A 52,136-nucleotide genomic window follows, 5' to 3' on the forward strand; every position below is an offset into this window, starting at 1 on the left:
TGCTCCCAGCGGCACGCCTCGGCGTGCACCTGCTCCCACTCCAGGCCGATCACGTCGACCAGCAGACACTCGGCCAGGCGGTGCTTGCGCATGACACGGGTGGCCAGCCGGCGCCCCTCGTCGGTGAGCTCCAGATGCCGGTCGGTGGCGACGGACACCAGGCCGTCCCGCTCCATCCGCGCCACGGTCTGGCTCACGGTCGGCCCGCTCTGGTCCAGCCGCTCGGCGATCCGGGCGCGCATGGGGACCACACCTTCCTCCTCCAGCTCGAGGATGGTGCGGAGATACATCTCCGTGGTGTCGATCAGTCCGGACATACGTGCCCCTCGATTAGCTCTGCGATGAGATCAGCCGGAAGCGAGACAGCTCCGCGGCGCGTGCGCTGGCCCTGACTCAATTCTGCCGGATGGCGCTGACAACCGTGCCGCGCCACCGAAACCGGGACACCGCCCGGCCCGCGCGGGGCCGGGCCACCACGCCGGCACCCCGTATTGACACCGCACTGGTCCAGACCGCACGGTGATCCGCGACACACCCCGACGCACCACCCGGCACCCCGGAGGGCCCCGCATGAGCGACAGCACGCCGGCCGAGCAGTTCTTCGACGCCGCGATCGGCCTGCTCCAGCGGGCCCGCGCCGAGGAGGCGGAGGCCGTCGAGGCGGCCGGCACCCTGCTCGCGGACACGGTCGCCGGCGGGGGGCGGCTGTTCGCCTTCGGCGCCGGGCACTCCTCCCTGGCCGCCCAGGACGTCGTCTACCGCGCGGGCGGCCTGGCCCTGATGAACCTGCTCGCGGTGCCGGGCGCCGTGGGCGTGGACGTCGTGCCCGCCACGCTGGGCTCCGCCCTCGAACGCGTCGACGGGCTCGCGACCGCCGTCCTGGACAGCTCGCCGCTGCGCGCGGGCGACGCGCTCGTGGTCGTCTCGCTGTCCGGGCGCAACGCGCTGCCGGTGGAGATGGCCCGGCACGCGCGCTCCCTCGGGGTGCGGGTCATCGGCGTGACGTCGGTGGCGTACGCCGCGCAGACGACGTCCCGGCACGCCTCGGGCACCTTCCTCAAGGACCACTGCGACGTCGTCCTCGACTCGAAGATCGCGATCGGCGACGCGGAGCTGACCCTCGACACCATCCCGGCGCCCTTCGCCCCGGCGTCCACGGTCGTCACCTCGGCGCTCCTGCAGGCCGTCATGGCGACCACCGCGGCCTCGCTGGCCGCCCGGGGCATCGAGGTCCCGCTGCTGCGCTCGGGCAACGTGGACGGCGGCCACGAGTGGAACCGCCGGATCTTCGAGGAGTACGGCGACCGGATCTTCTACCGGCACTGACCGGGAGCGGGCACCCCCTACGGGGTGTCCGCCGGTCCCGCCAGGTCCAGCGCGGAGGCGATGCGCACCGCCACGTCCTCCGCGTACACCGCGTCGCTCCGCTCGAAGGCGGTGCGGCCGGCGCCGCGCAGGAACGTCACGACGCCCAGCGTCCGGCCCCGGCTGCGCAGCACCGCGCACAGGGCGTACACCGCGTCCGCCGGCCACTGCCGGCTCACGGCCCAGGCACGCGCCCGCTCGGGCGGCACGTCGCCGGCGGCCGCACGGACCGACCCGGCCCGTGCCACGCACTGCAGCGCCGGGTGGCCCTCGCCGTAGCGCACGGGGAGACCGGCCTCCCCGCCGAGCCGGGAGGGGCCCGGGGCGCCGGACGGCGTGACCGCGACCCGGACCAGCCGGACCGGGCCCGCGGCCTCCGCGTCGCGCACCGCGCCGCCCGCGACCCGGTCGATCAGGGCGTGGTCGGCGAAGCCCGCCAGCGCGAAGTCCAGATGGACGGTCGCCGCCTCGGCGGGGTCCTCGCACTCCGCCGCGGCCCGCGCCGCCCGGTGCAGCTGGTTGGTCCGGAACCGCAGCAGCGCCGCCTCCTGCTCGGTCTGCTTGGCCTGGGTGACGTCCTGGAAGAACCAGCCGACGCCGAGCGGCACCGGCTCCTCCGCGAGCGGCGAGGCGAGGCGGACGAATCCGCACCGCCAGCAGCGGCGCCGGTCGCCCTCCGGGGTGCGCACGCTGACCCAGATCTCGGCCGGGGCGGGGGGCGCACCCTCCGCCAGCACATGGGTGAGCGCGCTCTCCAGTTCCTCCACGCCCTGGGCGAGCAGGTCGCCGAGCGGCCGGCCGAGCACGGAGGTGCGGCCGATGCCGAGGGCGCGGGCCGCGTGGGCGTTCACGACGGCGGGACGCAGGTCGGCGTCGACGAGCACCACGCCCCAGGACGCGTCATCGAGGAGCGCCTCGCTGAGCGCGATGGACCGCTCCAGGTCGATCTGGGTGTGCACCTCGCTGAAGGCGCAGTACACCCCGGCGGGCTCGCCGTCCGGGCCGCGCACGGCGGCCGACTGGGTGCGCACGAGGACCCGGCCGCCGTCCTTCGTCAGCAGCGCGAACTCGTGCACCTGGCGGCCGGGCGCCCGCATCGCGGACATCAGCCGGGCCTCGACCTCCTCGGCGTCCGCCGGGCGCACCGCCCAGCCGGCGAAGCCGCGCCGGCCGACGGCCTCGGCGGCGGTCCAGCCGAGGATGCGCTCCGCCTCGCGGTTCCAGTGGGTCAGGACCCCGTCCGCGTCGAAGGCGCACAGGGCCGCGTCCATCCCGTCGAGCAGGGCGGCCAGCAGATCGGACCCGCCCGCCGGACCCTCGGCACCGGCCGACGACTCGTCCGGACCGTCCCGCTCGGGTTCGTCCGGTCCCAGCTCGTCGGTGGTCCCACTACGCCGGGAAGCACTCACCTGGACCCCCTGCCAAGCCGCGCCCGTCGGTAGGGCGCGCCGGTTCACTCACTCACCCTCATCTAACTGGAACGTGACTCAGCCCACACCGGGTTCCCGCAAGATTGAAGGAATCGTTGCACCGGCCGTCCCCGGCTCCTCCAGCCGCAGGTCCACCCATTCCCCGGCGGTCCCGTCCAGCACATAGCGGTCGGTCTCGACGAAGCCCCGGGCCCGCGCGAACCGCAGCCCGTCCTCGTTGACGGCGAGCACACACGTCTCGACGGCCCGGGCGCCCAGCGCCCGCGCGTCGGCGAGCCCGTCCGCGTACAGGGCCGTGCCGTACCCGCGGCCCCGGTGGCCGGGCAGCACGCGCGCGATGACGGTCGCGACCGCGTCCTCACCCTGGGGCGGACGCACGGTCGAGCAGCCGACGAGGACGTCGCCCTCGTACGCGTTGCGCAGGCGGTACCGCCCGGCGCGCTCGCGCACCTCGTCGAGGCTCAGGGCGGCGGGCGGCACGATGACGTTGTGGACGTGGCGCCACTCCTGGAGCGCCCTCTCGCCGTCCACCGGCACGATCCGCGGCTCAGGCACCCGCCCCACTCCCCTTGCGGGCGCAGACCTCGATCTCGATGCGCATCCGCGGGTCGGCGAGCCCGCACACCATCATCGTCGCCGCCGGGCGCACCTCGCCGAAGTACCGGCGCAGCACCGGCCAGCAGGGCTCGAAGTCGTCCCGGTCGGGCAGCAGGTAGCGCACCCGCACCACGTCGGCGAAGGACGCCCCCGCCTCCTCCAAGGCCGCCCCCACGTTGCGCAGGCACTGCTCGGCCTGCTCCACCACGTCCTCGGAGATGGTCATCGTCGTGTAGTCGAACCCGGTCGTGCCCGACACGTGCACCCGGTCGCCGTCGACCACCGCACGCGCGTACCCGATCTGCTCCTCGAACGGCGACCCGCTCAGGATCGCCGCCCGCTCCCCGCCTCGCTCCGTCATACGCAGAACGCTAGGTGAGGGGCCTCGCCCCCGTCCAAGAAAAAAAGGGGTTGAGCGAGGCGGGTGCGGTTCTTAGGGTGGGCTGTACTTCGGAAAGGAGGTGGTTCGGCAGATGTATGCATACCGGACGGAAGAGGTGGCTGCGGGCTAGCGGCCCGTCATCCCACCACGTGCGGTGCCGGACCAGCGTGTGAGCCTTGCACGCAGCCGGCCAATTCCACGCAGTCACCCGACCCGCGAGCTCGCCGGTACGTCCGGCCGGCTCCCCCGCCCCGGCGGAGGGACCTGAGCTCGCGGGTCGCTGCGTTCCCGGGCCGTCCCGGGCGGCTCACGGACTGAGCCGCTCCACCCGCCAGCCTCCGTCGGGCTCGGCCACGTACCGCAGCCGGTCGTGCAGCCGGTTCTGCCGGCCCTGCCAGAACTCCACCGTGCTCGGCGCGACCCGGAAGCCGCCCCAGTGCGGCGGCACCGGCACCCGTTCCGCGCCCTCGGGATAGCGGGCGGCGAGCTCCGCGTACGACGCGTCGAGCTCGGCGCGGGAGGCGATGACGGACGACTGGGCGCTGGCCCAGGCGCCGAGCTGGGAGCCGTGCGGCCGGGTGCGGAAGTAGGCGGCCGTCTCGTCGCGGCCGGTGCGCCGTGCCACGCCCGTCACGATGACCTGGCGCGCCATCGGATGCCAGGGGAACAGCAGCGAGACGTACGGATTCTCGGCGAGGTCGCGGGCCTTGCGGGAGTCGTAGTTGGTGTAGAAGACGAAGCCCCGCTCGTCGAACTGCTTCAGCAGCACGGTGCGCGAGCTGGGCCGGCCCTCGCCGTCGGCCGTGGAGACGATCATGGCGTTCGGTTCGAAGAGGTGGGCCTGCGCCGCGGCCTGCCGGAACCAGCGCGCGAACTGTTCCACCGGGCCGTCGGCCAGGTCGTGCTCGGCGAGGCCCTCGGCCCGGTAGTGCTTGCGCATCGCGGCCGGGTCGAAGTCGGGCGCGACGGGTTCGAGGGAGGCGTCTGGGTCGGTCACGCGGTCATCCTGCCGTATGAGGGACGCGGCACCGGGGACGGCCGCCCCCGGATCCCCTCATGGCACTGAGTGCCGCGAGGCCTCCCCAAAAGTGGCACTCAGGGATATCGTTCGGGGAAGCGGCCCGGGTTGGATGAGCGCCGGGCGCACGGGGCATCACAGGGATACGCCCCGGACCGCGAGTCCGACGAGGCCCGCGGCACCCGGACGATCCGGGGTGGCGGGTCCGTGACCGTGGATCCGCCGGGGGCGCGCATCCCGTCTCGCCGGCCGCACGAGCGTCGTTCACCCCCCCCAACACACACAACACCATCCGTCGCACCCATCACGAGGAGCCGCCTGATGTCCGACTTCGTACCCGGGCTCGAGGGAGTCGTCGCGTTCGAGACGGAGATCGCCGAACCCGACAAGGAGGGCGGCGCGCTCAGGTACCGCGGCGTCGACATCGAGGACCTGGTCGGTCACGTCTCGTTCGGCAACGTCTGGGGGCTGCTCGTCGACGGTGCGTTCCGTCCCGGGCTGCCGCCGGCCGAGCCCTTCCCGATCCCCGTGCACTCCGGGGACATCCGCGTCGACGTGCAGTCCGCGCTCGCCATGCTGGCACCCGTGTGGGGCCTGAAACCGCTCCTGGACATCGACGAGGAGCAGGCCCGCGACGACCTCGCCCGGGCGGCCGTCATGGCCCTGTCCTACGTGGCCCAGTCCGCGCGCGGCCAGGGCCTGCCCATGGTGCCGCAGAGCGAGATCGACAAGGCGCAGTCCGTCGTCGAGCGCTTCATGATCCGCTGGCGCGGCGAACCCGACCCCAAGCACGTGGCCGCCGTCGACGCCTACTGGACGTCCGCCGCCGAGCACGGCATGAACGCCTCCACCTTCACGGCCCGCGTCATCGCCTCCACCGGCGCGGACGTGGCCGCGGCCCTCTCCGGTGCCGTGGGCGCCATGTCCGGTCCGCTGCACGGCGGGGCACCCTCCCGGGTGCTGCACATGATCGAGGAGATCGAGCGCACCGGGGACGCCGAGGCGTACGTGAAGCAGACCCTCGACCGGGGCGAGCGCCTGATGGGCTTCGGGCACCGCGTCTACCGCGCCGAGGACCCCCGAGCCCGGGTGCTGCGCCGCACCGCGCGGGAGCTCGGCGCGCCCCGCTTCGAGGTCGCCGAGGCCCTGGAGAAGGCGGCCCTGGCGGAACTGCACAGCCGCCGCCCGGACCGGGTGCTGGCCACCAACGTCGAGTTCTGGGCGGCCATCGTGCTGGACTTCGCCCAGGTCCCGGCCCACATGTTCACGTCGATGTTCTCGTGCGCCCGTACGGCGGGCTGGTCCGCGCACATCCTGGAGCAGAAGCGCACCGGCCGCCTCGTGCGCCCCTCCGCGCGCTACGTGGGCCCGGGCCCGCGCAACCCGCGCGAGGTCGAGGGCTACGCCGCCATCGCGCACTGACCGCCCGGCCGGCGGGCGGCCCCGCCCCCGCCGGCCACCCCGCGCGGGCGGCGCACGCGGCGTCGGTGATCCACTGCGCCAGTATGCTGGGGCGGCTGCGGCACCCCCAGTCATCGCCCTTCCCGACAGGGCGAGTTGTGGCCGCGGCGACCCACACGTCCCCCGGCATGAGGATGGGAACAGGTGCTGATAGCGGGCCGCTACCGGCTGATCGAGTCGATCGGACGCGGGGGCATGGGGGAGGTCTGGCGGGCCTACGACGAGACCCTGGACCGGCAGGTGGCCGTCAAGCTGCTGCTGCCCCAGGACTCCGACCCGACCGCCGCCTCCCGGTTTCGGCTGGAGGCCCGGACCGCGTCCCGGATCGACCACCCCCACGTGGTGGGCGTCCGGGACTTCGGCGAGCACGACAACCAGCTCTACCTCGTGATGGAGCTCGTCGAGGGCGACAGCCTCGCCCGGGTGCTCACGCAGTCCGGCGCCCAGCCCGCCGACCGCGTGGCCCGGATGGCCGCCCAGGCCGCCGCCGGACTCGCCGCCGCGCACCGGCAGGGCATCGTCCACCGGGACATCAAGCCCGGCAATCTGCTGCTGGACTCCGACGGCGCCCTCAAGATCGGCGACTTCGGCATCGCCCGCTTCCTCGACGACCCCGGCGCCGCGCTGACCGCCACCGGGCAGATCGTCGGCACCAGCCTCTACCTCGCCCCCGAGCGGGCGCTGGGCAAGGCCGCCGGACCCGCCTCCGACGTCTACGCGCTGGGCTGCGTGCTCTACCAGATGCTCACCGGGCGCCCGCCGTTCAACGCCGACACGGCCGTCGCCATCCTGCACCAGCACCTGGACGCCACACCCGTGCCGCCGCGCGAGCTGGGTGTCACCGGGCTGCCGCCCGCCTTCGAGAACTATCTGCTGGGCCTCCTCGCCAAGGACCCCGAGCACCGGCCGGGCGCCCAGCAGGCCGCCGACTGGTTCGCCGCCGGCGCCTGGCAGGGCCGCCCCGAGCCGCTCCCCGAGCCGGCCGCACAGCCCTCCCGCCCCGCATCGACCGCCCCGGTCCCCGCCCCCGTGTCCCGGCGGCGGGGCGCGACCGGCGGCCCGACCACGTACATGCTGCCCTCGGCCCAGGCGGCCCCCGAGCCGCGCCCCCGGGCCCAGGCCCCCGTGCGGTCGCGCGGGCGGGCCCGGAGCCGGTCCGCGTCCCCGTCCGGGTTCGGCGCCCGGCGCATCGCCGCCACGGCCGCGGGCGCGCTGCTGTTCGTGGCCGCGATGCTGCTCGGCATGACGTGGTTCGCGCCGGACGACACCGGGGATGCCGGGACGACGTCGGAGGCCCCGCCGACCACGGGCGCCTCGGACCCGGCCGCTCCGCCGTCCCCGGCCGCCGCGCAGGAGGACGACGAGGACGCGGACGACTGAGGCGCCGACGGCGCTCAGCCCAGGGCCTCGTCCAGCAGCCGGGACCACTGCGCCACCACCCGGGCCCGGCGGCCGGTGTCGTCGGTGAGCAGATTCGCCAGGCCCAGGCCGCGGGCCATGTCGAGCAGTCCCTGCACGGACTCCCGGACGCCGGGGCGCGACTCGTCGGCGTCCAGCAGCTCCACGGCGATGCGATGGGTCTCCCGGCCGACGCGGGCCTCCAGCTCGGTGACCCGGGGACGCAGCTGCTCCTCGTCGGACGCGGCGACCCACAGGTGCAGGGCCGCGCGGAACAGGGGGCCGGTGTAGAGGTCCACGAGGGCGGCGACGACCGTGTGCCGGTCGCCTGACGCGCCCTCGGGGAAGAGGGCGCGCAGGGCCGTGGAGCGCTCCTCGGCGACGTACTCGACGGCCGCCGTGAACAGGTCCTCGCGGGTCGGGAAGTGGTGCTGGGCCGCGCCCCGGGAGACGCCGGCCCGTTCGGCCACGACCGACACCGTGGAGCCCGCCCAGCCGTGCTCGGCCAGACAGGCCACGGCGGCCTCCAGGAGCCGCTGCCGGGTGACGCGGCTGCGGTCCTGCTTGGGCACGCGGTCCACCCGGTCGCCGGCCGTGCTCACACCACCCATTCCGGATCCCGTCTTTCGAGGAAGGCCGTCATCCCCTCACGGGCGTCGGAGGAGGAGAACAGCCGGGCCGAGAGCGCGGTCAGTCCGGCCGCGTCCCGGTCGAAGGTTTCCAGCACCTTAGCCGCGAGCAGCGCTTTCGTCTCGGCCAGGGCCTGGGGGGCGGCCCTGCGCAGGCCGTCCAGGACGGGTTCCAGGACGGTGTCCACGTCGTCGCCCTCGGCCGTCAGCAGGCCGACGCGGACCGCCTCCGGCGCCGTGAACCGCTCCCCGGTGAGGTAGTAGCGGGCGAGGGCGCGCGGGTCCGCCCGGGGCATCACCGGCAGCGAGATCACCGCCGGGGCCACCCCGATGCGGACCTCCGTGAACGCGAAGGTGGCCGTGCGGGCGGCGGCCGCGATGTCGCAGGCCGCGAGGAGCCCGAGGCCGCCGGCGCGGACGTGGCCGGTGACGCGGGCGACGACGGGTTTCGGCAGGGCGACGATCCCCCGCAGCAGCGCCACCAGCGCGTCCGGGTCCGGCGGGTCCCGCAGGTCGGCACCCGCGCAGAAGGTGTTCCCGGTGTGGGTGAGCACGACCGCGCGCACCTCGGCGTCCTTGCCGCACTCCGTCAGCGCCCCGGCCAGCTCGCCCACCAGGGCCGCCGACAGCGCGTTGCGGGTGTCCGGGGAGTCGAGGCTCAGGGTGTGCACACCGCGCGCGTGGGCGCGGCCGATCAGCGTCATGCGCTCTCCTTCGGCGTCCGCAGTTCGCGGCGCAGGATCTTGCCGGAGGCGGCCCGCGGGACGCCGTCGATGAAGGTGACCCGGCGGACCCGCTTGTAGGGGGCGACGCGTTCGGCGACGTACATCATGACCTCGCCCTCGGTCAGCTCCGGCGCGGACGGCTGGCGGACCACATAGGCGTGCGGGACCTCGTTGCCCTCGTCGTTGTAGCAGCCGATCACCGCGGCGTCCGCTATGCCGGGGTGGGTGAGCAGCAGGGCCTCCAGTTCGGCGGGGGCCACCTGGAAGCCCTTGTACTTGATGAGCTCCTTGACCCGGTCGACCACGAACAGCCAACCGTCGGCGTCGGCATGGCCCACATCGCCGGTGTGCAGCCAGCCGTCCTCGTCGATCATCGCGGCGGTGGCGTCCGGGCGGCCCAGGTAGCCCTTCATGACCTGGGGCCCGCGGATCAGGATCTCGCCGGACTCGCCGACGCCGAGGTCCTTGTCCGGGTCGTCGAGGGAGACGATGCGCATCTCGGTGCCGGCGATCAGCTTGCCGACGGTCCCCGGCGGCGCGTCGGCCATGGCGGCCAGCGGGACGACATGGGTGCCGGGCGACAGCTCGGTCATGCCGTACGCCTGGCCGACGGGCGGCAGGCCGAGCCGCTGGGAGCAGGCGGCGGCGAGCCTGGCGTCCAGGGGCGCGGCGGCGCTGACGATGTGCTCCAGCGACGACAGGTCGTACTCGGCGACCAGCGGGTGCTTGGCGAGGGCCAGCACGATGGGCGGGGCCACGTACAGGCCGGTGATGCGGTGGTTCTGGATGGCCGCGAGGAACGTCTCCAGGTCGAAGCGGGGCAGTACGACGACCGTGGCGCCGACCCGCAGGGGTGCGTTCATCAGCGCGGTGAGGCCGTAGATGTGGAAGAACGGCAGCACGGCGAGGATGCGGTCGCCGGGCCCGGCCGGCATGGAGGGTTCGAGCTGGGCGAGGTTGGTGGCGATCTGCCGGTGGGTGAGCATCACGCCCTTGGGGATGCCGGTGGTGCCGGAGGAGTAGGGCAGGGCCGCGACGTCCTCCACCGGGTCGATGGCGACCCGCGGCTCGGGGGCGGTGGACCCCAGCATGTCGATCAGCGACCGGTGTCCGGGCGCGCTGTCGCACACGAGGATCTCCTGGACGCCGCCCGCGAGTTCGGCGGCCCGGCGTGCCGTCTCCAGCAGCGGCGACACGGTGACGATCCACCGGGCCGCGCAGTCCTTGAGCTGCTTGGCGAACTCCTCGGGGGTGGCGAGCGGGTGCACCGTGGTGACGGAGGCACCCGCGCGCGTGGCCGCGTAGAACGCGGTGGGGAAGGCGACCGTGTTCGGGCTGTGCAGGGCGAGCACGTCGCCCTTGCGCACGCCCGCCTCGGCCAGACCGGCGGCGACCCGCCGGTGGAAGCGGTCGAGCTGTTCGTAGCTGAGGGTGGTGCCGTCGGTGCCGTCGATGAGCGCGGGGGCGTCCCCGAACTCGGCGGCCCGGCCCAGCACCGCCTCGTGGATGGGGAGTTCTACGGGCGGGACGTCTGCGTACTCGCTGCGGAACACGGTTCCTCCTCGCGACACGGTGCCGGTCGGCTGCCGTTCAGTACGACTTGGGCAGACCCAGGGTCTGGTGGGAGACGTAGTTGAGAATCATCTCCCGGCTCACCGGGGCGATACGAGACACGCGCGCGGCCGTTATCAGCGACGCGAGCCCGAACTCGCGCGTGAGACCGTTGCCGCCGAGGGTGTGCACGGCCTGGTCGACGGCCTTCACACACGCCTCCCCGGCCGCGTACTTCGCCATGTTGGCCGCCTCGCCCGCGCCCGCGTCGTCCCCGGCGTCGTACAGGTACGCCGCCTTCTGCATCATCAGACGGGCCAGCTCCAGATCGATGTGCGCCTGCGCGAGGGGATGCGCGATGGCCTGGTGGGCCCCGATGGGCGTCTTCCAGACCGTGCGGTCGCGGGCGTACTCGATGGCGCGGGCCAGCGCGAAGCGGCCCATGCCGATCCCGAACGCGGCCGTCATGATGCGTTCGGGGTTGAGGCCGGCGAACAGCTGGAGCAGGCCCGCGTCGTCGTCGCCGACGAGCGCGTCGGCGGGCAGCCGCACGTCGTCCAGGGTCAGCTCGAACTGCTTCTCCACGGCACTGAGTTCCATGTCGATCTGGCGCCGCCCGAAGCCCCCGGTGTCGCGCGGGACGATGAACAGGCACGGCTTGAGCTTGCCGGTGCGGGCGTCCTCGGTGCGGCCGACGATGAGGGTCGCGTCGGTGATGTCGACGCCGGAGACGAACACCTTGCGCCCGTTGAGGATCCAGTCCCCCGAGTCCGGGTCGCGGCGGGCGGTGGTGGTGATGCGGTGGCTGTTGGACCCGGCGTCCGGCTCGGTGATGCCGAAGGCCATGGTGAGGGAGCCGTCGGCGAGGCCGGGCAGCCAGTGCCGCTTCTGCTCCTCGGTGCCGAAGCGGGCGATGACCGTGCCGCAGATCGCCGGGGAGACGACCATCATCAGCAGCGGGCAGCCCGCGGCGCCCAGTTCCTCCAGGACGATGGAGAGTTCGGAGATGCCGCCGCCTCCGCCGCCGTACTCCTCGGGCAGGTTGACGCCGAGGTAGCCGAGCTTGGCCGCCTCCGCCCAGAGGGCCTCCCGGTCGTACCCGCGGCCGTGGCGTCTGCCCAGGGCGGCCACGGCCGCCCGCAGGGCCTTGTGCTCGTCGGTCTCGATCGTGGCCATGTGACTCCTTCGTCGTGGCTGGCCGTGCGGTTCGGCAGTCGGAGAGCGTCAGGCGGAGGGCTGGACCACCGCCAGGAGGGCGCCGACGGACACCTGGTCTCCGGGGGCGGCGTGCAGGGCGGTGAGCGTGCCCGCGCTCGGTGCGGTGATCCGGTGCTCCATCTTCATCGCCTCCAGCCAGAGCAGCGGCTGGCCGGCCTCCACGGCCGAGCCCTCCGCCAGGCCGTCCGCGACGCGGACGACCGTCCCCGGCATGGGGGCCACCAGGGACCCCGGCGCGAGCTGTGCCGTGGGGTCGGGGAAGCGGGGCAGCGCGGTGAGACGGGTGCCGTTCACGTGCACCTCGTCGCCGTACCGCGCCACCTGGAAGGTGTGCTGTACGCCGTCGGCCTCGAGGACGACCCGGTGCGCGTCCGCGTGCAGGACGCGCACCCCGTCGGCCTCCAGGCCGGTGCGGGTGTGCCGGTAGCGGACCTCGTGCTCCTCGTCCCCGACGGCGTACCGCTTGACCTGCGGCTGGGAGGGGACGTTGCGGAAGCCGCCGAAGCGGGAGCGGCCGTGCGCGTCGGCGAGGGCGGCGGCCAGCGGGGCGTACGGGTCGGGGGCGGGCGTGGTCAGGCCGGCCAGGTGGCGGTCGTAGAAGCCGGTGTCCATACGGGCCCGCGCGAACTCCTCGTGGCGCAGGGAGCGGACGAGGAGGTCGCGGTTGGTGACGGGGCCGTGGATCACCGCGCGCTCCAGCGCCGCGGCCAGCTTGCGGACGGCTTCGGCGCGGGTGGGGGCGTGGGCGATCACCTTGGCGAGCATCGGGTCGTAGTGGACGCCGATGTCGTCGCCGCCGGTGAAGCCGGTGTCCAGGCGGACGGCGCCGGGGACGGCGAGGCGGTGCAGGCGCCCGGTCTGCGGCGCCCAGTCGCGGGCCGGGTCCTCGGCGTACAGGCGGGCCTCGACGGCGTGCCCGCGCGCGGGCGGCGGCTCGGGGTCCAGAGCGTGGCCCTCGGCGATCCGCAGCTGCTCCGCGACCAGGTCGACGCCGAACACCTCCTCGGTCACCGGGTGTTCGACCTGGAGTCGGGTGTTCATCTCCAGGAAGTGCGCGGTGTCGCCGGCGACCAGGAACTCGACGGTGCCGGCGCCCACGTAGTCGACGGCACGGGCGGCCCGGACCGCGAGCGCGTGCAGCTCGGCCGTGAGGGCGGCGGGCAGCCCGGGCGCCGGGGACTCCTCGACGACCTTCTGGTGGCGGCGCTGCAGCGAGCAGTCCCGGGTGCCCAGCGGCCACACCGTGCCGTGGGTGTCGGCGAGGATCTGCACCTCCACGTGGCGGCCCCGCTCGACGTACGGCTCGACGAACACCTCGCCGTCGCCGAAGGCGCTCGCGGCCTCCGCCCGGGCGCCGGCGAGCGCCGCGTCGAGCTCGTCCAGGCGGCGCACGATCCGCATCCCGCGCCCGCCGCCGCCCGCGGCGGCCTTCACCAGGACGGGCAGGTCGGCCTCGGTGACCTCGCCGAGCGGGGCGAGGCCCATCAGTTCCTTGGCCCGGGTCTTGGACGCCATCGCCTCGATGGCCTCGGGCGGCGGGCCGATCCAGACCAGGCCCGCGTCGAGGACGGCGCGCGCGAAGCCGGCGTTCTCGGAGAGGAACCCGTAGCCGGGGTGCACGGCGTCCGCGCCGGCGGTCAGCGCCGCCTTCACGATCAGGGCGCCGTCCAGGTACGTCTCGGAGGGCGCCGCCCCGGGCAGCCGTACGGCCGTGTCGGCCTCGCGGGTGTGCAGGGCGTTCGCGTCGGCGTCCGAGTACACGGCGACCGTGCGGACGCCCAGGTCGCGGCAGGTGCGGAAGACGCGGCAGGCGATTTCGCCCCGGTTGGCGACGAGGACAGAAGTGATCACTGGTGGTTCCCTCACATCCGGAAGACGCCGAAGCCGCCGCGCGCGCCCTCGTAGGGGGCGGTGTGGACGGCGGACAGGCACAGGCCGAGGACGGTGCGGGTGTCGCGGGGGTCGATGACGCCGTCGTCGTACAGCCGCCCGGACAGGAACATCGGCAGCGACTCCGACTCGATCTGCTGCTCCACCATGGCCCGCAGCGCGGCGTCCGCCTCGTCGTCGTACGGCTGCCCCTTCGCCGCCGCCGACTGCCGGGCGACGATGGAGAGCACCCCGGCGAGCTGCTGGGGTCCCATCACCGCCGACTTGGCGCTCGGCCAGGCGAACAGGAAGCGCGGGTCGTAGGCCCGGCCGCACATGCCGTAGTGCCCGGCGCCGTAGGAGGCGCCCATGAGGACGGACAGGTGCGGGACGCGGCTGTTGCTGACCGCGTTGATCATCATGGCGCCGTGCTTGATGATGCCGCCCTGCTCGTACTCCCTGCCGACCATGTAGCCGGTGGTGTTGTGCAGGAACAGCAGCGGGATGTCGCGCTGGTTGGCCAGCTGGATGAACTGGGCGGCCTTCTGCGACTCCTCGCTGAACAGGACGCCCTGCGCATTGGCGAGGACGCCGACGGGATAGCCGTGCAGGCTCGCCCACCCGGTGGTGAGGCTGGTGCCGTACAGGGGCTTGAACTCGTCGAAGTCGGAGCCGTCGACGATCCGGGCGATGACCTCGCGCGGGTCGAAGGGGGTCTTCAGATCGCCGGGGACGATGCCGAGGAGTTCCTCCGGGTCGTACTCGGGCGGCTCGGCCGGTCCCGGATCCGGGTACGCCTTGCGGTGGTTGAGCCGGGCGACCACGCGGCGCGCCCGGCGCAGGGCGTCCGGCTCGTCGGCGGCGAAGTGGTCGGCGAGGCCCGACACGCGCGCGTGCATCTCGGCACCGCCCAGCGACTCGTCGTCGCTCTCCTCGCCGGTCGCCATCTTCACCAGCGGCGGGCCGCCCAGGAACACCTTGGCGCGCTCCTTGACCATGATCACGTGGTCGGACATGCCGGGCACATAGGCGCCGCCCGCCGTCGAGTTGCCGAAGACGACGGCGACGGTGGGGATGCCGGCCGCCGACAGCCGGGTCAGGTCCCGGAAGATGGCGCCCCCGGGGATGAAGATCTCCTTCTGGGAGGGCAGGTCGGCGCCGCCGGACTCCACGAGGTTGATCACGGGCAGCCGGTTGGCGAGGGCGATGTCGTTGGCGCGCAGCGCCTTCTTCAGCGACCACGGGTTGCTGGCCCCGCCGCGCACGGTCGGGTCGTTGGCGGTGATCAGGCACTCGACGCCCTCGACCACCCCGATGCCGGTGACCAGGGAGGCGCCGACGGTGTGGTCGCTGCCCCAGGCGGCCAGCGGGGACAGCTCCAGGAAGGGGGTGTCCGGGTCGAGCAGCAGCTCGACGCGTTCGCGGGCGAGCAGCTTGCCGCGCCCCCGGTGCCGCTGTACGTATTTCTCGCCGCCGCCCGCGAGGGCCTTGGCGTGCTCGGCGTCGAGTTCGGCCAGCTTGGCGAGCATGGCCTCGCGGTTGGCCCGGTGGTCGGGGCTCGTGGGGTCCAGGGCGGTGGGCAGGACGGTCACAGCAGACTCTCCGGGATGTCGAGGTGGCGGCTGCGCAGCCATTCACCGAGGCCCTTGGCCTGCGGGTCGAAGCGGTGCTGGGCGGCGACGCCCTCGCCGAGGATGCCCTCGACGGCGAAGTTCAGGGCGCGCAGGTGCGGCAGGACGTGCCGGGTCACCGCCAGCTCGCGGCTCTCCGAGATCAGCTCCCGGAACCGGTCCACGGTGAGCGCGTGCGCGAGCCAGCGCCAGGCGTCGTCGGTGCGGGCCCAGACGCCGACGTTGGCGTCCCCTCCCTTGTCCCCGCTGCGGGCACCCGCGACGAGGCCGAGCGGGGCGCGCCGGGTGGGCCCGGCCGGCAGGGGGGCCGGCGGCGAAGGCTCTGGGACGGCGTCGAGCACGGCCGTCTCCTGGGGCGGAGGCACGCTGATCCGACGTCCGTCCTGGAGGACGGCCACATGGTCGACGGCACCATGGGGGACGTACACAGCCTCGAAGACCCCGTAGGGGGTGCCCTTTCCCGGGGGCGCGAGCACATGGAAACCGGGGTAGCTGGCGAGCGCCAGCTCGATGGCCGCCCCGCTGAGCGCCCGTCCGACGTTCTCCTGGGACGGGTCCCGCACGACCAGCCGGAGCAGGGCGCTCGCCGTCTCCTGCGTCGGCGCGTCGGGCCGGTCGGTGCGGACCAGGTCCCACCGCACCTCGGCGGGCCGGGACTTGGCGAGCGCGTCGTCCATCTGCCGCCGTACGAGCGCCGCCTTGGCCTCGACGTCCAGTCCGGTGAGCACGAAGACGACCTCGTTGCGGAAGCCCCCGAGCCGGTTCACGCCGACCTTCAGGTCGGGGGGCGGGGCCTCGCCGCGCACCCCGTCGATCCGCACCCGGTCGGGGCCGTCCTGGGTGAGCCGTACGGTGTCCAGCCGGGCGGTGACGTCGGGCCCCGGGTAGCGGGCGCCCGCCGTCTCGTAGAGCAGCTGGGCGGTGACCGTGCCGACGTCGACGAGGCCGCCGGTGCCGGGGTGCTTGGTGACGACGCAGCTTCCGTCCTGGTGCAGTTCGGCGAGGGGGAAGCCGGGGCGGGTCGCGGCGGCCGCGTCGAAGAACGCGTAGTTGCCGCCGGTCGCCTGCGCCCCGCACTCCAGGACGTGCCCGGCGACGACGGCGCCCGCGAGCCGGTCGTGGTCGCCGGGCTGCCAGCCGAAGTGGGCGGCGGCGGGCCCGGTCACCAGGGCCGCGTCCGTCACCCGGCCGGTGACGACGACGTCCGCGCCCTCCCGCAGGCACGCGGCGATCCCGAAGCCGCCGAGGTAGGCGTGGGCGGCGAGCGCGCCGGGGTGGCGGGCGGCCAGGTCGTCGCCCTCGACGTGGGCGACGCGCACGGGGACGCCGAGCCGGTCCGCGAGGGCCCGTACGGCGTCGGCGAGCCCGGCCGGGTTGAGCCCGCCCGCGTTGGCGACGATCCGCACGCCCCGTTCGTGCGCGAGGCCGAGGCACTCCTCCAGCTGGCGCAGGAAGGTGCGGGCGTAGCCGGCGCCGGGGTCCTTCAGCCGGTCGCGGCCGAGGATGAGCATGGTCAGCTCGGCGAGGTAGTCACCGGTGAGGACGTCCAGCTCACCGCCGGTCAGCATCTCGCGCATCGCGTCGAAGCGGTCGCCGTAGAAGCCGGAGGCGTTGCCGATCCGCAGCGGCCGGGCGGCCGCCGTCACCGGGGCTCCCCCTTCGGGCCGCGTCCGGCGCCGGGCGGGCCCGCGAAGACCTGCGCGATGTCGAACCAGCGGTCGGCGTCGGGGCCTTCGGCGCGCAGGTCCAGGTCGGAGCGGTGGGCGCGCTGGGTGACCAGGCGGCAGAAGTCGACGGCGGACCCGGTGACGCGCTGGTCGGCGTCCTCGGGGCCGTAGGTCCACAGGTCGCCGGACGGGGCGGTCAGTTCGATCCGGAACGGCTCGAAGGGCACGGGCAGTCCATGGACGCCGAAGGCGAAGTCACGGGTGCGCACCCCGATCCACACCACATGCCGGAGCCGGTCGGTGGGTGGGCGCACCACACCGAGGGCGTCGGCGATGTCCAGTCCGTGGGCCCAGGTCTCCATGAGCCGGGCTGTGGCCATGGAGGGTGCCGACATGGGCGGGCCGTACCAGGGGAATTTCGCTCCCCGGGGTGCCGCGCGCAACGCCTTGTCCAGGGCGGCCCTGCCGTCCCGCCAGCGCGCGAGCAGCTCGGCGGGCGGCAGCGCGGCCCCCTCCTCGGCACCGTCGTCGACGAAGGAGCCCGGCGACACCAGCGCCTTCTCCACCAGGGCGTGGAAGGCGTCCGTGTCGGTCGCGGCCAGCAGCGCCGAGTGGTCCGTCCAGGCCAGGTGCGCGATCTGGTGGGCGACGCTCCAGCCGGGCGCCGGCGTGGCGAGCGCCCACTGCTCGGGACTCAACTCGGCCACCAGCCGGTCGAGTTCCTCGCTCTCCTCGCGCAGGTCGTCGAACACGGGCGTCGGATCGGACACGGGACGCTCCCCTCGGGGCACGGCGGTGTGCGGCGTGCTGAGGAGCATGGCAGCGCGAAAGAAAACAAGCAAGCACGCTTGCATAATTGCGGTCGTTCGGTGCACGACCCGGGCTGAGGGCCATGCGGACGCTGTGTGCTCAACACACTCGGCGATCGCGCCCATCGCGGCGCCAACGCGCATATCGGGGGACGAACCATGAGCAACCGGAACCCGGGCGGACAGCCGCCCCAGCCCTACGTGCCGCCGCAGCCCCAGCCGCCCCACCCGGCGCCGCCGCCCGGCGGGCCGATCACCCGGCTGCGGCGGCGGATCGGCCCCATCCACACCGCGCGCCGGGTCTTCACCCCGTCACGGCCGGGCATCGTCTCGGACCCGGAGGTGGCGCGGATGCGGAAGATCAGGACCCTGGTCGGCGTGGGCGCGTTCCTGTGGATGTCCTCCACCTACAAACTCGCCCCCACGCTCGGCGACGCGGCGGACGAGCAGGTCGACCAGTCGTGGACCAGCGCCCTCGTGCTGGCGGCGACCCTCCCGGTCGTCGTCGGCATCCTGTACGGCCTGGCCGCTCCGGCGGCGCGACGGGACCTGCTGCGCCGGGCCGGGCGGTGCTTCGGCGCGATCGTGGCCATGATGGCGGCGGCCTCCGTCTTCCCGGCCGTCGTGCTCTCGGGGTTCTACGAGGGCAGCCCGCTCGGGGAGGGCCCGCTGACGGCGACGAAGATCTTCCAGCTTGCGGCCACCCTCTTCGTCCTGTTCTGGGTGCTGCCGTTCGTCGTCTGGGGCGTGGGACTCGCCGTCCAGCACGTCTTCCGCACCGCGGACATCCACGAGACGGTGCCGCCGCTGCTGATCATGGCGATGGCGTGGGAGATGGCGCTGATCGACGTGCTCACCGGTGCCCACGCGGGCGTGCCGGCGCTGATCCGGTACGTGTTCATCCTGGGTGCCCCGGTCTCCGTCACGGCGGTGGGCCTGTGGGAGCTGCGCCGGCTGCGCGTGCGCCACGGGCTGGGGATGCGGGGACTCCTGATGCGCTAGGAAAGCGCCTCCGAGGACGTACCGGGGGGTGCGGACCTCGTCTTCCTCCTCCGGCCCACCTGCGTCCGCACCGCCCCCATGCTCGCCGCGATGACGAGCGCGATGGCGAGCGCCTGCGTGGTGGACAGGGCCTGGTCGAGGACGAGGAACCCGGCGGTCGCGGCGATCGCCGGCTCCAGGCTCATCAGGATCGCGAAGGTGCCCGCGGGCAGGCGGCGCAGGGCGAGGAGTTCGAGCGTGTACGGCAGGACCGAGGAGAGCATCGCCACGGCCGCGCCCAGCCCGATCGTCACCGGATCGGCCAGCTTGGCGCCCGATTCGGCCAGGCCCAGGGGCAGGAACAGCACCGCCCCCACCGCCATCGCCAGCGCGAGCCCGTCGGCCTGCGGGAAGCGCCGGCCGGTACGGGCGCTGAAGACGATGTAGGCCGCCCACATGGCGCCCGCGCCCAGGGCGAAGACCACACCGAGCGGGTCGAGGCTGCTGAAGCCGCCGCCGCCGAGCAGGAAGACACCGGCGAGGGCCAGTCCCGCCCACACGAGATTGAGGGCGCGCCGTGAGCTCAGCACGGACAGGGCGAGCGGGCCGAGCACCTCCAGGGTGACGGCCGGGCCGAGCGGGATGCGGGCGACCGACTGGTAGAAGAGGCCGTTCATCGCGGCCATGGTGACGCCGAAGACGACCACCGTGCCCCAGTCGGTCCGGGAGTGGCCGCGCAGCCGGGGCCGGCAGACCAGCAGCAGGACGACGGCCGCGACCAGCAGCCGCAGCGCCACCACGCCGAGCGCGCCGGCACGCGGCATCAGGCTCACCGCGAGGGCGCCGCCGAACTGGACCGAGATGCCGCCGGCGAGCACCAGGCCCACCGGGCCGAGGGAGCCCCGGCGGCCGGGGGTGCCGGCGGCCGGTGCGGAGGGGGCCGGGGCGCCGACGTGCGCGGCGGCGGCTTCGGGGATGCTCACGGGCGTTCCAGGGCTCGGCGAGGGTTGCGTTCATCGTGCTGTACTACCAAGTCCAGAGTAGTGGACTCGGTCAGGCGTGTGAACCCGTCATGCCACTGTCCCAGAGTATGGACGGCGGAGCCGCCCCCGCCCTACCTGCGGGCCATGTACAGATGCAGGGCCCGGTGCAGCAGCCGGTTCACCGGGAGGTCCCACTCGCCCAGGTACTCGACGGCCTCACCGCCCGCGCCCACCTTGAACCGCAGCAGGCCCAGCAGGTGGTCGGACTCCTCCAGGGTGTCGGTGATGCCCCGGAAGTCGTAGACGGCGGCACCCGCCGCGTGCGCGTCGGCGATCATGTGCCACTGCATGGCGTGGTTCGGCTGGACCTCGCGCCGGCGGCTGGTGGAGGCGCCGTAGGAGTACCAGACGTGCTCGCCGACGGTGAGCATCGTGGCGGCGGCGAGCACGTCGCCGTCGTGGTGGGCGAGGTAGAGCCGCATCCGGTCCGGGTCCTCGGCGGTGAGCGCGGTCCACATGCGCTCGAAGTACGGCAGCGGACGTGCGACGAACCGGTCGCGCTCGGCGGTCTCCCGGTACAGCTCGTGGAAGACGGGCAGGTCCTCGCGGCCGCCCCGCACGATCTTGACGCCCGCCTTCTCGGCCTTCTTGATGTTGCGCCGCCACTGCTGGTTGAGCCCCTGTCGGACGTCGTCCAGCGACCGCCCGGCCAGCGGCACCTGGCAGACGTACCGGGGCTGGCCCGCGGCGAAGCCCTCCTCGCCCGCCCGCTCGGACCGCCGCCATCCGGCGGCCCGCAGCCGCTCCTCGACCCCGGCGGCGCGCGGGTCGTACGCCGTGGGCTCCACGTCGCGCAGCCGGTGCGCGGCGGGGTCGGCGATGGCCGCCTTCACCGTGTCGGGGCTCCACCGGCGCGCGACGACGGGCGGGCCCATCCGCACCGAGAAGGCCCCCTTGCGCCGCAGGTGCGCGACCATCGGCTCCAGCCACCGCTCGGCCAGGTCGGGCGCGTGCCAGTCGATGAGCGGCCCCTCCGGCAGATAGGCCAGGTACTTCCTCAGGCGGGGCAGCGGGCGGTACAGCACGAGGCCCGCACCCAGCAGCCGCCCCTCCTCGTCGAACCACCCCAGGCTCTCCGCCGTCCAGTCCGGCTTCACCTCGCCCCAGGACGGGACCTGGGTGTGGCTGGCGGAGCGGCGGGCCGCGACGAACGCCAGGTGCTCGTCGCGCGTGATGGGCCGGAGGAGGAGGGGCATGGGGGCTCCTGTCGCTGACCGGACGGACGGTCCGGGAGGGGCCGCGGCCGGGGCGGCGTTCCACTGATCGTCAGCCTAGGCGCGCCCCGCTCCCCCCTCATCTCCTGCGGGTCCATCCGATCCCGGACGGCCCCGTCCCGCCGTCTCCAGCGCGTCCGCGAGGACCTCGGCCAGGTGCCGGCCCCGCACGCCCGCGAGCTGCGCCAGCTGGGTCCGGCAGGAGTAGCCGTCCGCCAGGACCACGGCGCCCTCCCCGGCGTCCCGCACGGCGGGCAGCAGCTGCTCCTCCGCGCATGCCACGGACACGTCGTAGTGCCCCTTCTCGAACCCGAAGTTCCCCGCGAGGCCGCAGCAGCCGCCGCTCAGCTCGCCCGTCAGCCCTGCCGCCTCCCGCAGCCGCCGGTCGGGTCCGTCGCCGAGGACGGCGTGCTGGTGGCAGTGGGTCTGCCCGACCGCCGGCCGCCCGATCCGGGGCGGCGCCCAGCCGGGCGCGTACCGCTCCAGGGCCTCGGCGAAGGTCAGGACGCGGTCGGCGAGCCGCCGGGCGCGCGGGTCGTCGTGCAGCAGCTCGGGCAGGTCCGAGCGCAGCGACGCGGCACAGCTGGGCTCCAGGACCACCACGGGCGTGTCCCGCTCCAGCAGCGGCTCCATCAGGTCCAGCGTGCGCCGCAGCACCGCGCGGGCCCGGTCGAGCTGACCGGTGGAGACGTACGTCAGCCCGCAGCAGACACGCCGCCGGCCGCGCAGCACGGACAGCGGGTCCATCGCCACCTGCGTCCCTTCGCCCCGCCCGGACGGGGTCATGCGCACCGTCGGCGGCAGCGCGACCCGCAGTCCGGCCGCCTCCAGCACCCGGACGGCCGCCTGCCCGACGGACGGCGACAGATGCTCGGTGAAGGTGTCCGGCCACAGCACGACCCGCTCCCCGCCCGCCGGGGCCGCGGGCCTCTCCCTCGTCTCCCACCAGCGGCTGAAGGTCCGGGTCGCGAGTGGCGGGAGCCGCCGCTCGGGCGCGATCCCGCCGAGCCGTTTCGCCAGCCGGGCCAGCGGCCGGACGGCGGCGAGGGCGTTGACCAGGGCCGCCGCCCGCGTACGGTCCACCAGGCGCAGCCACCGGGGCAGCCGGCCCATGCTGTGGTGAGCGGCGGGCCGGCGCCGGCCCGCGTAGTGGTGGTGCAGGAACTCCGCCTTGTACGTGGCCATGTCCACGCCCACCGGGCAGTCGGAGCGGCACCCCTTGCAGGCCAGGCACAGGTCCAGCGCGTCACGCACCTCGTCCGAGCGCCACCCGTCGGTCACCAGTTCCCCGGCGAGCATCTCGTGCAGCAGCCGGGCACGCCCGCGCGTGGAGTGCTCCTCGGCTCCGGTCACCCGGAACGACGGGCACATCACGGCGGACCCGGACACCGACGTCGTACGGCACTTGGCGACTCCGACGCAGCGCCGTACGGCCGCCGCGAAGTCACCGCCGTCCGCCGGGTAGCCGAAGGCGACGTCCACCGGCTCACGGGGCAGGACCGCGAAGCGCAGGTTCGTGTCGAGCGGCGCCGGGCGCACCAGCATCCCCGGGTTGAGCAGGCCGTCCGGGTCCCACACGCCCTTGGCGCGCTCGAAGAGACGGACCATCTCCTCCCCGTACATCCTCGGCAGCAGCTCGGCCCGCGCCTGCCCGTCGCCGTGCTCCCCGGACAGCGAGCCGCCGTGCGCCACGACCAGGGCGGCCAGTTCCTCGGAGAAGCGCCGGAAGCGGCCGACGCCCCGCTCGGTGAGCAGGTCGAAGTCGATCCGGACGTGGATGCAGCCGTCCCCGAAGTGCCCGTACGGCGCCCCGCGCAGCCCATGCGCGGCCAGCAGCGCCCGGAACTCCCGCAGATACGCGCCGAGCCGGCGCGGCGGCACCGCGCAGTCCTCCCAGCCGGGCCACGCCTCCGTGCCGTCCGGCATCCGCGTCGCCGTGCCGCTCGCGTCCTCCCGCAGGCGCCACAGGGCCCGCTGCCCGGCCGGGTCGGTGACGACGGCCGCGTCGGCCACGTCGGCGGCGCGCACGACCGCCTCCGCCCGGGCGCGTGCCTCGCCCGCCGACTCCCCGCCCGTCTCCACGAACAGCCACGCGCCGCCGCGGGGCAGCGCGGCCGACGCCGGCACGAGGTCGGCGGCCATGCCCTCCACGGTGAGCGGCCCCAGCGGCAGCAGCCCGGCCGCCGCCTCGGCGGCGGCGCTCTCGTCGGCGTACGCCAGCACCGCGAGCGCCCGCGCGCGGGGCGCCGGAACGAGCTGGACGACCGCCTCGGTGAGCACGCCGAGCGTGCCCTCGCTGCCGCAGAACGAGCGGGCCACGTCGGCGCCGTTCTCGGGCAGCAGCGCGTCCAGCGCGTACCCGGAGATCCGGCGGGGCAGCTCGGGGAAACCGGTCCGCAGCCGCGCCAGGTCGCCCTCCACCAGGGCCCGCAGCCCCTCCGGCGCACCCGCCCACTCCCGGCTCAGGCGCAGCCGGTCGCCGCGCGCCGTGAGCACGTCCAGCTCGCGCACGCTGTCGGCGGTCGTCCCCCACGCCACGGAGTGGGATCCGCAGGAGTTGTTGCCGATCATGCCGCCGAGAGTGCAGCGGCTGTGCGTGGCCGGGTCGGGCCCGAAGCGCAGGCCGTGCGGGGCGGCGGCCTCCTGGAGCCGGTCGAGGACGAGTCCGGGCTGCACGACGGCGGTGCGCGTCCCCGGGTCCAGGGACACCAGCCGGTCCATGTGCCGGGTGAAGTCCAGGACGACACCGGTGCCGGTGGCCTGACCGGCGATGGACGTGCCCCCGCCGCGCGCCACCACCGGCACCCCGTGCTCCCGGCACACCGCCAGCGCGGCGGCGACGTCGTCGGCGTCCCGGGGGGCCACCACCCCCAGCGGGACACGCCGGTAGTTGGACGCGTCCATCGTCGTCAGCGCACGGGACGTGACGTCGAACCCGACCTCGCCCCGGACGGCCGCGCGCAGTTCCGTCTCCAGTTCCGCCATGCGTCCACTCAACCAGCCCGGTGACGGCGGGCGCCCGCGCGGGGCCGGGACCGCGCCGTCTCACCGGACGGACGAGGTTTCACCCGGGTTTCCTCCACCGGCTACCCTCCGTGTCGTGGCTGAGATCCAGATTCCCGCTGACATCAAGCCCGCCGACGGACGTTTCGGCGCTGGCCCCTCCAAGGTGCGGACGGAAGCGCTGGACGCGCTGGCCGCCACCGGTACCTCCCTCATGGGCACCTCCCACCGCCAGGCCCCGGTGAAGAACCTGGTCGGCCAGGTGCGCGAGGGCATCAAGGAGCTGTTCTCCCTGCCCGACGGGTACGAGGTGATCCTCGGCAACGGCGGCTCCACCGCGTTCTGGGACATCGCGACGCACGGCCTGATCGAGAACAGGTCGCAGCACCTCACGTTCGGCGAGTTCTCCTCCAAGTTCGCCAAGGCCGCGAAGCTCGCCCCCTGGCTGGCCGACCCGGACGTCGTCTCCACGGACCCGGGCACCCACCCCGAGCCGGTCGCGGCGGCGGGCGTCGACGTCTACGCCTTCACCCACAACGAGACCTCCACCGGTGTCGCCATGCCGATCAAGCGCGTGGCCGGCGCCGACGAGGGCGCGCTGGTCCTGGTCGACGCCACCTCCGGCGCCGGCGGCCTGCCCGTCGACATCGCCGAGACGGACGTCTACTACTTCGCCCCGCAGAAGTCCTTCGCCTCCGACGGCGGCCTGTGGATCGGCGTCTTCTCCCCGGCCGCGATCGAGCGCGCCGAGCGCGTCCACGCCGGCGGCCGCCACATCCCGGAGTTCTTCTCGCTGCCCACGGCGATCGACAACTCCCGCAAGAACCAGACGTACAACACCCCGGCCCTCGCCACCCTCTTCCTGCTGAACCAGCAGCTGGAGTGGATCAACGGCCAGGGCGGCCTGGACTGGGCGGTCCGCCGCACCGCCACCTCCGCCCGCACCCTGTACGGCTGGGCCGAGGACATCAAGTACGCCAACCCGTTCGTCACCGACCCGGCCAAGCGCTCGCAGGTCATCGGCACGATCGACTTCACGGACGAGGTGGACGCCGCCGCCGTCGCCAAGGTGCTGCGCGCCAACGGCATCGTCGACACCGAGCCGTACCGCAAGCTCGGCCGCAACCAGCTGCGGGTGGCGATGTTCCCGGCGATCGACCCGGCGGACGTCGAGGCGCTGACGAAGTGCGTCGACTACGTCATCGAGAAGCTCTGACCTTCCCGCGTACGTGACGAAGGGGGCGCCCGGCGAGTGTCGCCGGACGCCCCCTGTCGTTGTGTCGGTCGATCAGCGGGCGGAGCCCAGGATCGCGCTCAGGGTGCCGGTGCCGGCCGCCTTCCGCGCCGCGGGCTGCGGCGTCGGGTCGGGGAGCTTGTCGCACACCGCGTCGACCGTGCCCTTGCCGTGCGGGACCCTGCCGTTGGTGAGGTACGTCGCGAGGTGCTTGTCGAGGCAGGCGTTGCCGCTCAGCGTGATGCCGTGGTTGCCGCCGCCCTGCTCCACCACCAGGCTGGAGCCCTTCAGCAGCCGGTGCATGGTCACGCCGCCCTGGTAGGGCGTGGCCGCGTCGTCCGTCGCCTGGAACAGCAGCACCGGCGGGAGCTTGCTGTTGGCGACGTTGACCGGCTTCAGCGTCTTCGTCGGCCAGAACGCGCACGGCGCGTTGTACCAGGCGTTGTTCCACGCCATGAACGGGGCCTTCTCGTACACCGCCCAGTTGTCCTTGCGCCACTGCTTCCAGTCGCGCGGCCAGGAGGCGTCACGGCACTGCACGGCGGTGTACACGCTGTAGCCGTTGTCACCGGAGGCGTCGATCGCCGCGATGTTGTCGTAGGCCTTGACCAGCGCCGCCGTGTCGTGGTTGTTGACGTACGCCGCGAACGTCCGGGCGAGCGTGGGCCAGTAGGCGTTGTTGTAGCCGCCCGGTATGAAGATGTCCTCCAGCTCGGAGGCACCCACCTTGCCGCCGGCCGGCTTCTTGGCCACGGCCGCGCGCATGGCGTACCACTTGGCCTCGATCCTCTTCGGGTTCGTGCCGAGCTTGTACGTGGAGTCGTACTTGGCGATCCACGCCATGAAGGCCTTGTGGCGCTTGTCGAAGGCGTAGTCCTGCTGGATGTTGTCGTCGTACCAGACACCGGTCGGGTCGACGATCGAGTCCAGCACCAGGCGCCGCACCCGCTCGGGGAACAGCTTGGCGTAGACGGAGCCGAGGTAGGTGCCGTACGAGTAGCCGAAGTAGTTGATCTTCGACGCGCCGAGGCCCTTGCGGATCGAGTCCATGTCCTTCACGGCGCTGACCGTGTCGATGTACGGCAGGACGTCCGCGTACTTCGTGCCGCAGGCCTTGGCGAAGGCCTTGGCGCGCGCCAGGTTGGCCTTCTCCAGCGCCGGGGTGCTCGGCACGGAGTCGGGGCGCACCGGGTCGAAGTGGCCCGGCTTGCAGTCCAGGGCGGGCTCGCTCTCGCCCACTCCGCGCGGGTCGAAGCCGATGACGTCGTACTGGGCGGCGACCTCCTTCGGCAGGGAGGACGCGACGAACTCGGCCAGCGACAGGCCGCTGCCACCGGGACCGCCGGGGTTGACGAGCAGCGGGCCCTGGGACTTGGACGCGGTGTGCGGCACACGGGAGACGGCCAGCGTGATCTGGCGCCCGCGCGGCTTCGCGTAGTCGAGCGGCACCTCGACCGTCCCGCACTGGAGCGTGGGGGTGTCGTCCGTCCCGCACTTCTTCCAGGCGACCTTGGCGACGGCGGTCGACAGGGCCGTGCTCGCGGAGTGTGGCGAGCTGGCGTTGGCGGGAACGGCGGTGAGTGTCCCGGCCAGGACGACCGTGGCGCCGCACAGTACGGCTGCGCTTCTTCTCATGGAGTTCTCTCGCAACGGTGTCGGGGTCAGACCCACGAGTGACGCGGGCCGTGCCGCATCGTCGCGGAAGACCGCACCGCGTATGTACGCATTCGAGCAAGACTTGACCAAACCGAGGCACAGCCCGCTCTCAGAAACCCCACGGAAAACGGGAGTTACGGCAATTCCGGACACCCGGCCGGCCCGGCTCCCCCCTCGTCAGGCGAAGGACGGAGCCGGGCCGGGCACGACCTACCGGCTCAGCTTCTGGAACCGCCGCACCGCCAGCGGCAGGAAGATCGCCGTCAGGATCACCGGCCACACCCCGGCCATCAGCAACGCGTGCTGCTCCACCCAGGAGTCGCCACCGCCCACCGGCGTGCCGAACAGTTCGCGGGTCGCAGCGGCCGTGGAGGAGATCGGGTTCCAGGCGGCCACCCAGCCCAGCCAGTCGGGCATGAGCTGCGGGGCGACGAAGATGCTGGAGATCATCGTCAGCGGGAAGGCCACCGCGAACAGACCGCCCGCCGCCTCCGGGTTGGGAACCAGCAGACCAAGCCAGACGCCGAGCCAGATCAGTGCGAACCGCAGCCACAGCAGCAGCCCGAACGCGGCGAGGAAGCCCCAGCCGCCGTCCGGACGCCAGCCCATGGCCAGCGCGGTGAGCATCAGGATGGCCAACTCGGCGCAGGCGACGATCAGATCGGTCACCCCGCGTCCGGCCACCACCGCGGAGGACGCCATCGGCATGGAGCGGAAGCGGTCGATGACGCCCTTGGTGGAGTCGTACACCACGACGGTCGCGGTGTTGATGAAGCCGAAGGCCATGGTCATCACGAACATGCCCGGCATCAGGAAGTCCTGGTAGTCGCCGCCCCCTGGCACCTTCATCGCGCTGCCGAAGACATAGCCGTACAGGAGGACGGAAAGGATCGGGAAGCCCAACTGCCAGGCGATGTTGACCGGCTGGCGCTGGTAGTGGGTCAGGCCCCGGCGGACGATGTTCCAGCAGTCCGCGAGCGCCCAGTACACCCGGCCGCGGCCGGCCGGTCCGGTCAGGTCGAGCGCGCTCATGCCGCCGCCTCCTTCTCCGTGCGATGTCCGGTCAGGCGCAGGAACACGTCGTCGAGGCTGGGCCGGCGCAGACCGATGTCCTCGACCCGTACGCCCTCGTCCTGCAGCGTGCGGGCGACGTCCGTGAGGGCGGCCACCCGGTCGGTCACGGCGGCGTGCACCCGCAACTCGGTCTCGTCCGCCTCGGGTTCGCCGTCGGCGACCCGGGCGATGACCTTTGCCACGCGCGGGATCTCGGAGCGTTCGGCGACCACCACCTCGATCCGGTCGCCACCGACCCGGTTCTTCAGGGCGTCCGGGGTGTCGTCGGCGATGGCCCGACCCTGGTCGATGACGGTGATCCGGGAGGCCAGCCGGTCGGCCTCCTCCAGATACTGCGTGGTCAGCAGCACGGTCGTGCCGTCCGCCACCAACGCCCGTACGGAGTCCCACACTTCCCCGCGGCTGCGCGGGTCGAGCCCCGTCGTCGGCTCGTCCAGGAATAGCACAGCCGGGGCGAGGATCATCGACGCGGCCAGGTCCAGCCGGCGCCGCATGCCGCCGCTGTAGTCGCCGACGCCCCTGTCGGCGGCGTCGGTGAGGTCGAACTGCTCCAGCAACTCGGCGGCCCGCAGCCGGGCCCGCCGGCCGCCCAGGTGGAACAGCCGCCCGAACATCTCCAGGTTCTGCCGCCCGGTGAGCACCTCGTCCACCGCCGCGTACTGCCCGGTCAGTCCGATCCGCGCCCGCACCTCGCGCGGCCGGCGGGCCACGTCGAGCCCGGCCACGGCCGCCCGTCCGCGGTCCGCCCTGATCAGCGTCGACAGGACGCGGACGGCGGTGGTCTTGCCCGCGCCGTTCGGGCCCAGCAGTCCATGCACGGTGCCCGCGCGGACGGCGAGATCGAAACCGTCCAGGGCGCGCTTCTCGCCGTACCGCTTCTCCAGGCCCTCCGCCCGTACGGCGTGACCGTCGTCGTTCATGGGGTCCCCCTTCCATTAACTGGGTACACCGTACCCGATGGCGCGTACGGTGTACCCAGTTTTCGGACGCGGATCTAGACTGCCCGTATGAGCAGCGGTGGCGGCGGTACGGAGACCAGTGGCAGCGGCGACATCGCGCGCACCCTCGACCTGCTCTGGGGCACGGGGCAGATGCCCAGCCGGGGGCCGAAGCCGGGCCTCACCCTCGACCGCATCGTGGAGACCGCCGTCGAGGTCGCCGACCGCGACGGGATCGGCGCGCTGTCGATGCGCCGGATCGCGGCGGAGCTCGGCACCGGCGCCATGTCCCTGTACCGCTACGTCCCCGGCAAGGCGGAGCTGCTCGACCTGATGCTGGACCGGGTGCAGCGCGTCTCGGCGGACGCGGCGGAGCTCGGCGACGGCGGCTGGCGCTCGGCCCTGGAGGCCCTCGGCCGGGCGACCCTCGCCCTGTACCGGCGGCACCCCTGGCTGCTGGAGGTCAACCAGTCCCGGCCGATCCTCGGCCCGAACGCCCTGGACGGCCTGGAGAAGATGCTCGGCCGGATCAAGCCGATGGGCCTGACCGACCCGGAACTGCTGTCGGCGATCATCATGATCGACGGATACGTCGTCGGAGCCGCGCGGACCCAGCTGTACCAGGAGGAGGCGGAGCGCAGCTCGGGGCTGACGGACGCCCAGTTCTGGGAGGCCCAGCGGCCGGCGCTGGAGAAGGCCATGCTCAGCGGGCGCTACCCCGTCCTGGCCGGCCTCTCCGAGGACACCTTCGGCCCCGACTTCGACCACTTCGAGTTCGGCCTGCAGCGCATCCTGGACGGCCTGGAGGTGTTCGTCGCCCGTCGCACGGCGGGCGACGAGGACCGAGCAGGCACAGGGCGCACGGCGGGCGACGCGGACTGAGCGGCGCTCATGCCCGCCGGAACAGCCTCCGCAGCGCGAAGAGCACGACCAGGACCGCCACCACGGCCACCGCGCCGACCTTGAGGGTGCCGTCCGTGCCGCCGTCACCGTCCGAGGAGGCCGAACTCCCGCCGGGCGCCGAGCTGTCGGACCCGGTGCCCCCCGGCGCGTCCTTCGCCACCACCGCGCTGTTCACGCCCTCGCTGCCGAGCATGATCTTGCTTCCGTCGGGCGAGTACGACACGGACTCCCCCTGCCCGAGCGGCACGCCGACCCGCTCCAGGCGCTTGAGCCTCCCGCCGTTCCAGTCGTAGGCGAGACCCCCGAAGTAGCCGCGAACGACCAGGGTCTTGCCGTCCGGGGAGAAGGCGGCGTCGGTGGCCCACAGGTCCACGGGCGCGGTCGGCTCGAAGACGTTCGCGCCGGACGGGGAGAGCTCGGCCGGTCCCTCGTACAGGTGCCCGCCGTCCTCCTGCTTGTCGATGATGTAGACGCGCCCGGTCTTCGGGTGCACCACCATCGACTCGGCGTCGCGGGTGCCGTCGGAGTACTTCACGACGTACTGGGTGGCCCGGACCGTCTGGTCCTTCAGGACCTTCGGCTCGGTCAGCCGGTAGATCCACACATAGGGCCACTCCACACCGTCGTTGTCGCCGATGTCGCCGACGTACAGCTGGTTGTCGGGGCCCATGGAGATCGCCTCCACGTCCCGCGGGGTGCCCACGCCGGTCATCGTGATCCGGGCGACCGTCCTGCCGGTGGCGCTGTCGACGGCGTACAGGTAGGCGCCGGTGTCCTGGTCGTTGTGCGTCCAGTAGACGCCCTTGTGCTGCCGGGAGGCGGCCAGGCCGCTGGACTCGGTGATCCGCGGGTCCTTGATCGTGAAGTCCTCGTTCCCCTTCCCGTCGGCGGCGGACGCGGGCAGCGTCAGCGCACCGGTGAGCAGGACCCCGGCGAGTACGGCGAGCGGTCGGCGCATGCCCCAAGCCTGCCATCCCGCCCGGGGGTTCGGAGCCGGGGCCCTCGCGGCGCCGCCCCGGGCGGGGCGCCGCGTGGCGGGCTTCACACCCCACCGGCCCCTCGCGCCCCCGGAGATCGTCCATCATGAGCGGATGCTCAGGTTCATGCCCGTCGGCGACTCCATGACCATCGGCAGCGCCGGCGAACACACATGGCGCTACCGCATGTGGCAGCACCTGCGGGACACCTACGGCGGCCCCTTCGCCCTCGTCGGCCCGCGCGAGACGCTGTACGACAAGGCCACGGAGGCCCCGAGCTCGTACGAGTACGCCGACCCCGACTTCCCCCGCGCGCACCTCGCCGGCTGGGGCGAGGGCTGGCAGCACATGGCCCCGCTGATCGGCGACGCGGTCCGCGCGCACCGGGCCGACGTGCTCCTCGTCTCGCTGGGCCTGATCGACCTGGGCTTCTACACGAACGCCGAGCAGACGGCCGAGAACGTACGGGCCTTCGTCGCCGAGGCACGGACGGCCGGCCCGCACGTGCGCATCGTCGTGCTGCCGGTGATCCCCAACGTCCGGGCCACGAACGACGCCCCCTTCGCCGCGCAGGTCACCCGCTTCAACGAACTCCTGGCGAAGGCGGTCGCCGACCTGGACCAGCCCGGCTCCCCCCTGCTGCTGGCGTCGCCGCCGCCGTCGTACGACATCGACCTGGACACGTACGACGGCACCCACCCGAACGCGAGGGGCGAACACAAGATCGCCGCCGCCTTCGCGGACGCGATGCACCAGGCGTGGGATCTGGGCGGGCCGTACGACAGCCCTCTCTGACCGGCACGGTCGTCGACCTCGTCCCGACGGCGGACGGCTTCCTCCGCGACCGACCGTGTGGCGTGCCCTTGCCTGGAGCGCACTCGAAGTCGTTAGCGTGCCCTGCATGAAGTACACGCAGCTCGGACGCACGGGACTCAAGGTCAGCCGACTGGTCCTCGGCACGATGAACTTCGGACCGCAGACCGACGAGGCCGACAGCCACGCGATCATGGACGCGGCGCTGGACGCCGGCATCAACTTCTTCGACACTGCCAACGTGTACGGCTGGGGCGAGAACAAGGGCCGCACCGAGACGATCATCGGCAACTGGTTCGCCAAGGGCGGCGACCGGCGCGACAAGGTCGTCCTCGCCACCAAGGTGTACGGCAACATGGGCGCCGACGGCGAGGCGTGGCCCAACCACGACAAGCTCTCCGCGCTGAACATCCGGCGCGCGGTCGACGCCAGCCTGAAGCGGCTGCAGACCGACCACATCGACGTCTACCAGTTCCACCACATCGACCGGGACACCCCGTTCGAGGAGATCTGGCAGGCCGTCGACGTGCTGGTGCAGCAGGGCAAGATCCTCTACGTCGGGTCCTCCAACTTCCCCGGCTACAAGATCGCCCAGGCCAACGAGACCGCCGCCCGGCGCTGCGGCACCATCGGCCTGGTCAGCGAGCAGTGCCTCTACAACCTCTATGAGCGCCGCGCCGAGATGGAGGTCATCCCCGCCGCGCAGGAGTACGGCCTCGGGGTCATCCCCTGGTCGCCGCTGCACGGGGGGCTGCTGGGCGGGGTGCTGAAGAAGCAGGCCGAGGGCGGGCGCCGCGCGTCCGGGCGGGCGGCGGACACCCTCGCCGACCCGGCGGCACGCGCCCGTCTGCAGGCCTACGAGGACCTGCTCGACAAGCACGGCCTGGAGCCCGGCGAGGTCGCCCTGGCCTGGCTGCTGACCCGGCCCGGCGTCACGGGCCCGATCGTCGGCCCCCGCACGGCCGGTCAGCTGGAGTCGGCGCTGCGGGCCGTGGAGCTGGAGCTGGGCGAGGAGCTGCTGGACGCGCTGGACGAGGTGTTCCCGGGTCCGGGGCCGACGCCGGAGGCGTTCGCCTGGTAGGCGCCCGAGGGGCGGCGTGCGGGCGTCACCGTCCGAGCGCCGCCGCCAGGGCCACGAGGACGAACATCAGCACGAGCGCACCGGCCATGATCCGGTTACGGGTTTTCGGGTCCACGCCACGAGGTTAACCGGCGGCGCCGAACGGCCGGCGGGCGACCACCTCGTAGCGGGGCTGCTCGCCCGGCACGCCGGAGGTGGGCAGGTGGCTGCGGACGAGCGCCAGCTCCGCCACCGTCCAGGTGCGGCTGGCGAAGTCCGCGAGGGCCGTCACATACGGCCGGGTGTCCACGGCGGTACGGCTGCGGGCCAGCGTCAGATGGGCCTTGTACCGGCGGTGCTCCCCCATCGGCACGCCCGCCTTCGCGGCCGCCGCCTCGCAGCGCCCGGCCAGCACGCCCAGTTCGGGCACATCGCCCCGCACGCCCGTCCACAGGGCCCGTCCGTGCCCGAACTGGCCCCCTCCGTGCAGCGCCAGCCGGAAGGGGGCGGTCCGGTGGGCGGCGCGCTCCAGTCGGCCGGACAGGCCGGCGAGCAGGTCGTCGTCGACCTCGCCGAAGAAGGCGAGGGTGAGGTGCCAGCCGGACCGGGCGGTCCAGCGCAGCCGGTCGGCGCCGGGCAGGCTCCGCAGGGCGGCGACCTCGGTGTGGAGTTCCCGTACCACGTCGTCGGGCGGCAGCACGGCGGCGAAGAGTCTCATGGGGGAAGTCTCGCCGCCGTGCCCGTGTCCGTCCCGGGAACTCAGGCGGCCGTGGCGAGCTGCTCCCGCTCGCGGGGCACGAACCGCACCTTCGGGTGGCCGTGGCACCAGCCGACCGCGAGGCGCAGTCCGCCGAGGCGGGCCAGCACCAGGGCGACGGCGACGGCCGCGGCGGCGGTCACGGCGCCGCCCGAGGCGAGGCCGGCCCGGACGCCGTACGCGTCCGTGACCCAGCCGGCGATCGGCGCGCCGACGGGGGCGCCGCCCATGAAGACCATCATGTAGAGGGCCATCACGCGGCCGCGCATGCTCGGGTCGGTGCCCATCTGGATGCTGCTGTTGGCGGTGACGTTGACCGTCATGCCGAACATGCCGATGGGCACCATGAGCACGGCGAACAGCCACAGGGAGGGGGCGACGGCCGCCACGATCTCCATCGTGCCGAAGGCCACCGCCCCGGCGATCAGCACCCGCATCCGGGCGGTGCCGCGCCGGGCGGCGAGCAGCGCCCCGGCGAGGGAGCCGACGGCCATCAGGGTGTTGAAGAGGCTGTAGGAGCCGGCGCCCGCGTGGAAGACGTCGTCGGCGAAGGCCGACAGGAAGACCGGGAAGTTGAAGCCGAAGGTGCTGACGAAACCGGCGAGGACGATGGTCCAGATCAGGTCCGGACGGCCGGCGACGTAGTGCAGGCCCTCGCGCAGCTGTCCCTTGCGGCGCGGCGCCCGTTCGACGGCGTGCAGCTCGCGGGCCCGCATCAGGAGCAGGCCGGTGATGGGCGCGACGAAGGACAGGCCGTTGGCGAGGAAGGCCCAGCCGGTGCCGACACCGGTGATCATCAGGCCGGCCACGGCGGGTCCGACGAGCCGGGCGGACTGGAAGTTCGCGGAGTTGAGGCTGACGGCGTTCTGGAGCTGGCCGGGGCCGACCATCTCGGAGACGAACGACTGCCGGGCCGGGTTGTCGAGGACGGTCGCGAGGCCGACGGCGAGGGCGGCCAGGTAGACGTGCCAGACCTGGACGTGTCCGGTGAGGGTGAGGGCGGCCAGCGCGATGCCGGTGAGGGCCATCGCGGACTGGGTGGCGATCAGCGTGGGGCGCTTGGGCAGCCGGTCGACGAGGACGCCGCCGTACAGTCCGAGCAGCAGCATGGGCAGGAACTGCAGGGCCGTGGTGATGCCGACGGCGGTGGCGGAGCCGGTGAGGCTGAGCACCAGCCAGTCCTGGGCGATGCGCTGCATCCAGGTCCCGGTGTTGGAGACGACCTGGCCGAGGAAGAACAGCCGGTAGTTCCGGATCCTGAGCGAGCTGAACATCGAGGAGCGGTGCTCGGGGGTGGGCGGGGAGTCGTGGGTGGTCGGTGCGGGGGCGGAGTCTGCTCCGGGTCCCGAACTCAAAAGTGGTCGCCTCCTCGGTGGCTGCTTACAGGTGTGCGAGCTTCTCCAGCACGGGGGCTGCGGCGCGCAGGGTCGCCCACTCCTCCTCGTCGAGGCCCTCGACGAGGGTGGCCAGGAAGGCGTTCCGCTTGGTGCGGCTCTCGGCGAGCATCGTCTCGGCCTGTTCGGTCTTCGAGACGACCTTCTGGCGCCGGTCCTCCGGGTGCGGCTCCAGCCGGACCAGGCCCTTGGCCTCCAGCAGGGCGACGATGCGGGTCATCGACGGCGGCTGGACGTGCTCCTTGCGGGCCAGCTCACCGGGGGTGGCGCTGCCGTAGAGGGAGAGGGTGCCGAGCACCGACATCTCGGTGGGGCTCAGCGACTCGTCGACCCGCTGGTGCTTGAGCCGGCGGGAGAGGCGCATGACCGCGGAGCGCAGGGAGTTCACGGCGGCAGCGTCGTCGCCGTGGGTGAGGTCCGACATGTCATTAGCGTAACTCATTACTCTGGCTAAATACCACTGGGGATGCCCCGCGCCACCCGTGACTCCCGCCACGTCACCCCACGATCACTCATATGGGTGATCCAGCAGCGGAACGTGACACACCGCACCGGAAAGTGCCGCGACCCTCATGTACATGGGGACCAGCGTGCTCAGCCTGCGGATGGACCACGAGCTGCTCGACCGGCTGCGCCGGCATGCCGCCAAAAGAGGAATGAGCGTCCAGGACTATGTCGTCCGGACGCTCATCCGCGATGACTTCGACGAGCGGTTCCAGTCCGCCGTCGAGGAGACCGAGAGGTTCTACGGCGTCACGTGAGACCCAGCGCCGGCATCAGGTAGTAGAAGCCGAAGACCGCCGCCACCACGTACATCGCGACCGGGACCTCCCGGCCGCGGCCGGCGGCCAGACGCAGGACCACGAAGGTGATGAAGCCCATGCCGATGCCGTTGGTGATCGAGTAGGTGAACGGCATCATCACCATCGTCACGAAGGCCGGGATCGCGATCGTGTAGTCCGCCCAGTCGATCTCCTTGACGGAGTTCGCGAGGATCAGGAAGCCCACCGCGAGCAGGGCCGGGGTGGCCGCCTGGGACGGCACCATCGTGGCGATCGGCGTCAGGAACAGCGCCACTCCGAACAGACCACCGGTGACGACGTTGGCCAGGCCCGTCCGGGCGCCCTCGCCGACACCGGCCGTGGACTCCACGAACGCCGTCGTGGCCGAGGAGGAGCTGGCGCCGCCCGCGGCGACGGCGAGGCCGTCGACGAACAGCACCTTGTTGATGCCCGGCATCTGGCCGCGGGCGTCGGTCAGCTTCGCCTCGTCGCTGACGCCCATGATCGTGCCCATGGCGTCGAAGAAGCAGGACAGCAGGACGGTGAAGACGAAGAGGACACCGGTCAGCACACCGACCTTGCCGAATCCGCCGAACAGGCTGAACTCGCCGATCAGGCCGAAGTCGGGGCTGGCGACGGGATTGCCGGGCCACTTCGGGGTGGTGAGACCCCAGGACGGCACCTTCGCGACGGCCTCGATGACGACGGCGACCACGGTCATCGCGACGATCGAGATGAGGATCGCGCCGGGGACCTTGCGGACGATGAGCGCGAGGGTGAGCAGCGCGCCGAGGACGAAGACCAGCACGGGCCAGCCGTCGAGGTGCCCGCCGGTACCGAGCTGGAGCGGGACCGTGGTCTGGGCGACGTCCGGGATGCGGGTGACGAAGCCGGAGTCGACCAGGCCGATCAGCATGATGAACAGGCCGATACCGATGGCGATGGCCTTGCGCAGGCCGAACGGCACGGCGTTCATGACGCGCTCGCGCAGGCCGGTGGCGACGAGCAGCATGACCACGAAGCCGGCCAGGACCACCATGCCCATCGCGTCGGGCCAGGACATGCGCGGGGCGAGCTGGAGGGCGACGACGGAGTTCACGCCGAGGCCGGCGGCGAGCGCGATCGGCACATTGCCGATGACGCCCATCAGCAGGGTGCTGAAGGCGGCGGTGACGGCGGTCGCGGTGACCAGCTGGCCGTTGTCCAGGTGATGCCCGTACATGTCCTTCGCGCTGCCCAGGATGATCGGGTTCAGCACGATGATGTACGCCATCGCGAAGAAGGTGGCGAGACCGCCGCGGATCTCGCGGGGCACGGAGCTACCGCGTTCGGAGATCTTGAAGAAACGGTCGATTGCGCCGTAGGCGGGCCCGGCTCCCGGCTGTTCAGGGGTGGGGGCCTTGGCAGGAGCCGAGGTGGACATGTTTTTGGTGTTTCCTACGAAGAGAAGTGGTCAGACTCAGACAGTTTCAGTATGAACATATAAGGGCCGGAAGAGCCATCTCCGCGCGTAGACCTGATCACCTCGTAAGCTGTGTCGCATGGCGAAGTGGACCCCCAAGCACGAGGCGCCGGAGCCCCTGGAGGGCCCCGTGGTCGCGACCATCACCAGCGGCACCATCATCTGGTTCGTCCTCTTCGTCGCGCAGCTGCCGTTCTACGGCTGGTTCGACGACCACGGGCACACCTGGTGGGTGTGGACCTGCCTTGCCGGCGCCGGGCTCGGCCTCATCGGCATCTGGTACGTCCGCAGGCGCGACGCGGCCCTCAAGCGGGCGGCGGCGCACCAGGAGACCTCCGGCGCGCGCACCGAGCAGCCGGCGGCCCCCTCCGCCGAATAGCGGCCGTACACCCCTGGTACGAGGCCGCTCCTCCCCCGGTCGGAACTTCCGCGCACTCGGCGGGTGAACTCCCGCACGCGCACGTACCGTCGAATGCATGACGCATGCCGACGCGGGCACCGATGTGGACCACCCCGTGCACAGCGCCTCCGTCACCGTCGCGCCGACCGGACTCACCGCGGCCCAGGTGGCCGAACGGGTGGCGCGGGGGGACGTCAACGACGTACCGGTGCGCAGCAGCCGGTCGATGGCCGAGATCGTCCGCGCCAACGTCTTCACCCGCTTCAACGCGATCATCGGCGTGCTCTGGCTGATCATGCTGTTCGTCGCGCCGATCCAGGACAGCCTGTTCGGGTTCGTCATCCTCGCCAACACCGGCATCGGGATCATCCAGGAGTGGCGGGCCAAGAAGACCCTTGACTCGCTCGCGGTGATCGGCGAGGCACGGCCCACGGTGCGCCGCGACGGGGTGGCCGTCGAGATCGCCACCTCCGAGATCGTCCTCGACGACCTGGTGGAGATCGGGCCCGGGGACAAGGTCGTCGTGGACGGGGTGTGCGTCGAGGCCGACGGTCTGGAGATCGACGAGTCCCTGCTCACCGGCGAGGCCGACCCGGTGGTCAAACGGCCCGGCGACCCGGTCCTGTCCGGCAGCTTCGCGGTCGCCGGCGGCGGTGCCTACCAGGCCACCAAGGTCGGGCGTGAGGCCTACGCCGCCCAGCTCGCCGAGGAGGCGTCCCGGTTCACGCTCGTCCACTCCGAGCTGCGGTCGGGCATCTCGACCATCCTCAAGTACGTGACCTGGATGATGGTCCCGGCCGCCATCGGCCTGATCATCACCCAGCTGTTCGTCAAGGGGAGCGACCTCGACGACTCGATCGCCCGGACCGTCGGCGGCATCGTGCCGATGGTCCCGGAGGGGCTGGTGCTGCTGACCTCCGTCGCCTTCGCCATCGGCGTCATCCGGCTGGGCCGCAGGCAGTGCCTGGTGCAGGAGCTGCCCGCCATCGAGGGCCTGGCCCGCGTCGACACGGTCTGCCTCGACAAGACCGGCACCCTCACCGAGGGTGGCATGGACGTCACCGCGCTGCGCACGCTGGACGGCTTCGAGGAGCCCTACGTCCGCACGGTCCTCGGCGCCCTCGGCGCGTCCGACCCCCGCCCCAACGCCTCGCTCCAGGCGGTCATCGCCGCCTTCCCCGAACCGGAGGACTGGCGCTGCACCGCCGTCCTGCCCTTCTCCTCCGCGCGCAAGTACAGCGGCGCCACCTTCAGCGAGGGCGACGGGCAGACCGGGACGTGGCTGCTGGGCGCGCCCGACGTGCTGCTCCCCGACGGCCACCCCGTGCTCCGCGAGGCCGACCGGCTGAACGAGCAGGGCCTGCGGGTGCTGCTGCTCGCCCGCGCCCGTCGCGAGCTCGACGACCCCGAGGTCGCCCGGGACGCCGAACCGGCCGCCCTCGTCGTCCTGGAGCAGCGGCTGCGGCCCGACGCCGCCGACACGCTGCGCTACTTCGCCGAGCAGAACGTCCGGACCAAGGTGATCTCCGGGGACAACGCGGTCTCGGTGGGCGCGGTCGCGTCCAAGCTCGGGCTGGCCGGGAAGGCCGTCGACGCACGCCGGCTGCCCCGGGACCGGGACGAGATGGCGGCCGCCATCGAGGACGCCACCGTCTTCGGGCGGGTCACCCCGCAGCAGAAGCGGGACATGGTGGGGGCGCTCCAGTCGCGCGGGCACACCGTCGCGATGACCGGCGACGGCGTGAACGACGTGCTCGCGCTGAAGGACGCCGACATCGGGGTGGCCATGGGCTCGGGGTCGGAGGCGACCCGGGCCGTCGCGCAGATCGTGCTGCTGGACAACAGCTTCGCGTCGCTGCCGTCGGTGGTGGCCGAGGGGCGGCGGGTGATCGGCAACATCACCCGGGTGGCGACCCTGTTCCTGGTCAAGACGGTCTACTCGGTGCTGCTGGCGCTGATGGTGGTGCTCTGGCAGGTGGAGTACCCCTTCCTGCCGCGCCATCTGACCCTGCTGTCCACGCTCACCATCGGGGTCCCCGCCTTCTTCCTGGCGCTCGCGCCGAACCGGGAGCGGGCGCAGCCCCACTTCGTGCGGCGGGTCATGCGCTACGCGATCCCGGGCGGCGTGGTGGCGGGGGTGGCGACGTTCGCGACGTATCTGATCGCCCGCCACCACTACTCGGGGGCGGACAGCCTGCCCGCGGAGACCAGCGCGGCCACCCTGACGCTGTTCCTGGTCTCGATCTGGGTGCTGGCGATCATCGCCCGCCCGTACACCTGGTGGCGGATCGCGCTGGTGGCCGCGATGGGCTTCGCGTTCCTGCTGGTGCTGGTCGTACCCCTGCTCCAGGAGTTCTTCGCGCTGCGGCTGGTCGGGATGACACTGCCGTGGGTCGCGGTCGGCATCGCGGCGGTGGCGGCGGCCGCCCTGGAATTCCTGTGGAAGTGGGTCGACCGCCGGGTCCCGTGCTGAGTCGCGGGTGTATGTCTAGCGCACGTCGACGAAGTCGCCCGCGGCGGTGGCCGCCGGGGTCGTCGAGGTGCCCGCGAAGGTGTAGCGGAAGTAGCCGTCCACGGAGGCGGTGACGGTGGCCTTCAGCTCACCCGTCGCGCTGGTGGTGACGGTCTTCACCGTGGTGTAGGTGCTGCTGTCCTTCTTGCGGAACTGCAGCTTCACCGGCTGGCCGGTGTAGCCGTGGTACTTGTTGTCCTCCCAGTTGGCGCGGGAGAGCTTGCCGGTGACCGTGATGGTCTTGCCCTTCGTCACCGGCTCCGGCGAGGCGTTCACCGTCAGCTTGGAGTAGCGCTGCAGGAGGGTGGTGCCCAGGCCGCCCTGGCTCTGGTAGCCGACCTTGGTGATGTCGAAGAGCTCGGCGTCCGGGTCCTCGCCGTTGAAGGCGGTGGCCTCCGCCGACGCCTTCCAGCTGCCGGCGTCGGAGTTGATCAGCTCGCTCGCGGCCGGGTAGACGTCGATGGTGCCCGTGCAGGTGGCCGTCGTCGCGGAGGTGGCCGTGCAGGTGGCGGGCTTGTTGCCGTAGAGCCGGTTCTCCGGGGCGGTGAAGGAGCCCTTGTAGAGGATCGGGTCGGTGAGGAAGTCGTCGGCCTTGATGTCGACGTCCGCGCCGTGGGTGAGCGTGTAGCTGACGGCCGTGGAGACGTGGTTGGTGGTGCCCACCTGGACCGTCTTGGCGATCTTGAAGTCGGAGAAGGAGACGTTCAGGGCGTACGGCCTGCCGTCGGCGGCCGCGGCACGGCCGGTGGTGGCGACGGCGGCCCGGCGGACCTTCGCCACGTCCGCGCGGTCCACGGAGGAGCCGTCGGCCTGGGCGGCCGGGACGGCGAGGGCGGAGAGGGCCAGGGCGCCGGAGACGGCGGCCACGGTGGCTCTGATGCGCATGCGTTCCCCTGGTACGGAAAGGGGCCCCGCTGGTCGCGACGGGGCCCGGGTGATCGGGGCCTGTTGACCCATGTGATCAGATACGCGCCCGCCGGTGCCGGTTGTCTCACCGGCGGGGGAATTCAGTGACCTTCGTCACCAACCCCCGGACGGCTTCCGGGGGTTGGTGCTCGGCGGCTAGCGCACGTCGACGAAGTCACCCGCGGCGCTGACCGCCGGGGTCGTCGAGGTGCCCGCGAAGGAGTAGCGGAAGTAGCCGTCGACGGTGGCCGTGACCGTGGTCTTCAGCTCACCCGTCGAGTTCGACTTGATGGTCTTCAGCGTGGTGTAGGTGCTGCTGTCCTTCTTGCGGAACTGCAGCTTCACCGACTGGTTGGTGTAGCCGTGGTACTTGCCGTCGTCCCAGTTGGCGCGGGACAGCTTGCCGGTGACCGTGATGGTCTTGCCCTTCGTCACCGGCTCCGGCGAGGCGTTGACCGTCAGCTTCGAGTAGCGCTGCAGGCTCGTGGACGCCAGGTCGCCCTGCATGGTGAAGCCGACCTGGTCCCAGTCGATGTCGTCCGACATCGGGTCCTGGTCGTTGAAGTCGTAGGCGTAGCCGCCGGCCTTCCACGACGTGGCGTCGGCGTTGGTCAGCTCGTAGCCCGGGTAGATGTCGAGGGTGCCCTTGCAGGTGGCGGTCGTCGACGTGGTCGGCGTGCACACCGGCCAGTCGTCGCCGAGCAGCACGTTCGTCGCGTCGGCGTAGGACGAGCCGCGGTAGATCTCGACGTCCAGGAAGACCTCCGGGGCGTTGACGTCGAGCTCCGCGGCGTGCGTGACCTTGTACGTCACCGGGACGGTCACCGTGTTGGTGGTGCCCACGACGATCGGCTTGCCGTTGTTGACCTTCACGCTGGAGAAGGTGAGGTCCAGGGCGTAGGGCTCGCCCGTGTCCTGCGCGGCGAAGGTGCTGCGGTCGGAGTTGCCGGCTGCCTGCCGTGCCGCCTGCACGGCCTCACGGATCGCGTCCTTGCCGTGCGAAGGACCGCCGTCGGCCTGCGCGGCCGGGACGGCGAGGGCGGAGAGGGCCAGGGCGCCGGAGACGGCGGCCACAGTGGCTCGAATGCGCATGCGCTCCCCTGGTGGGAAGAGGGCCCGGCCGCGGCCGTCCTCACGGAAGGAGGACGGCCGCGAGCCGGCCCAGGTGATCGTGGAGCCTGTTGACTCGCGTGATCAGATCGTCGGCGGATGCGAATGGTTGTACGGGTGGTGAGGATTTTGTGATCGCGTGACCTTGCGCGTCCGTCCGTCAGTCGAACCAGCGGTCCCGCGCGAGCTCCGCGGTCCGTGACGGATCCTCCAGCAGCGCCGCCACCTCGAAGCGGCGCGGCCACTGCCCGGCCGCCCAGGCGAGCCCGGCGGCCACGCCCTCCAAGGTCGCCGCGTGCAGGACGCCGTCGTCGGTCAGCCGCCAGTCGATCTCCACGCCGTCCACGACGAGTTCCTCGTGCTCGACGTACGACGCCGGGGTCCGTGCCCCGAGCAGCACGCGCACCGCCTCCGGCACCTCGTGCTCGGTGCCCTCGGAGTCCACGCCGCCGGTGACGGACTCGCTCAGCCGCCGCACCTGGAACAGCTCCGCGAGCTCCGCCGCCCGGGCCGGCCGCACCGGCAGCAGCGGCACGCCCGCGGTGAACGGCAGCAGGTCGGGCGAGTCGACGACCACCGCGTCGGCCGCGTCGACCACCTCGACCCGCCCGTCCACGACGGCCCGCAGGTCGTCCGGCAGGGTCACCTGCTCCGGGTCCAGCTCGGCCAGCGCCCCGTACAGGGCGTGCAGTTGGGCCCCGGTGACGGTCCGCTCCGGATCGGCGAGGCGGTCCAGGAGCTCGGCGGCGCCGCCCGGCTCGTCCAGCAGCGCGGCGACCGAGGTGCGCACGCCCAGGGCCCGCAGCACCTGCTCGTCGTCGAAGCCGGTCGCGTCGGCCTCCTCGTACAGGCCGCGCAGCAGCGGGTCGCCGCCGGCGGCCAGCAGGCCCGCGGGACGGCGGCCGTCCAGCACCGGGTGCCCGCGCAACCACCAGGCGGTGTAGGGCCGTACGACCTCGTGGGTGCCGTCGGGGAGCAGGACGCGCACCGGCTGGGTGAGGGCGTCCCTCAGCGGCGGCCGGGCGAGCAGGGCCAGGGCCTGCGGCCATTTGTCGTCGTCGACCAGCTCCAGATCGCGTACGGCGACGAGTTCGGTGGCGACCGGCGGCACCGGGGTGTCCGGGAACCGGTCCAGGACGTCCTCGCACCACACGTCGACCGCGTCCAGCAGTCCCGCGTCGTCGGGCTCGGCGAAGTCGCCGTCCCGGGGCTCCAGTTCGTCCGGGTCGAGGACGACGTCGGTGGCGCGCACCAGGGCGAACCCGGCGAGCACGCCGCAGGCCGCGAGCGGCTGCTCGCCCCAGCGCTCGGCCAGCTCCGCGTCCACGAAGGGCAGTTCGCCCTCCCGCATGACCTCGGCGAAGGCGCTGCCGGGCATGACCAGTTCGCCGGCCGCCGCGAGCTCCCCGTCCTCGTCGGGCAGCGCGAGCGCCCCCAGCCACGGCTCGTCGCCGGGCTCCAGGCCGGCGTCGCGGACGAGGGCGAGCACGGTGTCGGCGAGTTCCTCGGCGTCGGGCGCGTCCTCCTCCCAGTTCGGCGCGCCGCCCTCATCGAGGGAGGCGGCGACGGCGGCCCGCACCTGAGGTGTGGTCAGGACCGCGCGAGGGGTGGCCGCGAGGGCGCCGAGCTTCTCCAGCAGCGGGTGCGCGGCGTCCGGGTGGGCGACCTTGAGGCCGAGGCGGGCGAGGACGTCCGGGGCGACGGAGGTGCCGCCGGGGGTGGGGAGCAGGACCTGCCGGGGGCCGATGGTCGTGCGTCCGTCGGCCAGGGGTACGGGCAGCCCGGACAGCCGGTCCGGGTCGACCCCGGCGAGGCTGTCGTAGAGGCGGTGCCACCAGCCGGGCTCCTTCTCCAGCCCGGCGAGGCGGTCCACGGCGTCGGTGAGCGGCACCCGGGCGACTCCCAGGGTGCGCAGCTCCACCCTCCGCTCCAGCCCGGCGGGCAGCAGGGTGGGCAGCACCTCGGCCAGCACCCGTACGGTGTCGGCGCCGGCGCCCTCGGCGACCTCGGCGTCCCGGGGGCGCAGCGATTCGGGCAGCTCGGAGTCCGGCTCGTGCGGGCGCAGGGCGGGCGGCAGGAAGGAGGTCCGCGGCAGCCGCTCCAGGATGGCCTGGCGCAGGGCTCCGTCCAGTTCGCCCTGGCCGAGCGGGCCGGGTACGAGCGCGATGACGCCCTCGTCCACCGGGCGCCAGCCGGCGAGCAGTTCGGCGTAGGCGTCGGCCGCGCGCTCCACGAGGAAGTCGGTGAGCGGGCCGGGGGCGGCGTGCCGGCGGGTGGTGTCGAGCGGGAACGAGGCGATGAGCAGGGCGGGCACGCCGAGCGGTTCGTCGCTGGGGGTGGGGGCGTGCACGACCGGCGCGGTGCGGGGGCGGGCGGGGCTGCCGTCGGCGGTGTCCACGGGGACGGCCCAGGTCAGCGACCAGTGCGGCCGCAGCCGTTCCTCGACGGGACGGTCGGCGAGCAGGCCGGGGGTGAGCGGGCCGTGGGCGGTGGCGGTGCGCCAGCGGGTGATGCCCGACGCGGAGTCCTCCACGACGGTGAAGGGGCCCTCGGTGCGGCGGCGCAGCGTGCGCGGCGGGGCGTCGCCGATCTCCACCACGACCTCCTCCAGGCCGGGCAGGGCGAGCAGCAGCGCGTCGTCGACGGCGCCGAGCAGCCGCTCCGCCAGGTCGGCGGCGGCGGTGTCGCGCAGCGGAAGGATGACGACGGTGTCGTACGGGTCGGGGGCGGTGCCCTCGGCGGCGAACGGCAGCCGCAGCAGCGGCACATGGCCATCCCGGCGCCGGATCTCGTCGCCCAGTCCCGGGCTGTGGCGGGCGGTGTCCTGGGCCAGCTCGCGGGCCTCGGCGAGCGACCAGCGCACCCCGCCGTGGCGTCCGACGACGGCGGGCTCGTCGGTGACGGCGAGGACGGCGGCGAAGCCGACGCCGAACCGTCCGACGGCCTCGCTGTCCCGTTTCGCGGAGGCCCGCAGCGTGGACAGCGACTCGACACCGGCCGCGTCCAGGGGTGCGCCGGTGTTGGCGGCGACGAGCACGCCCTCGCGCAGGGTGAGCCGCAGACGTCCGGTCACCCCGGCCCGGCCGGCGGCGTCGGCGGCGTTCTGCGCGAGCTCGACGACCAGCCGGTCCCGGTACCCGCCGAGGACGAGGTCCTCCTCGGCGTTGGCGTCCTCCCGGAAACGGGCGGGGCTGGTGGCCCACGCGTCCAGCACTCCACGCCGCAGACGCGCCGTACCGAACGGGTCGGCGCCCTCGGCCGCGGGCCGCACGAACTTGCTCACGTTGACACTCCTCATCGCCGTCGCGACGAAGGTACCGCTCATGGACGGCCGATGCGCGGGGCGTCCGACCAGGCCCCCTGAGGAGGGGGATTCCCGCGGGCGGCGCCCGTCAGGAGTGGCCGAGTTCCGCCGAGTCCTCGTCCGCCGTGGCCGGGACCGAGCCCGAGTCCGGGGACGGGCGCAGCGGGAAGGGGTCGACGCGGGTCTCGTCGACGACCGGCTGGGCCGGGCGGGGCGGCTTGGGCATGACGGCCGCCTCCGAGTGCCCGCCGCAACCGTAGGTCAGGGAGACCACATGGCCGTCGGCCGGGGAGAACTCGTTCGCGCAGATGCCGAAGGCCTGGCCGAGGGAGCCGCCGATCGGGATGAGGAAGGCGCAGGTGGCACAGGTGGCGGGGGCCGCCTGTGCCATGGGCGTCTTCGCGCCGAACGACTCCTCCCAGCGGTCGGCGGCGATGTGCAGGCCGTAGCGGGACAGGACGCGGGCGCGGCGCAGGCCCAGTTCGTCCGCGATGGCGGCGATGGAGCCGCGGGAAGGGGCCGTCGGCAGGTTCGCCGGGGTGCCGCCGGTGACTTCGGCGTCCTCCGCCTCGACCAGCTCGGCCATCTCGTCGGAGACGGGCGCGTTGGGCCCGGGCTCGTCCACGCCGGTGTAGCCGGGCTCCAGGCGCAGGTCGTCGGCGTCGGTGGGCAGCAGGTCGCCGGGGCCCATGTCGCCGGGGCGCAGCCGCTCGCTCCACGGGACCCACTCGGGGGCCAGCAGGGCGTCGGGACCGGGCAGCAGGACGACCTCGTCGAGCGTGACGACCTTGGCGCGCGAGGCGCGGGCCACCGTCACCGCCCAGCGCCAGCCGCGGTACGCGAGCTCCTTGCACTCGAAGAAGTGCGTGACCACGCGGTCGCCCTCGGACACCACGCCCGCGTGCTCCCCGACGACACCGGGTGCGGCGGCCTCCTCCGCGGCGCTCCGGGCGAGGTCGACGGCCTCGGCGCACAGACGATCGGGGGTGCGGCTTCGCGTGGTCGCTGCGCTCACAGGTATCGCTTCTCTCCTACGCCGTCTTACGGGTGCGGGTGCCTCAAGGCGGCGGAGCGGACGGAGCGGACCTGTGGGCCGCGTCGACGTCCGCGTCCGAATCGCGCTCGGGCGCACCTACGTCATCCATTGTGCGGGATGGCTGAGATACGCACGCTACCTGTTCGCGGGCGCTGGGCCTACACCGACGGTGCTTCTCGGCGCTCCGCGATGCGCGCCGAGCGGCGGCCCGCGGCCTCCATACGCGCCGTAACGGCACTAGCCACCCCCGATACGGGGCACTATTGCGTGGTGGCGACCGCGAGGCAGCCCGACGGAGCCACCGGTGTCGGTGGGCCCGAGGGCGGCCGCAACCAACGTGGCGGATCGGGCCGGAGGCGCGGCTCCCTCCGCGCCATCGGCCGTGCCCTGCACTTCCCGTTCACCGGCCCGGCGCGCGGCATCCGCAAGGCCACGCACGCGCACGGGGCGGGCGAGTCGGGCCTCGGCAAGCTGATCGAGCTGCACGGGGTGAACGGCGCGGGCGACGTCATGATCACCGTCGCGCTCGCCTCCACCGTGTTCTTCTCCGTCCCCACCGACGAGGCCCGCGGCCGGGTCGCGCTCTACCTGGGCATCACCATGGCGCCGTTCACGCTCCTGGCCCCCGTGATCGGCCCGCTCCTCGACCGCCTCCCGCACGGCCGGCGCGCCGCCATGGCGGGCGCGATGCTGGCCCGCGCGCTGCTCGCCCTGGTCCTGTCCAGTGCCGTGGTCAGCGGCGACCTGCAGCTGTATCCGGCCGCGCTCGGGGTGCTGGTCGCCTCGAAGGCGTACGGGGTGGTCAGAAGCGCGGTCGTGCCCCGACTGCTGCCTCCGGGGTTCTCGCTGGTGAAGGCCAATTCGCGGGTCACCCTGGGCGGGCTGCTGGCCACCGGGGTGGCCGCGCCGATCGGCGCGGGCCTGCAGGCGATCGGACCGCGCTGGCCGCTGTACGGCGCCTTCGTGATCTTCATCGCCGGTACGGTCCTGTCGTTCACGCTGCCCCCGAAGGTCGACTCGGCCAAGGGCGAGGACCGGGCGCTGCTCGCCGCCGACGAGCAGCATCTGCACGGCCCGCACCGGCAGCCCGTCAAGCGCCCGAACCTGCGCACGGTCGGCATCGCGGTCACCCACGCCCTGGGCGCCAACGCCGCCCTGCGCTGTCTGTCCGGGTTCCTGATCTTCTTCCTGGCGTTCCTGCTGCGGGAGCACCCGATGTCCGGGCAGAGCGCCGCCGTGTCCCTCGGCATAGTCGCGGTTTCGGCCGGCACCGGCAACGCGCTGGGCACGGCGGTCGGCGCCTGGCTCAGATCCCGGGCGCCGGAGATCATCATCGTGACCGTCGTGGGCCTGGTGATGGCCGTGGCGCTCACGGCGGCGGCCCTGTTCGGGGCGGTCATGGTGGCCTGCCTCGCGGCGGTCGCCGGGTTCGCGCAGGCGCTGGCCAAGCTGTCCCTGGACGCGCTGATCCAGCGGGACGTCCCGGAGTCGGTGCGCACGTCGGCGTTCGCCCGCTCCGAGACCCTGCTGCAGGTGTCGTGGGTGCTCGGCGGAGCCGTCGGCATCGTGCTGCCGCTGCGCGGCTCGCTCGGGCTGCTGGTCGGCGCCGCCATCGTCGCCACCGGCTGGCTGACCACCGTCAAGGGCCTGCTCGGCTCGGCCCGGCACAGCGGGTACGTCCGGGCGCGGGTCGAATGAGGGCACCCGGGCGACCGGCCGTGCCGCGCCCGAGACACGGCACGCCGCCCCCGCATGGAGAGCGCACGACACACGCCCGATAGCCTTCGCCCATGACCACGCTGCAATCCGTTGTGCGACGCCGCCGCGCGCTCGCCGCCGCCGGCGCCGTTTCCGCCGGACTGCTCGTCCTGTCGGCCTGCGACAAGCCGACGCCGATCGCCACGGTGACCGTCGGCACCTCCTCCGTCCACGCGGAGGCCACCTGCGGTGGCGAGAGCGGTGAGACCGTGAAGACCTCGGACCTCGCCAAGTGCCTGAAGGGCAAGGGCATCAAGTCCATCAAGGTGGACCCGGACGAGACCGTGCGCTTCGGTGTCGACCCGGAGATCGCCGACGAGGGCTGGACCATCCTCATGAACGGCCAGCCGCTCACCGACTCCAGCACCAAGACCTACCGGACCGTCCCGGGCAGCGTGTTCTTCAACGCCCAGTACGGCGCCAGCGGCAACTCGACGCTCGTCTCCATCAAGGAGGGCGAGCGGGGAGTCACCGGCCTGTGGTCCTTCAAGCTGAAGAAGGACAGCTGATCACGTCCGCTCTACGGATCCTCGTGGCCACCGCGGTCCCCACCGAGCGGGACGCGGTGTCCCGGGTGCTCGACCTGCCGGACGCGGAGGTGATCGCCGCCGGTGTCGGCCCGGCCCTCGCCGCCGCCTCCACCGCCACGGCCCTGACCACCGCGGCCCTGAGCGGCCGCCCCTTCGGGCTGGTCGTCTCGGCGGGCATCGCCGGCGGCTTCGCGCCGTACGCGCCCGTCGGCTCCCTCGTCGTCGCCGACGAGATCACGGCCGCCGACCTCGGCGCGGAGACCCCCGACGGCTTCCTGCCGGTCACGGAGCTGGGCTTCGGCACCGTCACCCACCGCCCGCCCGAGGCGCTCGTGCGCGAGGTGGCGTCCGCGACGGGCGCCCGCCCCGGCGTCGTCCTGACCGTCTCGACCGTCACCGGCACCGCCGCACGCGCCGCCCGTCTGCGCGAACGCCACCCCACCGCCCTCGCCGAGGCCATGGAGGGCTTCGGGGTCGCCGAGGCCGCGGCCGCGCACGGCACCCCGGTGCTGGAGCTGCGCGCCGTCTCCAACCCCGTCGGCCCGCGCGACCGCGCCGCCTGGCGGATCGGGGACGCGCTGGCCGCGCTCGCCGAGGGCTTCGGGAAGATCACCCCCGTCCTCCGGAGTTGGAACCCACATGACCGCTGACCCGTTGCAGATCGCGTACTCCCCCTGCCCGAACGACACGTTCGTCTTCGACGCCCTCGCCCATGGCCGCGTCCCCGGCGCCCCCGCCCTGGACGTCACGTTCGCGGACATCGACGTCACCAACGGCATGGCCGAGCGCGGCGAGTTCGACGTGCTGAAGGTGTCGTACGCCGTGCTGCCGTACGTCCTCGGCGACTACGCGCTGCTGCCCTGCGGCGGCGCACTGGGCCGGGGCTGCGGGCCGCTGGTGCTGACCCGCGAGGCCGGCACCGATCTGGCCGGGCGCACGGTCGCCGTGCCGAGCGAGCGGTCGACGGCGTATCTGCTGTTCCGGCTGTGGGCCGCCGACACGGTGCCCGGCGGCGTCGGGGAGATCGTGGTGATGCCGTTCCACGAGATCATGCCCGCCGTCCGCGACGGCAAGGTCGACGCGGGTCTCGTCATCCACGAGGCGCGCTTCACATACCGGAACTACGGGCTGCACAAGCTCGCCGACATGGGCGAGCACTGGGAGGACACCACGGGGCTGCCGATCCCGCTGGGCGCGATCATCGCCAAGCGGTCGCTGGGCGCCGGGCGGCTGACCGGGCTGGCGGACGCGATCCGCGCCTCGGTGCGGGCCGCCTGGGACGACCCGGAGATGTCCCGGCCCTACGTCATGGAACACGCGCAGGAAATGGACCCGGCGGTCGCGGACCAGCACATCGGTCTGTACGTCAACGAGTTCACGGCCGATCTCGGGGAGCACGGGTACGCGGCCGTCCGCGGACTGCTGACCCGCGCGGCGGCCGAGGGGCTCCTTCCGCCCCTCGACCCGCACGCACTGGATTTCCCCTAGAAATCCCGGAAATCCCCCCGGCCGTGCCGTCTACACGTCGAGCTGGTCGGCGACGGCCCGGAGCAGGCCCGCGATCTTCTTGCCGGAGTTCTTCTCGGGGTAACGGCCCCTTTCCAGCATGGGCGTGATGTTCTCCAGCAGGGTCGTCAGGTCCTGGACGATGGAGGCCAGTTCGTCCGGCTTCTTGCGCTGGGCCGCCGCGACGGACGGCGTCGGGTCGAGCAGGACGACCGACAGCGCCTGGTCGCCGCGCTGACCGGCGACGACGCCGAATTCCACCCGCTGGCCCGGCTTGAGCGCGTCGACTCCGGCGGGGAGGACCGAGGAGTGGACGAAGACGTCACCGCCGTCGTCGCGGGAGAGGAAGCCGAAGCCCTTCTCGCTGTTGAACCACTTGACCTTGCCAGTCGGCAAAGCACACGCTCCCTCGGTCGCTCCCGGACTGGCCGGACACCCTTGATCTGCCGTTGCGACAGCCTACCGGGGGTCTCTCCAGCCGAACACGCCTTAAAACGAGACTGAGCCCCTACCGGTGAAGGCAGGGGCTCAAGGGGGCGCAGGGAGCGTGAGGGGCTGCCCGACGTGCCGGTAGAGCGTGGCGCGGGAGACTCCGAGAGCCTCGGCGACAGTCAGGTGGTTTCCGGCGAGAGTGCCGGTGAGGACGCGAGCGCGATTCCACGCGCGTGCAATTCCTCAGCGATCGTCAGTCTTCGGTGAGTCAAGGCTGACCACCATTCCCCTCTCGCTTTCGTCCGCCCTCTTGTCCCCTGCCCGGACCTTTACACGCCATGGGCGCGGAGGAATTCCCTACGGTCTTCCCGGCCGTCGGACTCCCGGACTTCCCCGTGCGGAGGCAGGCGAGGTGGCGCAGACCCGCGGCGGGTCGACCTCGACCCGCCGGTACCCGGGCTGACGGTCCCGGGGCCGGTGACCGGACGTCGCCGGGTCGTTCCCTCGCGCAGGGAACTACCCTGGTCCGGTGCGTGACAAGACCCGAACGAATTCCGCAGCGCCCGGAGACCGGCTGATCCGGGCCGGCGCGATCGTCTTCTTCGTCGGCGCCGTGGCCACGCTGGTCACGGTGGCCCCGTTCCTGCTCGGTACGACGCCCTTTCCGACCTTCATGTTCGGTCTGAGCATGCTCATGGGCGTCGGATTCGTCGTCGCCGGCGCCGGGGTGCTCCGGTCGATCGCGGCCGGACGGCGTCAGGCCCGTCAGGCCGCGCGGTAGCCGGCCAGCCAGTCCGGGAATCCGGTCAGGTCCGCGAGGACGACGTCCGCGCCCAGCTCGGCGAGCTGGACCGCGTCGAACGGCCCGGTGGCCACGGTGACCGACAGCGCGCCCGCCGCGCGGGCCGCCCGGATGTCGCCCTGGTGGTCGCCGACGTAGACGCCCGCCCCGTGTTCGCGCAGGGCGACGGCCTTCCGCTCGGCCCACAGGTCGCCGACGACCGCGTCGGGTTCGATACCGAGGTGCTCCAGGTGCAGCTTGGCGTTCGGTTCGTGCTTGGCGGTGACGACGATCGCGCGCCCGCCCGCCTCCCGTACGGCGGCTATCGCCTCGCGGGCGCCCGGCAGCGCGGCCGTGGCGGTGACGGCGAACGCCGGGTACATCGCCCGGTACTCCTCGGCGACGGCCGCGACCCGCTCGGCCGGGAACCAGTTCGCCAGCTCCTCCTCCAGCGGCGGCCCGAGCCGGGTCACCGCGAGGTCGGCGTCGATGTACGTCCCGGTCCGCTCGGTCAGCGCCCGGTAGCAGGCGTGGATCCCGGGACGGGAGTCGATGAGGGTCATGTCGAGGTCGAAGCCGACGGTGAGTGCCATATGCGCCATTGTGCCCAGCCACCGCGCACGGCCGTCCCACGGGCCCGGGCGGGCACCGCCCAGGGGGTGTCCTGCCGGTCAGGCCGGACCGCCGGGCGCCCCGCGTGATCGGCGGGAGACATCGCCCAGGGTCTTTCGTTTGGATCAGCCCGGCTGTGGCCGACGGGACATGGTGACGTGCCCGAGCGGGGTCTGGTGCGTGCGGCTGCAAGGCGGAGGAGGGAGTC

The 52,136-nt window shown here is 73.1% G+C and carries 46 protein-coding genes (1 of these 46 only partly in view); 16 read left to right on the plus strand and 30 right to left on the minus strand.

Annotated features, from left to right (window positions below; all coding sequences use genetic code 11):
• Nucleotides 1–317, minus strand: the start of a protein-coding gene (locus ABZ899_RS06225) for a metal-dependent transcriptional regulator (protein ID WP_361341420.1). 376 nt of this gene lie to the left of the window's left edge; the window shows 317 of its 693 coding nt (coding positions 1–317); it begins with the start codon at nt 315–317; its stop codon lies beyond the left edge, outside the window.
• Nucleotides 318–570: 253 nt separating this feature from the next.
• Between ABZ899_RS06225 and ABZ899_RS06230 the strand changes: the two genes are divergently transcribed.
• A complete protein-coding gene (locus ABZ899_RS06230; protein ID WP_361341423.1) occupies nt 571–1,326 on the plus strand; it encodes an SIS domain-containing protein in 756 nt (251 codons plus the stop codon).
• Nucleotides 1,327–1,343: 17 nt separating this feature from the next.
• Here the strand turns inward: ABZ899_RS06230 and ABZ899_RS06235 are convergent, their stop codons facing one another.
• The 4 genes from ABZ899_RS06235 to pdxH form a co-directional block, all read right to left on the minus strand.
• Nucleotides 1,344–2,774 carry a PAS domain-containing protein gene (locus ABZ899_RS06235; RefSeq protein ID WP_361341425.1) on the minus strand — a complete coding sequence of 477 codons (1,431 nt, stop codon included), beginning with the start codon at nt 2,772–2,774 and terminating at the stop codon, nt 1,344–1,346.
• A gap of 78 nt (nt 2,775–2,852) precedes the next feature.
• The gene (locus ABZ899_RS06240; RefSeq protein ID WP_361341428.1) at nt 2,853–3,350 is read right to left on the minus strand and encodes a GNAT family N-acetyltransferase; all 498 of its coding nucleotides are present in this window, start codon (nt 3,348–3,350) and stop codon (nt 2,853–2,855) included.
• A complete protein-coding gene (locus ABZ899_RS06245) occupies nt 3,343–3,753 on the minus strand; it encodes a RidA family protein (protein ID WP_361341429.1) in 411 nt (136 codons plus the stop codon). Before ABZ899_RS06245 ends, ABZ899_RS06240 begins: the two co-directional genes overlap by 8 nt.
• A gap of 328 nt (nt 3,754–4,081) precedes the next feature.
• Nucleotides 4,082–4,714 (minus strand): pyridoxamine 5'-phosphate oxidase, encoded by a 633-nt coding sequence (gene pdxH / locus ABZ899_RS06250; RefSeq protein ID WP_361341585.1) that lies wholly within the window; start codon nt 4,712–4,714, stop codon nt 4,082–4,084.
• Between the two features lie 399 nt (nt 4,715–5,113).
• On the opposite strand from pdxH, the gene ABZ899_RS06255 reads away from it, so the two are divergent.
• The gene (locus ABZ899_RS06255; protein WP_361341432.1) at nt 5,114–6,214 is read left to right on the plus strand and encodes a citrate synthase 2; all 1,101 of its coding nucleotides are present in this window, start codon (nt 5,114–5,116) and stop codon (nt 6,212–6,214) included.
• Between the two features lie 183 nt (nt 6,215–6,397).
• Entirely contained in the window at nt 6,398–7,633 is a 1,236-nt protein-coding gene (locus ABZ899_RS06260) for a protein kinase (protein WP_361341434.1), read from the plus strand.
• A gap of 14 nt (nt 7,634–7,647) precedes the next feature.
• Here ABZ899_RS06260 and ABZ899_RS06265 read toward each other — a convergent pair whose 3' ends face one another.
• The 8 genes from ABZ899_RS06265 to ABZ899_RS06300 are packed head-to-tail and all read right to left on the minus strand — an operon-like array spanning nt 7,648 to nt 17,711.
• Complete coding sequence (locus tag ABZ899_RS06265; protein ID WP_361341436.1) at nt 7,648–8,262, minus strand: TetR/AcrR family transcriptional regulator; 615 nt, start codon at nt 8,260–8,262, stop codon at nt 7,648–7,650.
• Nucleotides 8,250–8,984, minus strand: a complete 735-nt coding sequence (locus ABZ899_RS06270; RefSeq protein WP_361341439.1) for an enoyl-CoA hydratase family protein — start codon at nt 8,982–8,984, stop codon at nt 8,250–8,252. Before ABZ899_RS06270 ends, ABZ899_RS06265 begins: the two co-directional genes overlap by 13 nt.
• Nucleotides 8,981–10,558: a 4-coumarate--CoA ligase family protein gene (locus tag ABZ899_RS06275; protein ID WP_361341441.1), complete on the minus strand. Its 1,578-nt coding sequence runs from the start codon at nt 10,556–10,558 to the stop codon at nt 8,981–8,983. Before ABZ899_RS06275 ends, ABZ899_RS06270 begins: the two co-directional genes overlap by 4 nt.
• A gap of 37 nt (nt 10,559–10,595) precedes the next feature.
• Complete coding sequence (locus ABZ899_RS06280) at nt 10,596–11,732, minus strand: acyl-CoA dehydrogenase family protein (protein WP_361341442.1); 1,137 nt, start codon at nt 11,730–11,732, stop codon at nt 10,596–10,598.
• 48 nt (nt 11,733–11,780) lie between these two features.
• On the minus strand, nt 11,781–13,625 hold the full coding sequence (locus ABZ899_RS06285) for a biotin carboxylase N-terminal domain-containing protein (RefSeq protein WP_361341444.1): 1,845 nt from the start codon (nt 13,623–13,625) through the stop codon (nt 11,781–11,783).
• Nucleotides 13,626–13,636: 11 nt separating this feature from the next.
• Complete coding sequence (locus tag ABZ899_RS06290; RefSeq protein ID WP_361341445.1) at nt 13,637–15,235, minus strand: carboxyl transferase domain-containing protein; 1,599 nt, start codon at nt 15,233–15,235, stop codon at nt 13,637–13,639.
• Nucleotides 15,232–16,920, minus strand: a complete 1,689-nt coding sequence (locus ABZ899_RS06295) for an acyclic terpene utilization AtuA family protein (RefSeq protein ID WP_361341448.1) — start codon at nt 16,918–16,920, stop codon at nt 15,232–15,234. Before ABZ899_RS06295 ends, ABZ899_RS06290 begins: the two co-directional genes overlap by 4 nt.
• Nucleotides 16,917–17,711: a TIGR03084 family metal-binding protein gene (locus ABZ899_RS06300; protein WP_361341451.1), complete on the minus strand. Its 795-nt coding sequence runs from the start codon at nt 17,709–17,711 to the stop codon at nt 16,917–16,919. The genes ABZ899_RS06295 and ABZ899_RS06300 overlap by 4 nt, the downstream gene beginning before the upstream one ends.
• Nucleotides 17,712–17,909: 198 nt before the next feature.
• Here ABZ899_RS06300 and ABZ899_RS06305 point away from each other — a divergent pair, with 198 nt between their 5' ends.
• Complete coding sequence (locus ABZ899_RS06305; protein ID WP_361341454.1) at nt 17,910–18,752, plus strand: hypothetical protein; 843 nt, start codon at nt 17,910–17,912, stop codon at nt 18,750–18,752.
• On the opposite strand, the gene ABZ899_RS06310 is transcribed toward ABZ899_RS06305, so the two are convergent.
• From ABZ899_RS06310 to ABZ899_RS06320, 3 genes are all read right to left on the minus strand, one after another.
• A complete protein-coding gene (locus ABZ899_RS06310) occupies nt 18,749–19,714 on the minus strand; it encodes an EamA family transporter (protein WP_361341456.1) in 966 nt (321 codons plus the stop codon). The genes ABZ899_RS06305 and ABZ899_RS06310 overlap by 4 nt on opposite strands.
• 131 nt (nt 19,715–19,845) lie before the next feature.
• A complete protein-coding gene (locus tag ABZ899_RS06315) occupies nt 19,846–20,970 on the minus strand; it encodes a peptidoglycan bridge formation glycyltransferase FemA/FemB family protein (RefSeq protein ID WP_361341457.1) in 1,125 nt (374 codons plus the stop codon).
• 75 nt (nt 20,971–21,045) lie between these two features.
• Complete coding sequence (locus ABZ899_RS06320; RefSeq protein WP_361341460.1) at nt 21,046–23,973, minus strand: FAD-binding and (Fe-S)-binding domain-containing protein; 2,928 nt, start codon at nt 23,971–23,973, stop codon at nt 21,046–21,048.
• A gap of 115 nt (nt 23,974–24,088) precedes the next feature.
• Between ABZ899_RS06320 and serC the strand changes: the two genes are divergently transcribed.
• Nucleotides 24,089–25,207, plus strand: coding sequence for a phosphoserine transaminase (serC, locus tag ABZ899_RS06325; RefSeq protein ID WP_361341463.1), 1,119 nt, complete (start codon nt 24,089–24,091; stop codon nt 25,205–25,207).
• A gap of 72 nt (nt 25,208–25,279) precedes the next feature.
• On the opposite strand, the gene ABZ899_RS06330 is transcribed toward serC, so the two are convergent.
• The 3 genes from ABZ899_RS06330 to ABZ899_RS06340 all read right to left on the minus strand — a co-directional run bounded on the left by ABZ899_RS06330 (nt 25,280) and on the right by ABZ899_RS06340 (nt 28,875).
• Nucleotides 25,280–26,860 (minus strand): alpha/beta hydrolase, encoded by a 1,581-nt coding sequence (locus ABZ899_RS06330; protein WP_361341465.1) that lies wholly within the window; start codon nt 26,858–26,860, stop codon nt 25,280–25,282.
• Between the two features lie 231 nt (nt 26,861–27,091).
• The gene (locus tag ABZ899_RS06335; RefSeq protein WP_235072040.1) at nt 27,092–27,913 is read right to left on the minus strand and encodes an ABC transporter permease; all 822 of its coding nucleotides are present in this window, start codon (nt 27,911–27,913) and stop codon (nt 27,092–27,094) included.
• Nucleotides 27,910–28,875, minus strand: a complete 966-nt coding sequence (locus ABZ899_RS06340) for an ATP-binding cassette domain-containing protein (protein ID WP_361341468.1) — start codon at nt 28,873–28,875, stop codon at nt 27,910–27,912. The genes ABZ899_RS06335 and ABZ899_RS06340 overlap by 4 nt, the downstream gene beginning before the upstream one ends.
• 87 nt (nt 28,876–28,962) lie before the next feature.
• On the opposite strand from ABZ899_RS06340, the gene ABZ899_RS06345 reads away from it, so the two are divergent.
• The gene (locus tag ABZ899_RS06345) at nt 28,963–29,775 is read left to right on the plus strand and encodes a TetR/AcrR family transcriptional regulator (protein ID WP_108707457.1); all 813 of its coding nucleotides are present in this window, start codon (nt 28,963–28,965) and stop codon (nt 29,773–29,775) included.
• Between the two features lie 7 nt (nt 29,776–29,782).
• Here the strand turns inward: ABZ899_RS06345 and ABZ899_RS06350 are convergent, their stop codons facing one another.
• Nucleotides 29,783–30,754 carry a WD40 repeat domain-containing protein gene (locus ABZ899_RS06350; protein ID WP_361341472.1) on the minus strand — a complete coding sequence of 324 codons (972 nt, stop codon included), beginning with the start codon at nt 30,752–30,754 and terminating at the stop codon, nt 29,783–29,785.
• 133 nt (nt 30,755–30,887) lie between these two features.
• Here ABZ899_RS06350 and ABZ899_RS06355 point away from each other — a divergent pair, with 133 nt between their 5' ends.
• Together ABZ899_RS06355 and ABZ899_RS06360 are read left to right on the plus strand one after the other, a co-directional pair.
• The gene (locus tag ABZ899_RS06355) at nt 30,888–31,568 is read left to right on the plus strand and encodes an SGNH/GDSL hydrolase family protein (RefSeq protein ID WP_361341475.1); all 681 of its coding nucleotides are present in this window, start codon (nt 30,888–30,890) and stop codon (nt 31,566–31,568) included.
• Nucleotides 31,569–31,674: 106 nt separating this feature from the next.
• Nucleotides 31,675–32,667 (plus strand): aldo/keto reductase, encoded by a 993-nt coding sequence (locus ABZ899_RS06360; RefSeq protein WP_361341477.1) that lies wholly within the window; start codon nt 31,675–31,677, stop codon nt 32,665–32,667.
• Between the two features lie 124 nt (nt 32,668–32,791).
• On the opposite strand, the gene thpR is transcribed toward ABZ899_RS06360, so the two are convergent.
• The 3 genes from thpR to ABZ899_RS06375 are packed head-to-tail and all read right to left on the minus strand — an operon-like array spanning nt 32,792 to nt 35,221.
• Nucleotides 32,792–33,364 carry an RNA 2',3'-cyclic phosphodiesterase gene (gene thpR, locus ABZ899_RS06365; protein WP_361341480.1) on the minus strand — a complete coding sequence of 191 codons (573 nt, stop codon included), beginning with the start codon at nt 33,362–33,364 and terminating at the stop codon, nt 32,792–32,794.
• A 41-nt stretch (nt 33,365–33,405) separates the two neighbouring features.
• A complete protein-coding gene (locus ABZ899_RS06370; RefSeq protein ID WP_361341481.1) occupies nt 33,406–34,758 on the minus strand; it encodes an MFS transporter in 1,353 nt (450 codons plus the stop codon).
• A gap of 25 nt (nt 34,759–34,783) precedes the next feature.
• Nucleotides 34,784–35,221, minus strand: a complete 438-nt coding sequence (locus ABZ899_RS06375) for a MarR family transcriptional regulator (protein ID WP_361341483.1) — start codon at nt 35,219–35,221, stop codon at nt 34,784–34,786.
• A gap of 148 nt (nt 35,222–35,369) precedes the next feature.
• On the opposite strand from ABZ899_RS06375, the gene ABZ899_RS06380 reads away from it, so the two are divergent.
• The gene (locus ABZ899_RS06380; protein WP_361341486.1) at nt 35,370–35,558 is read left to right on the plus strand and encodes a ribbon-helix-helix protein, CopG family; all 189 of its coding nucleotides are present in this window, start codon (nt 35,370–35,372) and stop codon (nt 35,556–35,558) included.
• Here the strand turns inward: ABZ899_RS06380 and ABZ899_RS06385 are convergent.
• The gene (locus ABZ899_RS06385) at nt 35,551–37,002 is read right to left on the minus strand and encodes an NCS2 family permease (RefSeq protein ID WP_361341488.1); all 1,452 of its coding nucleotides are present in this window, start codon (nt 37,000–37,002) and stop codon (nt 35,551–35,553) included. The two genes, ABZ899_RS06380 and ABZ899_RS06385, sit on opposite strands and share 8 nt — an antisense overlap.
• Before the next feature lie 118 nt (nt 37,003–37,120).
• On the opposite strand from ABZ899_RS06385, the gene ABZ899_RS06390 reads away from it, so the two are divergent.
• Nucleotides 37,121–37,420, plus strand: a complete 300-nt coding sequence (locus ABZ899_RS06390; RefSeq protein WP_361341491.1) for a DUF2530 domain-containing protein — start codon at nt 37,121–37,123, stop codon at nt 37,418–37,420.
• A gap of 97 nt (nt 37,421–37,517) precedes the next feature.
• A complete protein-coding gene (locus ABZ899_RS06395) occupies nt 37,518–39,914 on the plus strand; it encodes an HAD-IC family P-type ATPase (protein WP_361341493.1) in 2,397 nt (798 codons plus the stop codon).
• A gap of 15 nt (nt 39,915–39,929) precedes the next feature.
• On the opposite strand, the gene ABZ899_RS06400 is transcribed toward ABZ899_RS06395, so the two are convergent.
• From ABZ899_RS06400 to ABZ899_RS06415, 4 genes are all read right to left on the minus strand, one after another.
• Nucleotides 39,930–40,838, minus strand: a complete 909-nt coding sequence (locus ABZ899_RS06400) for a hypothetical protein (RefSeq protein WP_361341495.1) — start codon at nt 40,836–40,838, stop codon at nt 39,930–39,932.
• A gap of 177 nt (nt 40,839–41,015) precedes the next feature.
• Nucleotides 41,016–41,951, minus strand: coding sequence for a hypothetical protein (locus tag ABZ899_RS06405; RefSeq protein WP_361341498.1), 936 nt, complete (start codon nt 41,949–41,951; stop codon nt 41,016–41,018).
• A gap of 178 nt (nt 41,952–42,129) precedes the next feature.
• Nucleotides 42,130–45,252 (minus strand): molecular chaperone Hsp90, encoded by a 3,123-nt coding sequence (locus ABZ899_RS06410; protein WP_361341501.1) that lies wholly within the window; start codon nt 45,250–45,252, stop codon nt 42,130–42,132.
• Nucleotides 45,253–45,361: 109 nt separating this feature from the next.
• Nucleotides 45,362–46,288: a DUF3027 domain-containing protein gene (locus tag ABZ899_RS06415; RefSeq protein ID WP_361341504.1), complete on the minus strand. Its 927-nt coding sequence runs from the start codon at nt 46,286–46,288 to the stop codon at nt 45,362–45,364.
• Between the two features lie 291 nt (nt 46,289–46,579).
• Here ABZ899_RS06415 and ABZ899_RS06420 point away from each other — a divergent pair, with 291 nt between their 5' ends.
• From ABZ899_RS06420 to ABZ899_RS06435, 4 genes are all read left to right on the plus strand, one after another.
• Nucleotides 46,580–48,007: an MFS transporter gene (locus ABZ899_RS06420; RefSeq protein ID WP_361341507.1), complete on the plus strand. Its 1,428-nt coding sequence runs from the start codon at nt 46,580–46,582 to the stop codon at nt 48,005–48,007.
• A gap of 92 nt (nt 48,008–48,099) precedes the next feature.
• Nucleotides 48,100–48,576, plus strand: coding sequence for a DUF2771 domain-containing protein (locus ABZ899_RS06425; protein ID WP_361341510.1), 477 nt, complete (start codon nt 48,100–48,102; stop codon nt 48,574–48,576).
• 23 nt (nt 48,577–48,599) lie between these two features.
• Nucleotides 48,600–49,247: a futalosine hydrolase gene (locus ABZ899_RS06430; protein WP_361341513.1), complete on the plus strand. Its 648-nt coding sequence runs from the start codon at nt 48,600–48,602 to the stop codon at nt 49,245–49,247.
• A complete protein-coding gene (locus ABZ899_RS06435; protein ID WP_361341516.1) occupies nt 49,237–50,085 on the plus strand; it encodes a 1,4-dihydroxy-6-naphthoate synthase in 849 nt (282 codons plus the stop codon). The genes ABZ899_RS06430 and ABZ899_RS06435 overlap by 11 nt, the downstream gene beginning before the upstream one ends.
• A 30-nt stretch (nt 50,086–50,115) precedes the next feature.
• Here the strand turns inward: ABZ899_RS06435 and ABZ899_RS06440 are convergent, their stop codons facing one another.
• Nucleotides 50,116–50,499, minus strand: a complete 384-nt coding sequence (locus ABZ899_RS06440; protein WP_361341519.1) for a cold-shock protein — start codon at nt 50,497–50,499, stop codon at nt 50,116–50,118.
• A 565-nt stretch (nt 50,500–51,064) separates the two neighbouring features.
• On the opposite strand from ABZ899_RS06440, the gene ABZ899_RS06445 reads away from it, so the two are divergent.
• Entirely contained in the window at nt 51,065–51,316 is a 252-nt protein-coding gene (locus ABZ899_RS06445) for a hypothetical protein (RefSeq protein ID WP_361341522.1), read from the plus strand.
• Here ABZ899_RS06445 and ABZ899_RS06450 read toward each other — a convergent pair.
• A complete protein-coding gene (locus tag ABZ899_RS06450) occupies nt 51,301–51,909 on the minus strand; it encodes an HAD family hydrolase (protein ID WP_361341525.1) in 609 nt (202 codons plus the stop codon). The two genes, ABZ899_RS06445 and ABZ899_RS06450, sit on opposite strands and share 16 nt — an antisense overlap.
• Nucleotides 51,910–52,136: the final 227 nt, after the last annotated feature.

It is taken from the genome of Streptomyces sp. NPDC046859, assembly GCF_040645135.1.
Classification (GTDB): Bacteria; Actinomycetota; Actinomycetes; order Streptomycetales; family Streptomycetaceae; genus Streptomyces.

Coding starts and splice junctions, on each gene's coding strand:
- ABZ899_RS06230 (WP_361341423.1), top strand. CDS start 571: ATGAGCGACAGCACGCCGGCCGAGCAGTTCTTCGACGCCGCGATCGGC.
- ABZ899_RS06245 (WP_361341429.1), bottom strand. CDS start 3,753: ATGACGGAGCGAGGCGGGGAGCGGGCGGCGATCCTGAGCGGGTCGCCG.
- pdxH (WP_361341585.1), bottom strand. CDS start 4,714: ATGCGCAAGCACTACCGGGCCGAGGGCCTCGCCGAGCACGACCTGGCC.
- ABZ899_RS06255 (WP_361341432.1), top strand. CDS start 5,114: ATGTCCGACTTCGTACCCGGGCTCGAGGGAGTCGTCGCGTTCGAGACG.
- ABZ899_RS06265 (WP_361341436.1), bottom strand. CDS start 8,262: ATGGGTGGTGTGAGCACGGCCGGCGACCGGGTGGACCGCGTGCCCAAG.
- ABZ899_RS06270 (WP_361341439.1), bottom strand. CDS start 8,984: ATGACGCTGATCGGCCGCGCCCACGCGCGCGGTGTGCACACCCTGAGC.
- ABZ899_RS06280 (WP_361341442.1), bottom strand. CDS start 11,732: ATGGCCACGATCGAGACCGACGAGCACAAGGCCCTGCGGGCGGCCGTG.
- ABZ899_RS06305 (WP_361341454.1), top strand. CDS start 17,910: ATGAGCAACCGGAACCCGGGCGGACAGCCGCCCCAGCCCTACGTGCCG.
- ABZ899_RS06315 (WP_361341457.1), bottom strand. CDS start 20,970: ATGCCCCTCCTCCTCCGGCCCATCACGCGCGACGAGCACCTGGCGTTC.
- ABZ899_RS06320 (WP_361341460.1), bottom strand. CDS start 23,973: ATGGCGGAACTGGAGACGGAACTGCGCGCGGCCGTCCGGGGCGAGGTC.
- ABZ899_RS06330 (WP_361341465.1), bottom strand. CDS start 26,860: ATGAGAAGAAGCGCAGCCGTACTGTGCGGCGCCACGGTCGTCCTGGCC.
- ABZ899_RS06335 (WP_235072040.1), bottom strand. CDS start 27,913: ATGAGCGCGCTCGACCTGACCGGACCGGCCGGCCGCGGCCGGGTGTAC.
- ABZ899_RS06340 (WP_361341468.1), bottom strand. CDS start 28,875: ATGAACGACGACGGTCACGCCGTACGGGCGGAGGGCCTGGAGAAGCGG.
- ABZ899_RS06345 (WP_108707457.1), top strand. CDS start 28,963: ATGAGCAGCGGTGGCGGCGGTACGGAGACCAGTGGCAGCGGCGACATC.
- ABZ899_RS06350 (WP_361341472.1), bottom strand. CDS start 30,754: ATGCGCCGACCGCTCGCCGTACTCGCCGGGGTCCTGCTCACCGGTGCG.
- ABZ899_RS06355 (WP_361341475.1), top strand. CDS start 30,888: ATGCTCAGGTTCATGCCCGTCGGCGACTCCATGACCATCGGCAGCGCC.
- ABZ899_RS06360 (WP_361341477.1), top strand. CDS start 31,675: ATGAAGTACACGCAGCTCGGACGCACGGGACTCAAGGTCAGCCGACTG.
- thpR (WP_361341480.1), bottom strand. CDS start 33,364: ATGAGACTCTTCGCCGCCGTGCTGCCGCCCGACGACGTGGTACGGGAA.
- ABZ899_RS06375 (WP_361341483.1), bottom strand. CDS start 35,221: ATGTCGGACCTCACCCACGGCGACGACGCTGCCGCCGTGAACTCCCTG.
- ABZ899_RS06380 (WP_361341486.1), top strand. CDS start 35,370: ATGTACATGGGGACCAGCGTGCTCAGCCTGCGGATGGACCACGAGCTG.
- ABZ899_RS06385 (WP_361341488.1), bottom strand. CDS start 37,002: ATGTCCACCTCGGCTCCTGCCAAGGCCCCCACCCCTGAACAGCCGGGA.
- ABZ899_RS06390 (WP_361341491.1), top strand. CDS start 37,121: ATGGCGAAGTGGACCCCCAAGCACGAGGCGCCGGAGCCCCTGGAGGGC.
- ABZ899_RS06395 (WP_361341493.1), top strand. CDS start 37,518: ATGACGCATGCCGACGCGGGCACCGATGTGGACCACCCCGTGCACAGC.
- ABZ899_RS06400 (WP_361341495.1), bottom strand. CDS start 40,838: ATGCGCATCAGAGCCACCGTGGCCGCCGTCTCCGGCGCCCTGGCCCTC.
- ABZ899_RS06405 (WP_361341498.1), bottom strand. CDS start 41,951: ATGCGCATTCGAGCCACTGTGGCCGCCGTCTCCGGCGCCCTGGCCCTC.
- ABZ899_RS06425 (WP_361341510.1), top strand. CDS start 48,100: ATGACCACGCTGCAATCCGTTGTGCGACGCCGCCGCGCGCTCGCCGCC.
- ABZ899_RS06435 (WP_361341516.1), top strand. CDS start 49,237: ATGACCGCTGACCCGTTGCAGATCGCGTACTCCCCCTGCCCGAACGAC.
- ABZ899_RS06450 (WP_361341525.1), bottom strand. CDS start 51,909: ATGGCACTCACCGTCGGCTTCGACCTCGACATGACCCTCATCGACTCC.